General features: G+C 70.9%; 14 protein-coding genes. 5 read left to right on the top strand and 9 right to left on the bottom strand.

What is annotated here, in order from left to right:
• A partial coding sequence (locus AB0B90_RS38355; RefSeq protein WP_362926804.1) for a type I polyketide synthase occupies nt 1–17162 on the bottom strand: 17162 nt, incomplete at its 3' end.
• A 409-nt stretch (nt 17163–17571) separates the two neighbouring features.
• Here AB0B90_RS38355 and AB0B90_RS38350 point away from each other — a divergent pair.
• Complete coding sequence (locus AB0B90_RS38350; protein WP_350949972.1) at nt 17572–18597, top strand: DegT/DnrJ/EryC1/StrS family aminotransferase; 1026 nt, start codon at nt 17572–17574, stop codon at nt 18595–18597.
• Nucleotides 18598–18758: 161 nt separating this feature from the next.
• Here AB0B90_RS38350 and AB0B90_RS38345 read toward each other — a convergent pair whose 3' ends face one another.
• Nucleotides 18759–20297 carry a glycosyltransferase family 39 protein gene (locus AB0B90_RS38345; protein WP_362926802.1) on the bottom strand — a complete coding sequence of 513 codons (1539 nt, stop codon included), beginning with the start codon at nt 20295–20297 and terminating at the stop codon, nt 18759–18761.
• A gap of 51 nt (nt 20298–20348) precedes the next feature.
• On the bottom strand, nt 20349–22193 hold the full coding sequence (gene asnB / locus AB0B90_RS38340; RefSeq protein WP_362926800.1) for an asparagine synthase (glutamine-hydrolyzing): 1845 nt from the start codon (nt 22191–22193) through the stop codon (nt 20349–20351).
• Nucleotides 22194–22829: 636 nt separating this feature from the next.
• On the opposite strand from asnB, the gene AB0B90_RS38335 reads away from it, so the two are divergent.
• Nucleotides 22830–24065: a glycosyltransferase gene (locus AB0B90_RS38335; RefSeq protein WP_350949969.1), complete on the top strand. Its 1236-nt coding sequence runs from the start codon at nt 22830–22832 to the stop codon at nt 24063–24065.
• A gap of 221 nt (nt 24066–24286) precedes the next feature.
• Here AB0B90_RS38335 and rfbB read toward each other — a convergent pair whose 3' ends face one another.
• Complete coding sequence (gene rfbB / locus AB0B90_RS38330) at nt 24287–25195, bottom strand: dTDP-glucose 4,6-dehydratase (RefSeq protein WP_350949968.1); 909 nt, start codon at nt 25193–25195, stop codon at nt 24287–24289.
• Between the two features lie 332 nt (nt 25196–25527).
• Between rfbB and AB0B90_RS38325 the strand changes: the two genes are divergently transcribed.
• Nucleotides 25528–26757 (top strand): class I SAM-dependent methyltransferase, encoded by a 1230-nt coding sequence (locus AB0B90_RS38325; protein ID WP_362926797.1) that lies wholly within the window; start codon nt 25528–25530, stop codon nt 26755–26757.
• Between the two features lie 53 nt (nt 26758–26810).
• On the top strand, nt 26811–27749 hold the full coding sequence (locus AB0B90_RS38320) for an NAD-dependent epimerase/dehydratase family protein (RefSeq protein WP_362926795.1): 939 nt from the start codon (nt 26811–26813) through the stop codon (nt 27747–27749).
• A 59-nt stretch (nt 27750–27808) separates the two neighbouring features.
• Here AB0B90_RS38320 and AB0B90_RS38315 read toward each other — a convergent pair whose 3' ends face one another.
• Nucleotides 27809–28561, bottom strand: coding sequence for an alpha/beta fold hydrolase (locus AB0B90_RS38315; RefSeq protein ID WP_350949965.1), 753 nt, complete (start codon nt 28559–28561; stop codon nt 27809–27811).
• A 329-nt stretch (nt 28562–28890) separates the two neighbouring features.
• Between AB0B90_RS38315 and AB0B90_RS38310 the strand changes: the two genes are divergently transcribed.
• Nucleotides 28891–30660: an ABC transporter ATP-binding protein gene (locus tag AB0B90_RS38310; RefSeq protein WP_350949963.1), complete on the top strand. Its 1770-nt coding sequence runs from the start codon at nt 28891–28893 to the stop codon at nt 30658–30660.
• 126 nt (nt 30661–30786) lie between these two features.
• Here the strand turns inward: AB0B90_RS38310 and AB0B90_RS38305 are convergent, their stop codons facing one another.
• Genes AB0B90_RS38305 through AB0B90_RS38290 form a run of 4 tightly spaced genes read right to left on the bottom strand, consistent with a single transcriptional unit; the run spans nt 30787 to nt 48100 of the window.
• Nucleotides 30787–31797 (bottom strand): enoyl-CoA hydratase/isomerase family protein, encoded by a 1011-nt coding sequence (locus AB0B90_RS38305; RefSeq protein ID WP_350949962.1) that lies wholly within the window; start codon nt 31795–31797, stop codon nt 30787–30789.
• Nucleotides 31798–31800: 3 nt separating this feature from the next.
• Entirely contained in the window at nt 31801–35844 is a 4044-nt protein-coding gene (locus AB0B90_RS38300) for a beta-ketoacyl synthase N-terminal-like domain-containing protein (protein ID WP_362926792.1), read from the bottom strand.
• Nucleotides 35845–35882: 38 nt separating this feature from the next.
• Nucleotides 35883–41489 carry an SDR family NAD(P)-dependent oxidoreductase gene (locus AB0B90_RS38295; RefSeq protein WP_362926790.1) on the bottom strand — a complete coding sequence of 1869 codons (5607 nt, stop codon included), beginning with the start codon at nt 41487–41489 and terminating at the stop codon, nt 35883–35885.
• Between the two features lie 38 nt (nt 41490–41527).
• On the bottom strand, nt 41528–48100 hold the full coding sequence (locus AB0B90_RS38290) for an SDR family NAD(P)-dependent oxidoreductase (RefSeq protein WP_362926788.1): 6573 nt from the start codon (nt 48098–48100) through the stop codon (nt 41528–41530).
• Between the last annotated feature and the right edge of the window lie 2 nt (nt 48101–48102).

Genomic DNA, 48102 nt, shown 5'->3' with positions numbered 1-48102 from the left:
AACACCGGCCCATACCCCAGCCCACCCTCGGCCAGCCGCTCGTACAACCCACCCAACTCGACCACCGACGCACCCCTCGGCGGCCACACCTCGACGTCGAACCGCTCCCCGGCCTGGCCGTCGGACGCCAGCACACCGATCGCGTGCCGTACCCAGGGTTCCTCGTCCCCGGCCTCCGCAGGGCGGGCGTGAATGCTCACCTCACACCGGCCTGACTCATCCGGTGTCCTCACCCATACCTGCACCGCCACCGCGTCTCGTTCGCCGAGCACCAGCGGAGCGGTCAGGGTGAGTTCTTCGACCAGGTCACAGCCGACCTCATCACCCGCCCGCACCACCAGCTCCAGGAACCCCGTGCCTGGGAAGATCACCGTCCCGTCCACCATGTGATCGGCCAGCCACGGATGCGACGTCAGCGAGACACGGCCGGTCAGCAACACCCCGTCCGAACCGGCCACTCCCACAGCGGCTCCCAGCAGCGGATGGCTCGCGGCCGCGAGTCCCGCCGCCGTCACGTCTCCCACCTGCGAGCCGACGCCATCGGGCCAGAACCGTTCGCGCTGGAAGGCGTACGTCGGCAGATCCACTCGGGCGGCCCGAGGAAGTGCCGCCGACCAGTTCACCGGCACCTTGCGCACGTGCAGGGCGGCGAGCGCCATCATGATCGATTTTTGCTCGTCCTGGCCCCTGCGCAGGGCCGGTACCAGCAGCACGTCCGGATCCGCCGCCGATCCCGCTGACGCAGCCCCGCGCGTCATCCCATCGATGTTCGCGTCGGCGAGCGCTGCGAGGGTGTCGTCGGCCATCGCGGTGAGCACACCGTCGGGGCCCAGCTCCAGATACGCCCGCACACCCTGGCCATGCAGCGTACGGACGGCGTCGGAGAAGCGGACCGCGCCACGCACCTGCTCCACCCAGTACTCCGGCGAACACAGCCGCTCGGCCGTCGCCTGCTCCCCGGTGAGCGTGGACACGATCGGGATCTCCGGCGCACCGTAGGTCAGCCTCCCGGCCACCGCCCGGAACTCCTCCAGCATCGGATCCATCAACGGCGAATGGAACGCGTGCGACACCCGCAACCGCCTCGTCCGCACCCCCCGCTCCTCCAAGGCGGCGGCCACCTCAAGCACCGCCTCCTCCACCCCGGAGACCACCACCGAGGACGGACCGTTCACCGCCGCGACCGACACCTCACCCTCACGCCCGGCCAGCAGCTCGACGACCTCCTCCTCGGAAGCCGCCACCGCCACCATCGCCCCACCGGCAGGCAGCGCCTGCATCAACCGCGCCCGACCCGCCACCAACGCACACGCATCCGCCAGCGACAACACCCCCGCCACATGAGCCGCCACGATCTCCCCGACCGAGTGCCCGGCCAGCACATCCGGCCGCACCCCCCACGAGGACACCAGCCGGAACAGCGCCGTCTCCACCGCGAACAACGCCGGCTGCGCCCACCCCGTCCGATCCAGCGCCTCCGCCGCCGCAGATCCCGGCTCGGCGAACACCACCTCACGCAACGACCCCTCAAGCAGCGGCTCGAACTCGGCGAACACCTCATCCAACGCCTCGGCGAACACCGGGAACCGGTCATACAACTCCCGACCCATCCCGGCCCGCTGGCTGCCCTGACCGGTGAACAGGAACGCGACCTTGCCGCCGCTCCGCACCGAACCGGTCACCACCCCCGGATCCGCCGCCCCCCGAGCCAGCGCCGCCAGGCCCCCCACCAACTCCGCACGCCCGGCACCGACCACCACCGCCCGATGCTCGAACGCCGACCGAACCGTCGCCAGCGACACCCCCACCCCAGCCAACCTCGACCCGGACAAGCCCTCCACGTGCGACAACAACCGCTCCGCCTGAGCCCGCAACGCCACCTCACTACGCCCCGACACCACCCACGCGACAGTCCCGCCGTCGACCTCCTCACCACCGGCGTCCACCGGTTCCTCCACCGGCACCGGAGACTGTTCCAAGATCACGTGCGCGTTGGTACCGCTGATTCCGAACGACGACACCGCGGCCCGACGCGACCGCTCCACCCGAGGCCACGCCCGTGCCTCGGTCACCAACTCGACCGCGCCCTCGCTCCAGTCCACATGCGAGGACGGCTCGTCCGCGTGCAACGTGCGCGGCACCATGCCCTCGCGCATCGCCATGACCATCTTGATGATTCCCGCCACACCGGCCGCCGTCTGGGTGTGACCGATGTTCGACTTGATCGACCCCAGCAGCAACGGCTCTCCGGTGTCACGGCCCTGTCCGTAGGTGGACATCAGCGCCCGCGCCTCGATGGGATCGCCCAACCGCGTCCCGGTGCCGTGCGCCTCCACCACGTCCACCTCGGACGCCGACAACCCCGCACTCGCCAGCGCCTGACGAATCACCCGCTGCTGAGACGGACCGTTCGGCGCCGTCAACCCGTTCGACGCACCATCCTGATTCACCGCAGATCCGCGCACCACCGCGAGCACCTGGTGACCGTTGCGCCGAGCATCCGACAACCGCTCCAACACCAGGATGCCCACGCCCTCGGCCCAGCCCACCCCATCGGCCGACTCCGCGAACGACCGACACCGCCCATCCACCGACAAACCCCGCTGCCGAGCGAACCCGATGAACGTGTTCGGCGTCGACATCACCGTCGCCCCACCGGCCAACGCCAGCGAACAATCCCCCGACCGCAACGCCTGCGCCGCCAGGTGCACCGCCACCAGCGACGACGAACACGCGGTGTCCACGGTCACCGCCGGACCCTCCAGGCCCAGCGTGTACGACACCCGACCCGACGCCACACTCGGCGCCGTCCCGGTGCCCTCGTAACCCTCGACGGCATCACGCTGGCCGAGACCTTCGACCACCTCACCGACGGCCGCCTGGTGCACCCGGCCGGCCGCGTTACCCAACGCCAGACCGTAATCGTTGTACATCAAACCGGTGAACACCCCGGTCCGGCTCCCCCGCAACGCCCCCGGCTCGATGCCCGCCCGCTCCACCGCCTCCCACGACACTTCCAACAGCAACCGCTGCTGCGGATCAACCGCCAACGCCTCACGCGGCGACATCCCGAAAAACCCAGGGTCGAACTCATCCGCGTCATGCAAAAACCCACCATGACGCGTGTACGACGTCCCCACCCGACCAGGATCCGGATCATAGATCCCCTCCAGATCCCACCCCCGATTCGTCGGGAACCCGGTGATCGCGTCGGTCTCCTCCACCACCAGACGCCACAAATCCTCCGGAGAAGACACCCCACCCGGATAACGACACGCCATCCCCACGATCACCACCGGATCGTCGGCCACCGACCGCACCACCGGCGAGAGCACACCCACCTCGGCCCGCTCGGCGTCCACCGAGCCGAACAGCTCCCCGTGCAGGAACTCCGCCACGCCGTACGAGGTCGGGTAGTCGAAGACGAGTGTCGCGGGCAGCGAGAGCCCCGTCGCCGTGGCCAGCTGATTGCGCAGTTCCACCGCGGCGAGCGAATCCAGCCCCATCGCGCTGAACGCCTGACCGGGCTCCACCGCATCCCCCGACGCGTGCCCCAGCACCACCGCCACGTGCCGTCGTACCAGCTCCTCCAGCACCCGCCGGCGCTCGGCCGTGTCCAACCCGTCCAGGCGCCGCCGCAAGCCGTCCTCTCCGCCGCCCCCCGCGGCCACCCGGATCGGCCGCCTCGCCGGTACCAGCCCGCGCAGCAACGCCGGCACCTCGCCGCCACGGCCCCGCATCACCTCCGTGTCCACCCGCAGCGGTACCGTCAACGCCGCGTCCGTCCGCACGCTCACGTCGAACAGCCGCACTCCCTCGGCCGCGGACAGCACGGGCAGCCCGAGCCTGGCCAGCCGGTCCCGGTCGGCGTCGGACAGCTCGGAGCTCATGCCGGTGGCCACATCCCACAGCCCGTACGCCAGCGACGTCGCCGCCAGCCCTCGCGACCGTCGATGGGCCGCCAGCGCGTTCAGGAACACGTTCGCCGCCGCGTAGTTGCCCTGCCCCGCCGCCAGGACCAGCCCGCCGGCCGAGGACACCAGCGCGAACATCTCCAGCGGCAGATCCCTGGTCAGCTCGTGCAGATGCCAGGCGGCGTCCGCCTTCGGCCGGAGCACCGTCTCCAGCCGGTCTCGTGACAGCGCCTCCAGCACGCCGTTGTCCGCCGCTCCCGCCGCGTGCACCACACCCACCAGCGGAGCCGAGTCGGGAACCGACTCCACGACCCGTGCCAGCGACTCCCGATCCCCGACGTCACACGCCATCACGCGGACCTCGGCGCCCAGCGCCGTCAGCTCCCGCACCAGCGTCTCGACGCCCTCCGCCGACGGTCCCCGCCGGCTCACCAGCAGCAGGGAACGCGCGCCGTGATCGGTCACCAGACGACGGGCCAGCAACGCCCCCAGTCCGCTCGTACCTCCCGTCACCAGCACCGTCCCCGCAGCCAACCCGGCGGAGCCGTCGGCCGGCTCGACGGAGTCCGGGCCCGAGCCGTCGGCGGGCCGTTCGGGCCTGGCCATCCTGACCAGCCGGGGCACCAGGAACGTCTCCGACCGCACCGCGAGTTCCGGCTCGCCGGAGGCCACCGCCGCCCGCACCGCCGCGTCCCGTTCCTGGTCCTCCTGAAGGTCCAGCAGCACGAAGCGCCCGGGGTGCTCGGCCTGGGCCGCCCGCACCAGTCCCCATACCGGCGCGACCTTCACATCCACGTCCGCGCTCTCACCCACCGCCACCGCTCCCCTGGTCACCACCACCAGAGGTGCCGATCCCCGGCTCTCCCGCTCCAGCCACGCCTGCAGCGCCTCGAGCACGTCTCCGGTCACCGAGCGCACCACGTCCGGCGTCTCGCCGGTCGGCGGCGCCGCGCAGTCCACCACCGCGATCGAGTCATCGGCGCCGACAGCCGGGCCGGACACGTCGGAGGCATGGTCGGCGGCGAGCGCGGACCACTCCGTCACCCGCGCCGAACCGGCCGTGGGCATCTCGATCGGGTTCCACTCCACCAGGAACAGGGACCGCTCCCCTGCCGCGCCCAGCTGCTCCGCCGACACCGGACGCCCCACCATCGAGCCCGCCGACAGCACCGGCCGGCCGTTCTCGTCGGCCACGTCCAGGACCAGCGTGTGCTCGCCCGAATGCCGCACCCGCACCCGCAGCGTCGAGGCGCCCGCCGCGTGCAGCACCACCTGCCGCCACACGAACGGCAACACCGCCCGCCCACCGCTCGCCACGCCCGAGGGATCGATGAGTGACACGTGCATCGCCGCGTCCAGCAGGGCCGGATGCACTCCGAACCGCCCCGCCTCCGTGGCCATCCGCTCACCCAGCACGACCTCGGCGAACAGCTCCTCCCCTCGCCGCCACGCCGCGCGCAACGCCTGGAACGCCGGACCGTAGCCGTAGCCGACCTCGGCCAGCCGTTCGTAGGCCCCCGTCACGTCCACCTCGGCCGCACCCGCCGGCGGCCACTGCACCAGATCGAACCCCGGCTCCTCCGCTCGCTCGGCGAGCACTCCCTGGGCGTGCAGCGTCCAGTCGCCGCCCTCTCGACCGTCGGCCCGGGAATACACCCGGACCGCGCGCCTGCCGGCCTCACCGGGGCCGTCGACCACCACCTGGACCCGCACTCCACCGGTCTCCGGAAGCACCAGCGGCGCCTGCAGCGCCAGTTCCTCCAGCACCGCGCAGCCGACCTCGTCGCCCGCGCGGACCACCAGTTCCACGAATCCCGTTCCCGGCAGCAGCACCCGGCCCAGAACCTCGTGGTCGCGAATCCACGGGTGGGTCGACGCCGACAGCCGCCCGGTCAGGACCACCCCGTCCGACTCCGGTGACACCATCACCGCACCCAGCAGCGGGTGGAGCGCCGTCTCAAGCCCCAGACCCCGCGCGTCCCCGCCTCGTCTGCCGCTCGGCCAGAACCGCTCCTTCTGGAAGGCGTAGGTGGGCAACTGCACCCGGCGGGCGTCGGGGAGCACGGCCGGCCAGCTCACCGGTATGCCGCGTACGTACAACCCGGCCAGCGCCGTCACGATCGTCTTCTGCTCGTCCTGGCCTCCGCGCAGTACCGGCGCCAGCAGCGCGTCCGGACCTGAAGCGGTTCCGGCCGCCACGTCGGCGAGCGCTGCGAGGGTGTCGGACGCCATCGCGGTGAGCACGCCGTCGGGGCCGAGTTCCAGGTAGGCGCGCACGCCCTGGTCGTGCAGGGTACGGACGGCGTCGGAGAAGCGGACCGCGCCGCGGACCTGCTCCACCCAGTACTCCGGCGAACACAGTCGCTCGGCGGTGGCCTGCTCCCCGGTCAGGGTCGACACGATCGGGATTCGCGGCGGGTCGTAGGTGAGCGTCCTGGCCAGGGTGCGGAAGTCCTCCAGCATCGGGTCCATCAACGGCGAGTGGAACGCGTGCGACACCCGCAACCGCTTCGTCCGCACTCCCCGCTCCTCCAGAGCGGCGGCCACCCCAAGCACCGCCTCTTCGGTACCGGAGATCACCACAGACGCGGGGCCGTTCACAGCGGCGACCGACACCTCACCCTCGCGCCCGGCCAGCAGTTCGGCGACCTGCTCCTCGGAGGCCCGCACCGACACCATCGCCCCACCGGAGGGAAGCGCCTGCATCAACCGCGCCCGACCCGCCACCAACACACACGCATCGGCCAGCGACAACACCCCCGCCACATGAGCCGCCACGATCTCCCCGACCGAGTGCCCGGCCAGCACACCCGGCCGCACCCCCCAGGACTCCACCAGCCGGAACAACGCCGTCTCCACCGCGAACAACGCCGGCTGCGCCCACCCCGTCCGATCCAGCAACTCAGCCTCAGCCGACCCCGGCTCGGCGAACAACACCTCACGCAACGACCGGCCACCCAACCCTCCGGCCGATCCCCGCTCCACCCCCTCAAGCAACGGATCCAGCTCCGCGACCACCGCGTCCAACGCCGCCGCGAACACCGGGAACCGCTCATACAACTCCCGGCCCATCCCGGCCCGCTGCGACCCCTGACCGGTGAACAGGAACGCCGGCTTCAGCTCACTCGCTGCCACCCCGCGCACCACACCCGCACCCGGCAGGTCCCCGGCCAGCGCACCCAACCCGGCCAGCACCCCCTCACGATCACCGACCACCACCGCCCGATACTCGAACGCCGACCGCGTCGTCGCCAGCGAGAACGCCACATCGGCGAACCCGAGATCAGGCTCACCCTCCAGGAACGACGCCAACCGCCCGGCCTGCGCCCGCAACGCCCCCGCCGACCGGCCCGACACCACCACCGGAACCACACCCGGCTCGACCTCACCGTGCGGAGCCTCCGGCTCCCGCCGCGCCTCGTCGGCACCGACCTCGGGGAACTGCTCGATGATCACATGCGCGTTGGTGCCACTGATCCCGAACGACGACACCGCGGCCCGGCGCGGACGGCCCGTCCGCGGCCATTCCACCGGCTCGGTCAGCAGCTCCACCGCGCCCGAGGCCCAGTCCACGTGCGAGGACGGCTCGTCCACGTGCAGCGTCCGAGGCAGCACCCCGTGCCGCATCGCGAGCACCATCTTCATCACACCCGCCACACCGGCCGCCGCCTGCGTGTGACCGATGTTCGACTTGATCGAACCCAGCAGTGCCGGCCGGTCCTGCGGCCGGTCCTGGCCGTAGGTCTCCAGCAGGGCCTGGGCCTCGATCGGGTCACCCAGCGTCGTACCGGTCCCGTGCCCCTCCACCGCGTCGACATCCGACGCCGAGAGCCCCGCTCCGGCCAGGGCCTGACGGATCACCCGCTGCTGCGAGGGACCGTTCGGCGCGGTCAGTCCGTTGGACGCGCCGTCCTGGTTGATCGCGGAACCGCGCACCACCGCGAGCACCTCGTGGCCGTTGCGGCGCGCGTCCGACAAGCGCTCCAGCACCAGCACCCCGACGCCCTCCGACCAGCCGACCCCGTCGGCCGAGTCGGCGAACGACCGGCACCGCCCGTCAGAGCTCAGACCGCCCTGGCGGGAGAAGTCGACGAAGGTGTCCGGGGTCGCCATCACCGTCACCCCACCGGCCAGCGCCAGCGAGCACTCACCCGAACGCAGCGCCTGCGCCGCCAGGTGCAGCGCCACCAGCGACGACGAGCACGCGGTGTCCACCGTGACCGCCGGACCCTCCAGGCCCAGCGTGTACGACACCCGCCCGGAGGTCACGCTTCCCGTGGTCCCGTTGACCACGATCCCGCGCAGTTCCTCCGGTGCGCCGTCTCCCGTCGACGGATAGTCGTGGTACATCATCCCGGCGAAGACACCGGCCCGACTGCCCTTCAGGGTGAGCGGGTCGATGCCCGCCCGTTCGACGGCCTCCCAGGAGGTTTCGAGCAGCAGTCGTTGCTGGGCGTCGATCGCCAGCGCCTCGCGCGGCGAGATCCCGAAGAACGGGGCGTCGAACTCGGCCGCGTCGTACAGGAATCCGCCCGCGCGGGCGAAGGACGCGTCGGGAACCTCCCAGCCTCGGTCGGCGGGGAAGTCGGAGATGACGTCCCTGCCCTCTGCGACCAGTTCCCAGAGCTGTTCCGGAGAGGTGACGCCGCCCGGATAGCGGCAGGCCATGCCGACGATGACGATCGGATCCCCGGCGAGAGGGGCCGTGACCTGCGCGGGGGGCGTGTGGGTCGCCTCGACGCCGTCGAGGCGCTCGCGGATGAAGCCGGTCACCGCCGTCGGGGTGGGCTGGTCGAACACCAGGGTGGCGGGCAGCCGGATACCGGTCGCCTCGGTCAACCGGTTGCGCAGTTCCACCGAGGTGAGGGAGTCCAGGCCGAGGTCCTGGAAGGTGAGGTGCGGCGAGATCGCGTCCGCCGAGGCGTGCCCCAGCACGGCGGCCACCTGCCCGAGCACCAGCGTGGAGACGGCCTCGCCGAGTTCCTCTCCCGACAGGGCGCCGAGGGCGTCGGAGCCGGTGGAGACCCCCATCCGACGGGCGGCCCGCCGGATGGGAGCGGGTACCAGGGCGCGGAAGACCTCCGGCACGTGGCTCCGCGCCCGTAGTGCGGCCCGGTCCAGCCGCGCCGCCACCGGTGTCGGCTCGGGGCTCGCCAGCGCGGCGTCGAGGAAGGCGAGCCCCTGCTCTCCGGATAGGGGGCGCAGCCCGACCCGTGCCATGCGTCGCATGTCCGTCTCGGTGAGGCCGGCGGTCATGCCGGTGTCCTGCCGCCACGGCCCCCACCCGATCGACAGACCCGCCAGTCCTCGGGCGGTGCGCTGCCGCACGAGGGCGTCGAGGAAGGCGTTCGCCGCGGTGTAGCTCGCCTGGCCTCCGTTGCCGAGCGTCCCGAACACCGAGGAGAACAGCACGAAGGCGGTCAGGTCGAGATCGCGGGTGAGTTCGTGCAGGTGCCAGGCGCCGTCCGCCTTCGGCCGCAGCACGGTGTCGATCCGCTCGGGTGTCAGCGACTCGACCAGCCCGTCGTCGAGCACGCCCGCGGCGTGGACCACCCCGGTGAGCGGGTGCTCCGGGGAGATCTCGGCGATCAGTTCGGCGAGGGCCTCGCGGTCGGACACGTCACAGGCGACGGCCGTGACCTCGGCGCCCAGGGCGGTCAGCTCCGAGGTCAGTTCCGCGGCGCCCTCGGTGTCCATGCCGCGACGGCCGGCCAGGGTCAGGTGCCGTACGCCGTGCTCGGTCACCAGGTGGCGGGCGACGAGCGCGCCCAGCCCGCTCAGGCCACCGGTGACGAGGACGGTGCCCCCGGTACGGAAGGTGCTCGGTGCGGACCCGGCACGAAGAGTGCTCGATGCGGACCCGGCACGGAAGGTGTCCGGGGTGGACGAGGCGGCGTCGCCGGCCTCGACGAGCCTCGGCACCCGGAGCAGACCGTCGCGCACCGCGATCTGCGGCTCGGCGGAGTCGAGCGCCGCGACCAGCGTCTCACCGGTCACCCGCTCGACGTCGAGGTCGAGCAGGAGGAACCGCCCCGGGTTCTCCGCCTGCGCCGAGCGCACCAGACCCCAGGCCGCCGCGGCGACGGGATCCGGTTCGGCGTCGGCGTCGGCGGCGACCGCCCCACGCGTCACGAAGATCACGGGAGTGTCGGGGTGCTCGTCGCGTCCGCTCTCCCGCAGCCGGGCCAGGACCGCCGAGGTCACCGACCGTACGGCGGCCGGCACGTCGTCCCCGGCCGGTGTGGAGACCTCGACCAGCGTCACGTCCGCGGCCGGGTCGGGCTCGTGTACGAGATCCGCCGTCTGCCCGGCCGCGCGCAGGGCGGCGACGAGACCGCGTTCGTCGGAGCCGAGCACCGACCAGCGCCTCGCCGGACGGTCCTCGCTCCCGGACTCCGGTGCGAGCGGCCAGTCCAGCCGCAGCAGAGGCCCGCCGGTGCGCGTCGCGGGCCGTACGTCGTTCGGCCGGAGCGCGAGGGAGCGTACCGAGGCGACCAGGCCGCCCTCGGCGTCGGCCACGGCCAGCGTGATGGCGTCCGTACCGGTCCCGCTCATCCGGACGCGGAGCGTCGAGGCGCCGGACGCGTGCAGGGACACCCCGGCCCAGGCGAACGGGAGCAGCCCACCGTTCGCCTCGTCGATCCCGGTGAGGGACGCCACGTGCAGCGCGGCGTCGAGCAGGGCCGGGTGCAGCCCGTAGGAACCCGCGTCGGCGGCGGGGCCGTCCGGCAGGACGACCTCGGCGAACACGTCCCGGCCGGTACGCCAGACGGCGCGCACCCCCTGGAACGCGGGGCCGTAGGAGAAGCCCGCCTCCGCCCGCCGCTGGTAGAAACCGTCGAGGTCCATCGGGACGGCGTCGGCGGGGGGCCATTCACCCATACCGGGGTCGGGGACACCCGGCACGCCGGGAGTGAGCACGCCGGTGGCGTGCCGGGTCCAGGGCGCCTCCGGCTCGTCCGCCGCCTGGGAGTACACGCCGATGGTCCGGGCTCCGTCGCCGTCGGCGGCGCCGATCGCGACCTGCAGCCGCACGCCGCCCCGTTCGGGCAGCGCGAGTGGCGCGGTGAGGGTGAGTTCCTCCACCAGGCCGCATCCGACCTCGGCGGCCGCCCGCGTGGCCAGTTCGACGAAGGCCGTGCCGGGGAACAGCACCCGCCCCGCCACCACGTGGTCGGACAGCCACGGGTGCGCGGCCGTCGAGACCAGGCCGGTGAACAGGAACCCGCCGGTGTCGGGCAGTTCCACCGCCGCGCCGAGCAGCGGGTGTCGCGGCCGGTCCAGTCCCGCCGAGGTGACGTCGCCCACGGTCGCCGAGGGGTCCGGCCAGTACCGTTCCCGCTGGAACGCGTACGTCGGCAGGTCCACCCGGCGAGCCTCGGTACCGGAGAACAGCTCCGGCCAGCGCACCGGCGTCCCGCGCACGTACAGCCGGGCGGCCGCCGTCAGGGCGGCGGCCTCCTCGCCGCGGTCCCTGCGCAGGATGGGGAACGCCTGCGGTTCCGGCGTCCCCGCGGGGTTCCGGCCGGTCTCCGGGGACGGGTTCCGGCCGGTGGCCGGGGCGAGGTCACGGCCGGCCTCCGGGGCGAGGTTCTGGTGGACGAGCGCCGACAGCCCGCCGTCGGGGCCGAGCTCCAGGAAGACCGTGGCCCCCGCCGCCGCGGCGGCGCGGATCGCGTCGGCGAAGCGCACCGGACGCGTGACGTGGTCCACCCAGTACTGCGGCGAGCACAGGTACGCGGCGTCGACGGGAGCGCCGGTCACGGTGGAGACGATGGCCGTCTTCGGCCGGTGGAAGGTCAGCCCCTCGGCGACCTCCCTGAACTCCGCCAGCATGGGCTCCATCAGCGGCGAGTGGAAGGCGTGGCTCACCCGCAGGCGCCTGGCCCCGTCGAAGCGCGCGGCGACGCGCAGGACGGCCTCCTCGGCTCCGGCGATCACGACGGAGGAGGGGCCGTTCACCGCGCCGATGACGGCACCGTCCTCCAGCGCCGCCTCGACCTGCGCCTCGCCGGCCTGGACGGACACCATCGCCCCGCCCTCGGGCAGGCGCTGCATCAGCCGGCCCCTGGCGGCGACCAGCGTGCAGGCGTCGTCCAGCGACAGCACGCCCGCCACGTGGGCCGCGGCGATCTCGCCGATCGAATGCCCGACCAGAAGGTCGGGGGTCACGCCCCAGGACTCGACCAGGCGGAAGAGCGCCACCTCGATCGCGAAGAGCGCCGGTTGGGCGTACTCGGTGCGGTTCAGCGGCCCGGCGTCCGCGCCGAACATCACCTCGACAGGCGGTCTCTCCAGCCTGCCGGCGAGTCGTGCGAACACCTCGTTGAGCGCGCGGGCGAAGACCGGGAAGCGGGCGGCGAGTTCGCGGCCCATCCCGATCCGCTGCGCGCCCTGTCCCGCGAACAGCATCGCGAGCGAGCCGGGCGCGCCCGCGACACCGCGGGCCATCTCGGTCACACCGTCGGCTCCGGCCAGCAGCACCGCCCGGTGGGCGAACTCCGAACGGCCCGTCACCAGCGAGTACCCGATGTCGGCCGGATCGGCTCCGCTCTCGGCGGCGAAGGACGCCAGCCGGTCGATCTGGGCGCCGAGCGCGGCCTCGGTCTTGCCGGAGACCACCCAGGGCACCGGCGCGGGTGCCTCCGTCGTCGCACTCTGTGTCGTGCTCTGTGTCGTACTCGGGGTCGTGCTCTGTGTAGCGGCGGGCTCGGAGGGATCGGCCTGCCCGGACGGCCACTCGACGGAGGAGTCCGGCACCTGCTCGACGATCACGTGCGCGTTGGTGCCGCTGATACCGAACGACGACACCCCGGCCCGGCGGGGCCGCCCGGCCTCCGGCCATCCGGCGCGTTCGGTCACCAGCCCGACCTCGCCTGCCGACCAGTCCACCCGCGAGGTGGGGGCGTCGACGTGCAGCGTCCGCGGCACGATCCCCCGCCGCATGGCCATCACCATCTTGATCACGCCCGCGACCCCCGCGGCCGCCTGGGTGTGACCGATGTTCGACTTGATCGACCCGAGCAGCAGCGGCCGTTCCCTGTTCTGCCCGTACGTCGCCAGCAGTGCCTGCAGCTCGATCGGGTCGCCCAGCCTGGTGCCCGTGCCGTGCGCCTCCACCACGTCCACGTCCGAGGGGGCGAGCCCGGCGCCGGTGAGGGCCTGGCGGATCACCCGCTGCTGGGAGACGCCGCTGGGGGCGGTCAGGCCGTTGGAGGCGCCGTCGGAGTTGACCGCGGATCCGCGGAGTACGGCGAGCACCCGGTGGCCGTTGCGGCGGGCGTCCGACAGGCGTTCCAGCACCAGCACGCCGGCGCCCTCGGCCCAGCCCGTGCCGTCGGCCGCGTCGGCGAACGCCTTGCACCGCCCGTCCGGGGAGAGTCCGCCCTGCTTGGCGAACTCCAGGAAGATGCCGGGCGTCGACATCACGGTGACCCCGCCCGCCAGCGCGAGCGAGCACTCCCCCGACCGCAGCCCCTGCGCGGCCAGGTGCAGGCCGACCAGCGACGACGAGCACGCGGTGTCCACCGTGATCGCGGGGCCCTCCAGCCCGAGGGTGTAGGCGACCCGGCCGGACAGGACGCTGGGCGAGGTGCCCGTCAGCGTGTAGCCTTCGGCGTCTCCGGACGCCTCGTGCATCCGGGCGCCGTAGTCCTGCGCCATCGCGCCGAGATACACGCCGGTGCGGGTGCCGTCCAGCGACGCGGGCGAGATCCCGGCCCGCTCCACCGCCTCCCAGGTCACCTCCAGCGCGAGCCGCTGCTGCGGGTCCATCGCGAGCGCCTCGCGCGGCGAGATGCCGAAGAAGCCGGCGTCGAAGTCTCCCGCGTTGTGGAGGAAGCCTCCGGGATGGTCCGCGGCGAGGGTTCCCATCCGCCAGCCGCGGTCGGCGGGCAGCGCGGACACCGCGTCCTCGCCGGTGTCGACGAGCCGCCACAGGCTTTCCGGGGAGTCGATACCGCCCGGGTAGCGGCAGGCCATCCCGATGATCGCGATGGGCTCGCCGGCCGCGGGAGTTGAAGCCACCGGTTCCGGAGGCGGAGGTTCGGAACCGGTGGCGGCTGTGGACCCCAGGAACGCGGCGAGTCTCGCCGGCGTGGGGTGGTCGAAGAGGGCGGTGGCGGTCAGCGCCGGCCCGCCGTCCGTGTCGAGCCGGGTCGTGAGCTCGACGAGCATCGCGGAGTCGAAGCCGAGCTCCTTGAACGGCAGGCCGAGGTCGATCCCGTCGGGGTCGTAGGTGCCTAGGACCGCCGCGCAGGCGTCGCGGACCAGGCCCAGCGGGTCGCCGGAGCCGGGCCGCCGAACGGTGTCCGACTCGTTCGGCCCGTCGGACCTGTTTGACCCGCCCGGTTCGTCCGGCCTCGCGGCGTCCGTCGCCGCCGCTCCCGTCCGCGGTGCCGTCCGCTCCCGTTCCCTGCCGGACTCCTCCAGCCAGTGGCGGTCCCGCTGGAAGGCGTACGTCGGCAGCTCGACCCGGGAGGCGGCGGGCAGGAACCTCTCCCACTCGACCTCCACCCCGTTCGCGTAGAGCTCGGCGATCGAGGTCAGCACGCGGGAGATCCCCGCGTTGTGCCTCTGGAGGGTGCAGACGGCCACCGCCGGACGGCCGGCGGCCCGTGCGCTCTCGTGGATGCTGCCGACCAGCACGGGGTTCGGGCTCACCTCGACGAAGAGACCGAACCCGTCGGCGAGCAGCCGCTCGACCGCGCCCTGGAAGTCGACCGGCCTGCGCAGGTTGCGGTACCAGTAGTCGCCGTCGAGTTCGGCGGTGTCCAGGGGGGCGCCGGTCACCGTCGAGTAGAAGGCGATCTCCGAGCCGCGCGGCCGGATCGGCGCCAGCAGCGGTGCCAGGCGCTCCTCGATCTGCTCGACGACGGAGGAGTGCGAGGCGTAGTCGATGTTGACCCGGCCCATCCGCACCGTGTCGGCCCACTCGGCCGTCATCTCGGCCAGCGCCTCGTTGTCCCCGGACACCACCACGGAGGACGGGCTGTTCACGGCGCCGATGGACAGGCGGCCCGCCCAGCGGGTCAGCCGCTCCCGCACGATCTCCAGGGGAAGTCCCACCGAGACCATGCCGCTTCTGCCGGAGAGGACCTCGGTGATCAGCTTCGATCTGGCGGTCACGAGGTAGGCGCCGTCCTCCAGTGACAGCGCGCCCGCGACGCACGCGGCGGCGACCTCCCCCTGCGAGTGGCCCACCACCGCGGCCGGTTCCACACCGTACGACCGCCACAGTGCCGCGAGGGAGACCATGATCGCCCACAGCACGGGCTGGATCACGTCGGCGCGCTCCCTGGGCGGGCCGCCGGGCTCTCCTCGTACGACGCTCGTGAGCGACCAGTCGACGAACGGCGCCAGTGCCGCCTCGCACTCCGCCATGGCGGCGGCGAACGCCGGGGAGGAGTCGAGCAGCTCCGCCCCCATCCCGGCCCACTGCGATCCCTGACCGGGGAAGACGAAGACGTGCTGGCCGGGGCGTTGCCACACGCCGGCCAGGGGCGCGGTGTGCTGACCGAGCCCGAGGACGAGGCGCATCTGATCGAGGCGCTCCACCCGGTCGGACAGCACACCACCGGAAGCGGACTCGACCTCGGTCCTGCCGCGCACCACTCCCGGCGCGGAGCGCCCCTCCGACAGTGCGTCCAGCGCGTGGAGCAGTTGCTCGCGTCCGTCGCCGACGACGACCGCTCGATGGCGCAGACCGGCCCGCGTCGTCGCCAGCGAGAAGGCCACGTCGCCGGTCGAGAGGTCCTCCCGTTCCCTGACGTGGCGGGCGAGCCGCGCCGCCTGCGCCCGCAGCGCGCCCTCGGTGTGGCCGGACAGCGGCCAGGTCACCGGGGCCGGCGCCTCTTCGACGCCCTCGGGTGCGGCGATCCCGGCGGCGGTCACCGGGGCCGGCGAGGTGCGTTCGGGGGCGGAGGTGAGCACGACGTGGCAGTTGGTGCCGCCGATACCGAACGAGGAGACGCCCGCGATGATCCGCCCGTCACCGTCACCGTCGGCATCACCGTCGGCATCACCGTCGTTCACCGGCCACGGCGTCGCGGAGCCCACCACCCGCAGGTTCCACTCGTCGAAGCGGATCGCGGGGTTCGGCCGCTCGAAGTTCAGGCTCGGCGGCAGCAGCCGGTGCTCGATGGCCAGTACGGTCTTGAGCAGCCCGACGATGCCGGCGGCGCCCTCCAGGTGGCCGACGTTGGTCTTGGCCGATCCCACCCACAGCGGCGCGTCCGCGCGGCCACTGCCGTGTACCGCGCCGAGCGCCGCGGCCTCGACGGGGTCGCCCACCCTGGTGCCGGTGCCGTGCAGCTCGACGTAGCCGACGCTCGCCGGGTCCACGCCGGCACGCCGGTACGCGGAGCGCAGCACCCGCTCCTGCGCCCGGGGGCTCGGGGTGGTGAGCGTCTCGCCGGAACCGTCGTTGTTCACCGCGCTGCCCGAGATGACGCAGTACACGTGGTCGCCGTCCGCGACGGCGCGCGCCAGCGGCTTGAGGAGGACGACGGCGCCGCCCTCGCCGCGGACGTAACCGTTCGCCCGCTCGTCGAAGGTGAAACACCTGCCGTCGGGGGACAGCGCGCCGAGTTCCGCGGCCGCCAGGGCGCTCTCCGCGGCGAGGTTGAGCTGGACACCGCCCGCGAGGGCCATGTCCGACTCACCGCTGCGGATGCTCTCGCAGGCGAGGTGCACCGCGACCAGCGACGACGACTGGCCGGTGTCCACGGCCATGCTCGGGCCCGTCAGGGCGAGGAAGTGCGACACCCGGTTGGCGAGGATGCTGCGGTTGACGCCCGTGAGCGAGTGGTGGCCGATTCCCGCCGCGCCGCTCTGGCGGCTCAGCAACGCGTAGTCGTCGGCCATCACGCCGATGAACACGCCGACGTCGGTACCGCGCAGGAGCGCGGGCGCGACACGCGCGTTCTCCAGCGCCTCCCAGCCGAGTTCCAGCATCAGCCGCTGCTGGGGGTCCATCGCACGGGCCTCGCGGGGCGAGATCCCGAAGAAGCCGGCGTCGAACCGGTCGACCGCGTCCAGGAAGGCGCCGTGCTCGCCGGGCCCCGGCTCGGTGTTCGCGCTCCAGCGACCGGGTGGCACCGTGGACACGGCGCTCACTCCGTCGCGCAGCAGCCGCCAGAACTCCGCCGGACCTGGCGCGGAGGGCAACCGGCAGGACACTCCGACGATCGCGATGCGATCGTCGTCCGTGCCGGAGTCATGGTCAGGCATGAACTCGGGTCGATTCACGCACCGCTCCCCATACACGTCGTCATGCCGATACGCGGAGACTCGATTCGCCGCCCGGCGAGGGTGGGCGCTCGGATCACCGCGTTCGGCTCGTGGCCTCACGGCCAGCACGAACTATGCCGAGCACGGGCTGCGCGTTTCACTAGTTGTGCGGCCACCGCAGGTCAGGCGGCGCGAGAAGCCGGTGCGGGACGGACCGGCGCGGATCCTAGTGTTTTCACGAGTGCCGTCCGGGTTCTTCTTTGGTTGGCCCGGCACGTGCCCGGAGAGTCCCGCGTCGCGGCGGGGAAGGCGGGATTTTCTGAGCGCCTCCTATCGTCCCGTGCCAACGAGCCCGGCCGGCTGATGAGTGAGGAACCCCATGGCGTTCAGATATCAGGTTTCGAAACCGTACCTCGCAGGACGGGAGATGGAGTACCTCACCGAGGCCGTCGGCTCCGGCTGGATATCCTCGCAGGGCCCCTTCGTCAGGCGCTTCGAGGAGGAGTTCGCCCAGTACAACGGCGTCTCGTACGGCGTCGCGTGCTCCTCGGGAACGACCGCCCTCACCCTCGCGCTACGGGCGCTCGGGATCGGCCCCGGCGACGAGGTCCTGGTGCCCGAGTTCACCATGGTGGCCACCGCGTGGGCGGTCACCTACACCGGCGCGGTGCCGGTGTTCGTGGACTGTGGCGACGACCTCAACATCGACGTCTCGCTGATCGAGTCCCGGATCACCCCCCGTACCAAGGTCATCATGCCGGTGCACGTCTACGGCCGGCGGTGCGACATGGACGCGATCATGAAGCTGGCGCACGAGTACAACCTGAGGGTGGTGGAGGATTCGGCGGAGGCGCACGGCGTGCGTCCCGTGGGTGACATCGCGTGCTTCTCGCTGTTCGCCAACAAGATCATCAGCGCCGGCGAGGGAGGTGTCTGCGTCACCAACAGCGAGCATCTCGCCCAGCAGATGGCCCACCTGCGCAGCATGGCCTTCAGCAAGGAACACGACTTCATCCACAAGAAGCTGGCCTACAACTTCCGCATGACGAACATGCAGGCCGCGGTCGCCCTCGCCCAGCTGGAGCAGATCGACGAGATCCTCGCCATCCGCAAGCGGATCGAGAACCACTACGACAGCGGGCTCGACGGCATCGAAGGGCTCACCCTCATGCCGCCCCGCGACGTCCTGTGGATGTACGACATCCGGGCGGAGCGCCGGGAGGAGTTGCGGGAGTTCCTCACCGACGCGGGGATCGAGACCCGGCCGTTCTTCCAGCCCATGAGCCGTCAGCCGATGTACTTCAACCCCGACTGGCCGGCGCTGAACGCCGCCCGCTTCGCGGCCGACGGGCTCTACCTGCCCACCGACCCCGGGCTGTCCGAGTCCGACCAGGACTTCGTGATCGAGAAGGTGCGGGAGTTCCATCTGGAGGGTCGGCACACGCGTATGTGACCCGTCGGCCGGTACGTCTCCGGGCCGTTGTCCGCCGGTCGCTCCGGACGGTCGTCCGTCCGTGCGTCACCGCCCGTCCGTCCCTGCGTACACGTCGCTCGTCCGTCCGTACACGTCACCGCTCGCCCGTCCGGCTCGTGCGTCACCGCCGGCGCGTCGCCTCAGATGGCCGTTCGCCGGAACTCCGGCCACAGCTGCGGCCACGGGGCCCGCGGATCGTCGCACCGCCAGACGGGCGTGCCGACCTCCAGGCCGAGTCCGGTGTCCACGGTGGCCACCTGCCGCACGTCGCCGAAGTACGTGCGCAGCCGCTCGCCCTCGTCGCCGACGTACAGCACCGTGCGGGTCCCCTCGGGGGGCATGCCGAAGTACCAGTACCCACGGCTGCCGCTGTACGTCTTCGGCAGCCCACGCTCACCGCCGTAGAACTCGAGGGCGGCGGCCTGCCAGTAGACCCTGGTGATCACCACGGCGTCCCGCCGCTCGTCCGGCGGCAGTGTCCGGTACGCCCAGCTGACCGTGTCGGCGAACTCCGGCCAGCCGAACTGACCGATCGTGATGAGCTCGACCCCGAGGTTCTCACCGGCCCTGGGCTGCCGCACCCACTCCGCCGGCAGCACCGGTAGCCAGTAGAGGGACGGCAGCACCGACAGCGCGACGACCGGCCAGGTGGGCACCCAACGCCACCAGCGCGCCGCCCGGCGCCGCTGCAGTTCGACCGCGGCCGCGGACCACAGCACGGGGAAGAGCCCGATCACGTAGTACCACCGGCCACCGGCCAGCCAGAAGACCAGGATCACCGTGACGGCGGTCACGCCGTAGAACCGGTAGGGCCTGAGCAGCGGGGAACGCAGCAGCCGCCACAGGCCGTACCAGGCGAGCACGGCCCCGGCCAGCAGGCCGGGCTGGGCGAGCACGAGCGGGAGGAACAGCGCGCGGCCACCGTTCAGGCCCACCTCCTCCGACACCGTCCGGACCATCTCGAACTGCGGCCATCCGTTGCCGGCCTGCCACGCCAGTCCGGGAAGCGTGGTGAGCAGGGTGATCGCGGCACCGGCCCACAGCAGCGGCCTGCGCGGCAGGTCTCGTGGCCCCACCGCGAGCGCGGCCACCGCCAGCGCGAGCCACAGCACCGGAATGAGGAACTTGACCTGCAGGGCGACGGCCGTGGCGAGACCCGCCCACAGCAGCGGGCGGTCGTCGGACCGCCCCTCCTCACGCAGCCGGACCCAGCGGATCACCAACCATGAGACCACCGCCCACAGGAAGCCGTCGAAGGCGTTCGTCGCGAGGAGGTGGCCGTTGACGACCATGCCGATCCCCGACACCGCCGCGGTCATCACCTGCGCCCGGCGCCGGCCGCCCAGCTCCCTCGCGATCTGGGCTGCGACGACGACCCCCAGCGCCGTGACGAGCGTCGCCGGAAGCCGCAGCGCGACCAGGGATCCGGGAAACAACGTGTCCATCGCATGCGCGATCAACGGGAGCATTGGCGGCTGGTCGGCGTACCCCCAGCTCAGGCGCTCGCCGGCCGCCACGAAGTACAGTTCGTCGGCGAAGTAGCCGTATCGGCCACTCGTCACCAGCAGCAGCACCGCGACCGCTCCGGCGATGACCGACACCGGCCCCCGGGCGAGAGGTGCGATCGTGTCCTCCGACGCACCGGCCACCGCCCGCGCCTTCGTCACCGGCTCGCCCATCCCTCACCCGTCCTGTTGTTCCTCGAACCGCGACGTCCCACCGGGAAACGGTCAGGAAATGGCGAACTCGGGCGAGTAGATGTCAAGCCAGCAGTGCATGTCGATTATCTTGTCGAGCAGCAGCTTGTCTCCGTGCGATATCTTCGCCGAGTCCATTTCGACAATGGACTTCAGCCATTCTCGGTTGAACAGCGTGAACAGCGGGCTGTGCGCGTCGGCCAGCACCTCTTTGGCCTGAATCTGCAGGGTGCTCGAATAGCGGACGTCATGCATCATCGTCGGGTAACCACTCTTCACCCGATTGGCCACCGACGGCGGAAGCAGATCCTTCACGGCGTGCCTCAGCAGGCTCTTCTCCCTGCCGTCGAACGACTTGAGCTTCCAGGGGGTGTTGTAGAGGTACTCGACGAGACGGTGGTCACAGTACGGAACCCGCACCTCAAGGCCGACCGCCATGGACAGCCGGTCCTTACGGTCGAGCAGCATCCGCAGGAACCGGGTCAGGTGCATGTGGAACATGACGCGCATCTGGCGCTCGACCCGCGACGCGCTGTCGAGGTGATCGACGGCCGCCACCGCCGTCGCGTACTGATCCCCGAGATAGCCTTCCAGTCCCATCGCCTGCAGTGCCTCCCCCGTGAAAGGCATGACGGCGGAGGCGCTGGGCTGCGAGTTGAGCACCGTCGCCATCCAGGGAAAGATGGGAAGCGCGCGCATGTCGTCGTGGAACCACCGGTAGCCGCCGAAGTTCTCGTCCGCCGCCTCGCCGGACAGGGCCACCGTCGATTCATTGCGTATTTCTCGAAACAGCCTGTACATCGAGATGTCCGATTCACCGAACGCGTTCGGCGTGTCCCGTGCAGTGATCACGGAGCGGCGAATGGTCGGATCGGCCAGATCATCCGCGCTCAGCACCACCTGCCGGTGCACCGGCTTGATCAGGTCGACCATGTCCTTGACGAACGGCGCGTCCGGGGTGCTCCGGAACACGTCCGCCTTGAAGCGGTCGACGTGATCGACGAAGTCGACCGAGAACGTACGTACCCGTTCACCGCTCGCGGCCAGCCTGGGCGACGCGAGAGCGGTGATCGCGCTGGAATCCAGCCCACCGGAGAGCAGGACGCACTGGGGCACGTCGGAGATCAACTGTCGGCCGACGGTGTCGCCGAGCAGCTGCCGCACTCGTTCGACCGTCTTCTTCTGGTCGTCGGTGTGCGGCGCCGTCTGGAGTCTCCAGTACGTCCTGTCGCGGATTCCGCTCGCCTGGACGGTGACGATCGTGCCCGGCTCGACCTCGTGCATCCCCTTCCAGATCGCCTGGCCCTGCCCGATTCCGGTCACCGCGGTGCGGATCCCGTCGAGGTCGATGGCCTTGCGGGCGAGGGGGTTGGCCAGAATCGCCTTCGGTTCCGATCCGAACAGCACACCGTCGCGAGTCGGGTAGTAGTAGAGCGGCTTCACCCCCAGCCGGTCACGGATCATGACGAGCTTCTGGTCACGGGAATCCCAGACGGCGAACGCGAACATCCCGTTGAGGTGGTCGGCGACGCCTTCCCCCCATTCGAGATAACCGTGCAACACGACCTCGGTGTCGCTCGCGGTGAGGAACCGGTGCCCTTTGGCCTGCAGTTCCTTGCGCAGCTCGATGAAGTTGTAGGCCTCGCCGCTGTACACCAGGACCACCGGACCGTTCGGCGTGGCGAACTCCATCGGCTGCACGCCGCCGTCCAGGTCGATGACCGCCAATCTTCGATGACCGAGCGCGACGTGTCGTTGAAGCCATGTTCCGGAGGCGTCGGGCCCGCGCAGCGCCATGGTGGCGGTCATCGCGTCGATCGTGGCCTGCCGTTCGGTCAGATCCGCGTCATAGGACACCCAGCCGGTGATCCCGCACATAAAGGGTTCTCTCCTTGTCCGTCAAAGAAATCGACCGCGGCTCTCATGAGCGGCCTGCCCGGTCGTATCCCGGCAGACCACCGATGAGGGTCGAGAGGTCTGCCGCGGACCTGGCCTTCCACCGGGGGCGGCCCGTACCCGGCACTTGCCTGTCGGCTGGAGGCTTGGACGACATCGGGGAGATGTCATCGTCAACCCCGCCCCGGTAACGCAGACACCGGCCCCGGCACCCTACTGAGACCTGATGCTATGAACGCTCGGCTAGGAAAACGCCTACTTAATCCGAGAATTCGACGCCACCTGCGATCATGCCTCTGACCTGGGACAACAAGGGAATTCTGTGTCCACGAAAGTGCGGCACCCATAAAACGGACACCGTTTTTCAAAGAATCAGGCGGGCCGTTAACAGCCGTCCGCGCGCCGGGCCGCGAGCGCCCGCCCATCACCCGCATCGACGCCGCGAATCTAATGATTTCCGGGAATCGGTCACACCAGGATGTGCCGGACAGGAAACTCAAGATCGCTGCTCGGATCCGTCACACATGTCACCTCGGCAGCCGATCCAGGGAGGCAACCAAGGGTGAACCCGACTTCGACCACCACCGGCCCGGCCCTTGAACGTCCGACCGTGACGCGATGCGCGCTCTCATAGCGACCGTCGGCTCCGAGGGGGACGTCCAGCCTTTTCTCGCCCTCGGAAAACGCCTGATCGCCGAGGGTCACGACGTCGTGTTCTCGGCCTCCGACAGCTACACCGCACGCGCCGGCGCCGTCGGCGTTCCCTTCGTCGGCAGGCCGACCTGGAACGAGACGGAATTCCAGGCGAACTACCTCCGCATCATCAGCGAGAGGAACAAGCTGCGGCAACTGACCGTGGTGATCGAATTCCTGGCGCAGGAGCAGCGTGCCGCGCTACCTCAGCTGATGGCGCTGGCCGGTGAGGCCGATGTCGTCATCCACTCACCGCTGGCCATCGGCGCGGTCGCCGCGGCACGCGCGGTCGGCACGCCCCACGTGAGCGTGCACCACACCTGGCCGCTGCGCCGAGCACGCGGGCACGGCCCGACCAATGTCGACCTCGGCCCCGTCGGCAACGCCCTTGCCTGGGCGGTCACCGGCGCGGGAGTCAGGCTCGCGACCGACAAGCTCCTCAACCAGGTCGTCGCCGCGGCCGGCCTTCCCCCCTGGCGCGACATCCTCTTCGACGCGAGCCATTCGCGCCTGCTCAACCTCATCGCCATCAGCCCGCACACCCTTGAGCACGATCCGCTCTTCGGTCCTGCCTACCTCAACACGGGATACTGGTTTCTCGACGAGCCGGACTACGTGCCCCCGGACGACCTCGCGGCGTTCGTGGCCGACGAGCCGCCGGTCGTGATCGGCTTCGGCTCGAACAACGGGTTCGACGCCAACGCGGTCACCGAGCAGCTGCTCGACGCGGTCAGCGGCCTGGGCCGGCGCGTCGTCCTGCTGTCCGGCTGGGCGGGGCTCGGAGACCAGGAGCTCCCGCCCCACGTCTTCCTGGCGGGCTTCGTCCCGCACGGGTGGCTCTACGCCCGCGCCGCGTGCGTCATCCATCACGGGGGCGCGGGCACGACCGCGGCGGCGTTCCGCGCCGGTATCCCGCAGGCGGTCGTGTGGCTCCAGGGCGATCAGCTCCACTGGGGAAGAAGGATCGCGCAACTCGGTGTCGGGCCGTCTCCTCGTTCCCAGCACGCCCTCAAGGCCGGCTGGTTGCGGGGCGCGCTCGACAGCCTGCTCGACAACGGCGACATGGCGGCCCGTGCCCGGATGCTGGGCACCGCGATCCGCGCGGAGGACGGAACCGGTATGGCGGTCCGCGCGATCGAGAAGGCGTTCGCGGCCAGGTGAGCACGGCCGCGGCGGCAGTCGCATCGCACCCGAAACCCGCGCGGCGAGGCGCATGACCCGGGCGCGGCCGTACCGCCGGGGTGCCCTCAAGGTGCCGTCGGGGTGCGGCGATCGAAGTCGTCGAGAGGGTCCGTACGGCGGGCCGTCGGAGATCGCGTCACCGCGCGGGTTGCCCCTCACACCAACCCGCGAAGCGGCACCGGGACTTCCGGTCGCGATCCCTACGCGTCAAGGGACTCCCACCAGGATCGGTTCTCCTGATACCAGGTGACGGCGTCCGCGAGGCCCTCCTTGAAATCGATCACGGGTTCGTAGCCGATCTCCTCGGTGATCTTCCCGTGGTCCAGCGAGTACCGGTAGTCCTGGACGCGCCGGTCCGGCACGTAACGAACCCGGTCCCAGTCGGCACCGGCCAGTTCGAGCAGAAGACCGGTCAGCTCACGGTTGGTGAGCTCTATCCCGCCGCCGATGTTGTAGATCTCACCGGCGCGGCCCTTGTCGAGGACCATGGAGATGCCCCGGCAGTGGTCGTCGACGTGCAGCCACTCGCGGACGGCGCTGCCGTCGCCGTGCAGGGTGAGGTCACGCCCCTGGAGCAGGCGGGTGACGAAGCGAGGGATGATCTTCTCCGGATACTGCCGGGGTCCGTAGTTGTTGGAGCATCGGGTGATCGAGAGGTCCAGGCCGTAGGTGCGCCAGTGCGATCGGGCGAGGCAGTCACTGGCCGCCTTCGACGCCGAGTACGGGTTGTTGGGCTCAAGCCGGAACCGTTCCGTCCACGACCCCTGCTCGATCGACCCGTACACCTCGTCGGTGGACACGTGCACGACCCGCTGGATCCCGTTCATCCCGCACTGTTCGAGAAGCCGGTGGGTGCCCATCACGTTGGCCCAGACGAACGGCTCCGCGTCGTCCACCGCCCTGTCGACGTGCGACTCGGCGGCGAAATGCACGACCGCGTCGTGCCCCGGCACGAGGTCGGCGAGCAGTTCCCGATCGCAGATGTCACCGCGTACGAAGGTCAGCCTTGGATGTTCCTCGGGCAGGTTCTCCCTCCTGCCGGCGTAGGTCAGCTTGTCCAGAACGGTGATTCGGGTGTCCTCGTGGCCGGGATATCGGCCTTCCAGCATTGACCGAACGAAATGGGATCCGATGAACCCAGCTCCGCCAGTGACCAGGATTCGCATCTGATACTCCTTCATCCGCGTTACCTGCCTCGCCTCTGGCGGACAACTCGGACGGAAACACGGTGTCGGCGATCATGTGATTCCCCCAGATCAAGGGGTTTCGTTCAGGCGATTGTGCCTCAGCCGATCAGGTAATTCCCCTAGTGTTGTCGGACGTAGGCTCCGACCGCCGGCCGATCGAGGACTGGTCGTGAGCTGTCGAAACGCCTTCCGGCAGATCGAGCGCGGTGGCCACGGCGGCCGGGCGACCCGACAGCTGGAGGGAGAGAACGCTGATGGACACCACCAGCCGGTGCCTGGTGTGCGGGGCCGACCGCCTGGAGGAGGTGGTCTCGCTCACCCCGACTCCGCCCGCCAACGACATCGCGCCCACCGCGGAGCTGGCCAGAGCCCAGGACCGATACCCGCTGGACCTCGTGCGCTGCGCCGGATGCGGCCTGGTCCAGCTGGTGGACGTCATTCCCCGGTCGGTGCTGTTCGCCGACTACCGGTACGCCACGGGTGCCGCTCCCGCCCTCGTCGACCACTGCCGTGCGCTGGCCACCCTGGTCACGGATCGGCTGGGGCTCGCCGCCGGGGCGAAGGTGCTGGAGATCGGCTCGAACGACGGCACGCAGCTGAGCTTCTTCGGTGAGCGCGGCATGCGGGTGCTCGGCGTCGACCCGGCGGTAGAGGTGGGAACCTACGCGCGGGAGCACGGGGTTCCCACGCTGACCACACATTTCGGTGTGGAGACGGTCGAGAGGATCCTGGGCGACATCGGACCCGTCGACGCGGTGCTGGGCAGTAACGTGCTCGCCCACGTCAACGACGTGAACGGAGTCCTCCGCGCGATCCGCATGCTCCTCAAGCCGGGGGGCAGCGCCGTCATCGAGGTCGCGCACGTCCTGCCGATGGTCCAGCACGGTATCTTCGAGTTCGTCTACCACGAGCACCTTTCCTACTTCTCCCTGCACGTGCTGGCCAGGGCGGCCGAGGCGAACGGCCTCGCGGTGTTCGACGCCGAGCTCATCTCGACCCAGGGAGGCTCGCTGCGCTGCTGGATAGGCCGCGACGACGACGGCCGCTCCCCGAGCGCCGAGTTCGACCGGATCCTGTGGGCCGAGGTGGACGCGGGGGTGCCCGACGGCGGTTTCCTCGACGGCTTCGCGAACCGCGTCGACCGGGTCTGCACGACCCTCAACGACGTGCTGGGCGGCCTGTCGAAAACCGGCCGGCGGATCAGCGGGTACGGCGCGTCGGCACGAGCCGTCACCCTCCTCTCCCAGGCGGGAGTGGGCGGCGAGATCGACTGGATCGTCGACGACAACCCGCGCAAGGTGGGCAAGTTCACGCCAGGCGACGGTATCCCCATCGTGGGCTCCGAGCGGCTCGTCGCGGACTCGACCGACTACTGCGTACTGTTCGCCTGGAACTTCGAGGCCAGTATCCGCGCACGGTCGACGGCGTTCTCCGCGGCCGGCGGCTCGTTCGTCGTGCCGTTCCCCGAGCTGTCCATCCGGTGAGGCCGATCCTGTCGGCCCGGCACATCGCGTGACGATCGTCTGGAGGAGTTGACGTGCACGTCCTGGTCACCGGAGGTCTGGGTTATCTCGGCCGTGCGCTCACCCCCGGGCTTCTCGCCGCCGGTCACCGGGTCACCGTCCTGACCCGGGGCCACCCGGACGCGGAGCGGCCCGCCGACGTCGGCCTGGTGGAAGGCGATGTCCGCGACCGCGACCGCATCCGGGAGATCGTCGCCGCCGGACGCTTCGACGCGGTGTGCCACCTCGCCGCGGTGTCGCGGGGGCGGGACTCGTTCGCCGACCCGCTGACGTACTACGACGTGAACGTGGCCGGTACCCTCAACCTCCTCATGGCGCTCGACGACATCCGCGAATCGGTGCCGCCGGTTCGATTCGTGTTCGCGTCGACCGACAAGGTCTACGGTTCGCGGCACGTCGGCGCCCTGGGCGAGGACGTGGAGCCCCATCCGGAGAGTCCCTACGCGGCGTCGAAGGTCGGTGCGGAGCAACTCGTCGCCGCGTACGCCGCCACCGGGGCGATCGGCGCGGTCACGCTGCGGTGCTTCAACATCGCCGGAGCGGCCGGCGGGCGCGCCGACACCGACACCGCGCGCATCATCCCGAACATCTTCCGCGCGCTCACCGGCGAGTCGCCGTACGTCACCCTCAACGGCGACGGGTCCGCGGTCCGCGACTTCGTCCACATCCTCGACGTGGCGGCGGCGATACGGCTCTCCCTCGCCGCCGTGCGGGTGGGCGAGCACCGCGTCTACAACATCGGGAGCGGCACCGCGTCCAGCATGGCGCAGGTCGTGGCGACGGCGGAAGCCGTGACCGGGCTCCCGGTACCGGTCAGGAAGGCGCCGCCCAAGCCGGAACCGCAGATCCTCACGGCCGACAACGGCCGCGCCGTGAAAGAGCTCGGCTGGCTTCCCGAACGGTCGGACCTCACCGAGATGATCACCGAGGCGTGGAACGCCTGGAACACCTGACGATCGGCCGCGCGGGCGAAGCCCGCCGTCGGCCCGCCGTCCGCGACGGGCCGACGCGGCTACGCCCCGAGTTCCCTGGCGATCTCCTCGTTCACCGCCTGCTGGTGCCGGGTGAGGAAGAAGTGACCGCCGGAGAACACCTTGATACGGAAACGCCCCGAGGTGTGCCGGCTCCAGGACTCCGCCTCCTCGATCGTCGTCCTCGGGTCGGCGTCCCCGGTCAGCACGGTGATCGAACCACTCATCCGCTGCTCGGGATCTCCGGTGTAGGTCTCGATCGCGCGGTAGTCGCCGCGCAGCGCGGGCAACGCCATCCGCAGGATCTCCTCGTCGCCGAGCAGCCCGGCGTCCGTGCCGTTCAGCAGCTTGAGCTCGGCGATGATGCCGTCGTCGTCGCGCCGGTGCACCGACTCGTCCCGCTGGGTGGACGGCCCACGGCGTCCCGAGGCGATCAGCGTGTGGGGCGCGTTGACGCCCTTGCGCTCCAGCCGGCAGGCCACCTCGAAGCCGATCACCGACCCCATGCTGTGGCCGAAGAAGACCGTCGGCTTCTCCGACAGCGTGATCAGCTCGTCGACGATCCGATCCGCCAGGGTGCCGATCTCGGTGATGCACGGCTCCCGCAACCGATCCTGCCGACCGGGGTACTGGATGGCCACCACATCGGCGCCCGGCGAGAACCTGGCCGAGGCCGGACGGAAGAAGCTGGCCGATCCGCCCGCGTGCGGGAAGAACACCAGGCGCTTACCCGCCCCCGCCGCCGGATGGTAGCGACGGACCCATGCGGTGCTGACGTCGTCCGCGATACTCACGATCCGTTGACCCCTTCATCTCGCCGAATAGCACTCGGGACCAGTGAAACCCATCGCGACTCACAAAAACACTAGAAGCCGGGCCGGTGGGTTCCGCCCCGAGGCCGCCGACCTGTCCTCAGGCCACGAACTCCGGTGATTTCCTGGTCTTTCGCCGTTTACTGTCACCACTGGCCGTCACTGCGCGCCGCCACCGAGTCGCGCCGCCAGGTCGATCGGCCGGCCACCGTCCAGGTGCGCCGGGTACGCGCCGTACAGAGGATGTCATGGACGCAGACAGCGGAGACCCTCGGGGTCAGCAGGCAGGCGGCATACCAACGACGCCTCGGATGGAGAAGGTTCCGCGCGGGCGGGTGCGCCTCGGCGGCCTGGGCAGGTGGAACTCGTGGCGGCCGCTGTTCGACCTGGTCCGGCCGCACAAACGCGTGCTGCTGCTGGGTGGCGTGTTCACCCTGGTGGGGAGCTCCGCCGGGCTGGCGATGCCGATCCTCGCCAAGAGCGTGATCGACGCCTTCGGAAACGGTGGCGACCTCGCCGGCCCGATCCTCTGGCTGTCGGTGGCGGTCCTGCTGGCGGCCCTGCTGCTGGGGGCGGGTCGCTTCCTGCTGGAGCGGATGGGCGAGGGAATCGTGCTGACCTCGCGCATGAGCCTCGTCGACCGCATCCTGCGGCTCAGGGTGGCCGACGTGGACCGGCTCAAGCCGGGAGACCTGCTCTCCCGGGTCAACTCCGACACCACGCTGCTGCGCGCCGTCTGCACGGACGCGCTGGCCAGCTCGGTGAACGCGATCTTCATGTTCCTGGGCGCGGTGGTGCTGATGGCCGTCATCGACGGCCTGCTCCTCCTGGTCACGCTCGCGGTGGTCGCCCTGATCGGCCTGATAGCGGCGTCGATCGTGCCGCGCATCGGCCGGGCGTCGCTCCAGGCCCAGGTCGCCCTCGGCGAGATGAGCTCCATACTCGACCGCGCGCTCCAGGCGTTCCGCACGGTCAAGGCCAGCGGGGCCGAGGCACGCGAGATCGCGGTGGTGGGCGTCGCGGCCTCCGAGGCACGTGACCGCGGCGTGGCCGCCGCCGCGTGGACCTCGGTCACGAGCGTCGGCACCTGGATGGCCACCCAGCTGGCGTTCCTCGCCGTGCTCGGAGTGGGCGGCGCGCGCGTCGCCGGCGGGGCGTTGGAGATCTCGTCGCTGGTCGCGTTCCTTCTCTACATGTTCTACCTGGTCTCCCCGATCGGGACGCTGATCGACAACCTCACCCAGATGCAGAACGGCCTGGCCGCGATAACCCGTATCCAGGAGATCTCCGAGCTTCCGTCCGAGCCGCCCACCCCTGGGACGCGGGAGCCGGAGAGCACCGACCCCGTCGGCCTCGTCTTCAGCGGCGTGGTCTTCCGGTACGGCGAGAACCGGTCGATCGTCCACGACCGGGTGGACTTCGAGGTGCCCGCGGGCGGCATGACCGCCCTGGTCGGCCCTTCGGGAGCCGGCAAGTCCACGGTCTTCGGGCTCATCGAACGGTTCTACGAACCACAGGCCGGGCGAATCCTCATCGACGGCCGGGACATCCGCGAATGGCCGCTGAGCGAGCTGCGCGCCTCGCTCGGCTACGTGGAGCAGGACGCCCCCGTCCTCGCCGGTACGTTCCGGGAGAACCTCGTCTTCGGCGCGCCCGGCGCCACCGAGGAGGAGATCGCCCACGCCGTGGCCCGCACCCGCCTGGACGATCTGATCGCCCGCCTGCCCGAAGGCCTCGACACACCTGTCGGCCACCGCGGCGTCCTGCTCTCCGGCGGGGAACGCCAGCGGGTGGCCATCGCGAGGGCACTGCTTCGCAAACCCCGTCTGCTGCTGCTCGACGAGGCCACCTCGCAGCTCGACGCCGTGAACGAGCTGCGCCTGCGCGAGGTGGTGGCCGAGGTGGCGCGGGAGACCACGGTCCTGGTCATCGCCCACCGGCTCTCCACCGTCACCGGCGCCAACCGGATCATCCTCATGGAGGCGGGCCGGGTCCGCGCCTACGGCACCCATGACGAGTTGGTCGACGCCGACGACCTCTACCGCGAGCTCGCCGCGACCCAGTTCCTCGTCACGTCCTGACGCTTCAGGAAGCCGGTGCGGCATTCGTGGGCGACAGCCGCGAGGCCGCTCCGGTGGGGCGCTCGAACCTTCGGCCGCGAGATCCGCCGGCCGGTGCTCTCCCCGTCGCGACGGGGAGAGCACCGGTCATGACGGTGTCGGTCCGTGCGCGGGAACGTTCATGTCGAGCGCGGTGCCCTCGGTCCAGGGTTCCGGCCGGGTCAGGAACACCGAGTCGCCGTCGGTGCCCTCCTGCATCCGCACCCACCGCCGCATGGCGGCCTGGGTGACCGGTGACGACATGCTCATCAGCGCGGCGACGGCCTCCTGGTTGAGGCTGGCCCTGGCCGAGAGCGAAGGGGCGTCATTGAAGATCCGCTTCTGCAGGGCCACGGCCTTCCGCGGTCGCCTGGCATAGCGTTCCGCCATCCGCCGCACCGTGTCCAGCAGGTCCTCGGCCGGCACCACCCGGTTCACCAGGCCCAGCTGCAGAGCCTCCTGCGGCGTGTAGGAACGCGCTTCGAGCATCATCTCCAGGGCCCGGGACGGCCCGACGAGCTGGACGAGCCGCTGCCCGCCCAGGGAGGTGTTCAGCCCCAGCGACAGTTCGGGCAGGCTGAAACCGGCATCACGGTCGGCGGACACCCGCATGTCGAAGAAGACCGACATCTCCAGGCCACCGCCGCCGCACGGCCCGTTCACCGCGGCGATCCACACCGCCGGGGAGTGCATCAGCCGCAGCGCCATGTCATGGAACCGGGTCACCGCGAGCAGTCCTTTGAGCGAGGAACGGGCGATCAGACGTTCGCCCGCCCGGCCTGTCATGGTCCGCACAGTCCGGTACAGGTTCTGAGCGACCGCGCGGGAGATCTCCGGCGTGCCGTCCGCCTGCGAAGAGAGGTCGGCGATGTCGAAGTGGGTGATGAACCGGCCGGGGCGCGCGCCGGTGACGACGACCGCGCCGACCGAGGCGTCCTGCTCCACCGCCTCGACGAGCCGGATGAAGTCCCGTTGCATCGCCAAGGTCATGTAGTTGAACGGCGGGGCGTCCACCCGCGCCGTCAGCACCCGGCCCGACTGCTCAAGCCGCAACGTGGACAGTTCGAGACCTACCGCGCCTTCCACCGGCCCCCGATCCGTCTGTTCTGCACCGGACATCTCTCAACCTGCCCGTCGGAGCCAGTCGTCGACCAGGCGGGCCGTGTCCTCCGCCTTCTCGGCGAGCATCGAAAAGTGGTTCGCCTCGATCGTCCGTACGGTGTGCGACGGGTCGAACGGCGTCGCCCGCCAGTAATCCGATTCGGGTTCGACCTCGGAGAACGGCTCCGTGCACTGCACGAACAGCACGGGCGCCCCCACCTCGGCCAGTTCGATACCGTGCGTCATGGCGGACCAGTGCCCCATCGCGGACAGTCGCGCGGTGTTGAACTCACCGAAAACCGTCTCCATCCGCATGATGTACTGCAGCACCTGCTCGGACAGCGTCTGCGAATCGCCGCCCGCGCGGGGGTGGAAGGAGTCCATCATCACCACCGCCTCCGGGGAGATCCCCGACTTCTCCAGCACACCGGCCGCGCCGTAGGCGAGGATGCCGCCGGCCGAATGACCGACGAGCACGAACGGTTCCCCCTCACTGGCCTGCGCGACGCCTTCCGCGATACTCCCGAGGGCGACGTCGATCGTGGCGGGAAGACCCTCACCGAGGGCGTAGCCGAGCAGGGGAAGCGCCGAGACGTGCCTTTCCCCGCGGAAGTGCGCGGCGAACCGCGCGTACTGGTGAACGCCACCGGTCACCGTGGACGAACTCACGCAGATCAAACGAGGCGGCGCCGAACCACCGGCCAGCGTCACCGGCCGGGGTGTCTCCTTCGGGTCGACAGGTGCGTCGTACATGGGCCGGGCCCTCGCCACGGCATACAGCAGTCCGAACGCCTCCTGTGTCTTCCCGGAACGGAAAGCACCACGGAACAACTCCGCCACGGTGTCGTTCAGCTGGCCCGCCGTCGAGGTGGCGGCCGCCGCGCCGTCGTTCGGCCGGTTGAAGAGCTCATGCCGCAGCCAGTGGGCGAGACCGGCGGAGTTCTTGTTCTCGAACACCGCCATCAAAGGGAATTCCCAGCCGATCGCCCTGACCAGGGAGTTACGCAGTTCGGTCGCGCTGAACGAGTCGAAACCCAGCTCGAAGAAATCACGTTCGAGATCGACGGCCGAGGAGTCGCCGTGGCCGAGAACGGCTGCCGCGTGGCGCTCCACCAGTTCCCGCAGCACCTCGTGCTGCCGCGCTTCCCCAAGCCCCCGCAACCGCTCCCGAGCGGTGTCCGCCTCGGGTGTCGACTCGGAATCGACCGGCCCCATCACCGCGGCCAGCCCGGTCTCCGCCGGGTTCCCGGTCGGCGAACCGGTTCCGCCGAGCCAGTAACGCCGTCGCTGGAAGGCATAGGTGGGCAGGTCGATCCGGCGCCCGCCAGGTGGCAGCACCCGCCGCCAGTCGACGGGAACCCCGCGCACGTACAGCTCGGCCAGCGCGACCGTGGCCGCCGTATGCTCGTCCCGGTCCTTACGCAGCACCGGCACCAGCACCGCGTCCGGCCGATGCCGGTCGGCGGACGAGCCGGCGAGCGCGGCGAGGGTCTCACCGGCCATCGAGGCCAGCACCCCGTCGGGGCCCAGTTCCAGATACGCCCGCACACCCTGGTGGTGCAGGGTTCGCACACCGTCGGCGAAACGGACCGCGCCGCGGACCTGGTCGACCCAGTAGTCGGGCGAGCAGAGCTGCTCGGCCGTGGCCACCTCGCCGGTCACGTTCGAGACGACCGGGATGCGCGGCGCGCCGTAGGTCAGCGTGCGGGCCAGGGCACGGAAGTCCTCCAGCATCGGATCCAGCAACGGTGAATGGAACGCGTGCGACACCCGCAACCGCTTCGTGCGCACCCCCCGCTCCTCCAGCACCGCGGCGATCCCGAGAACCGGCTCCTCCACACCGGAGATCACCACCGAGGCGGGACCGTTCACCGCCGCGATCGACATCTCCTTCTCCCGCCCGGCCAGCAGAGCGGCGACCTGCTCCTCGGAGGTCCGCACCGACACCATCGCCCCACCGGCGGGAAGCGCCTGCATCAACCGCGCCCGGCCCGCCACCAGCGCACACGCGTCGGCCAGCGACAACACCCCGGCCGCATGCGCCGCCGCGATCTCCCCGATCGAATGCCCCGCCAGCACACCCGGCCGCAACCCCCAGGACTCCACCAGCCGGAACAGCGCCGTCTCCACCGCGAACAACGCGGGCTGCGCCCACCCCGTCCGATCCAGCGACTCCGCCTCGGCCGACCCCGGCTCGGCGAACAGCACCTCACGCAACGAACAGTCCCGGTGGTGCCCCGCCAGCCCAGCCTGCTCCCGGTCGAACCTCTCCAGCAGCGGCTCCAGCTCGGCGAACACCTCGTCCAACGCGGTCGCGAACACCGGGAAACGGTCGTACAGCTCCCGGCCCATCCCCGCCCGCTGACTCCCCTGACCGGTGAACAACACCGCCAGCCTCGGCTCCACCCCCGCCACCCCGCGCACCACACCGGCGCCCGGCAGATCCTCGGCCACCGCACCCAGTCCGGCCAGCGCCCCCTCACGATCGGCGGCCACCACCACCGCCCGATGCTCGAACGCCGACCGCGTCGCCACCAGCGAGAACCCCATGTCCACCTGGTCCAGCTCGCGGTGCGCACTCACCTGCGCCGCCAGTCGTCGCGCCTGCTCACGCAGCGCCTCGGCACTTCTGGCCGACACCACCCAGGGCACCACACCCGTCGGCGTCCGGTCCCGCACCCCCGGCTCCGTCTGCGGCACCTCCGGCTCCTGCTCGATGATCAGGTGAACGTTGGTGCCGCTGATCCCGAACGACGACACGCCCGCCCGGCGCGGACGACCCGTCTTCGGCCACTCGACCTGCTCGGTCAGCAGCCTCACCGCGCCCGTCGACCAGTCCACGTGCGAGGACGGCGCGTCCACGTGCAGCGTCCTGGGCAGCACCCCGTGCCGCATCGCGAGCACCATCTTGATCACACCGGCCACGCCCGCCGCGCCCTGCGTGTGACCGATGTTCGACTTGATCGATCCCAGCAGCAACGGCCGACCGGCTTCACGGTTCTGGCCGTAGGTGGCGAGCAGCGCCTGCGCCTCGATCGGGTCGCCCAGCCTGGTACCGGTCCCGTGCGCCTCCACCGCGTCCACCTCTGCGGCGGTCAGCCCGGCACCCGCCAGTGCCTGGCGGATCACCCGCTGCTGCGAAGGGCCGTTCGGCGCGGTCAGACCGTTGGAGGCGCCGTCCTGGTTGATCGCCGACCCGCGCACCACCGCGAGCACCTGATGACCGTTGCGGCGGGCGTCCGACAACCGCTCCAGCACCAGCACACCGACACCCTCGGACCAGCCGGTGCCGTCCGCGCTGTCGGAGAACGCCTTGCACCGCCCGTCGGGCGCCATTCCGCCGTCCACGCCGAAGCCAAGGAACCCGAGCGGGGTGGCTATCACCTTGACACCGCCCGCCAGCGCCAGGCCGCACTCGCCCGAGCGCAACGCCTGCGCCGCCAGGTGTATGGCGACCAGGGACGACGAGCACGCGGTGTCGATCGTCATCGTCGGGCCCTCCAGGCCCAGGACGTAGGACAGACGGCCCGACAGCACACTGGCCGCCGTACCGGTGAGGACGTAGTTCCGCACCTCTTCCCCGGCTTCCAGGCACAGGTTCCCGTAGTCCTGGCCGTTGGTGCCCACGAAGACGCCGGTGGAGCTGCCCTTGAGCGAGACCGGGTCGATCCCGGCCCGCTCGACCGCCTCCCACGTCGTCTCCAGCAGCAACCGCTGCTGCGGATCCATCGCGAGCGCCTCACGCGGCGTGATCCTGAAGAATCCAGGATCGAACTCCGTCACATCCGACAGGAACCCGCCCTGACACTCCGCGCCCAGCATCGATATCGTCTCCACATCCCAGCCCCGATCGACCGGGTGTGTGGAGATCGCGTCCTGTCCCTCGGACAGCAGCCGCCACAGATCCTCAGGAGAGGCGACTCCACCTGGAAAGCGGCACGCCATCGACACGACCGCTATCGGCTCGTGCCTGCCCGACTCCACCTCTTCGAGCCGCCGGCGGGTCTCGTGCAAATCGGCGGTGACCCACTTCAGGTACTCGACGAGCTTCCGGTCTTCGGACATGAGAGTGGCCCTTCACAGTGTTCAGACAAGGGCTCGAATCACAGATCTTTCGAGCGCCCCAGTTCGTTGTCGATGAAGCTGAGGATTTCCTCGGTACTCGCCGATTCGAGCATGTCGGCGACGGCGACTTCGCCGTTCTCCGTGCCGCTCTCGCTCACCCTCGCCAGCAGGTGCCGCAGCCGGGTCGAGATGCCGTTCCGGGTGCGATCGTCGAGCGCGTTGCCGGGAAGACCGGAAAGAGAGGTCTCGAACCGGTCGAGGTCGGCCAGCAACGACAGCTCCACCGCGGCGTTCGCTCCGGGCGCGATCTCCTCCAGGAGGTATTCGGCGAGGCTGGCCGGGGTCGGGTAGTCGAAGATGAGGGTCGCGGTCAGCCGCAGTCCGGTGGCCACGTTGAGCCGGTTGCGCAGTTCCATGGTGGTGAGGGAGTCGAAGCCCAGCTCACGGAACTCTCGTCCGGGCTGGATGGCGTCCAGCGACTCGTGTCCCAGCACCACCGCCGCCTGCGTCCGGACCAGGTCCATCATGAGCCGGACCTGCTCGGTGTGCTCCAGGCCGGCGAGCCGCTTCACCAGCTCCGCTTCCCCGCCCGCCACAGCCGAGACCGCCGAGCGACGCCCAGCGCGGACCAGGCCCCGCATCAGATGCGGCACCTCGCCCACCGCCCGCAGCACCGACAGCTCCAGCCGCACCGGCGCCACCGTCGCCCGGCCCGACGCGGTGGCGGCCTCGAACGCCGTGAGGCCCTGCTCGGCCGACAACGCAGGCATCCCCGGCCGGTTGATCCGCCGCATCTCGACCGCGCTCAACGTGCCGGTCATTCCCGCGTCCTGAGCCCACGCCCCCCACGCCAGCGACAACCCCGCCAGTCCTTCGGCCCGGCGCACCTGAGCCAGCGCGTCCAGGAACACGTTGCCCGCCGCGTAGTTGCCCTGACCAGGCGCTCCCATGACACCGGCGAAGGAGGAGAACATGACGAACGCCGCGAGGTCCGTGTTCCGCGTGAGTTCGTGCAGGTGCCAGGCCGCGTCGACCTTCGGCCGCAGCACCGCGCTCAGGCCCTCCGCCGTCAGCGACGGAATCGTGCCGTCGGCCAGCACACCCGCGGTGTGGATCACCGCGGTCAGCGGATGCGCGGCATCGATCCCGGCCAGCAGCGCCGCCACCTGGTCGCGATCGGCCATGTCGCAGGCGGCGACCGTGACCTCGACGCCGTGCGCGATCAGCCCGGCCCGCAACTCCGCCGCACCCGGAGCGTCCAGGCCCCGGCGGCTGGTCAGCAGCAGACGCCGCACCCCACGCTCGGCCACCGCATGCCACGCGAACAACGCACCCAGACCACCGGTACCGCCGGTGATCAACACCGTCCCCTCCGGGTCCCAGACCCGGCTCGCCGTTCCCTCCGTGTCAGAGCCGGGCACCACCCGCGCCAGGCGCGGTGCCCACACCTCGCCGTCGCGCACCACCGCCTGCGATTCACCCGAGGAAAACGCCTCGGCCAGCACCGCCGGCAGTCCGGACAGCGAGGATTCCCGGTCATCGACGTCGACCAGCGCGAACCGGCCCGGTTCCTCGGACTGCGCGCTGCGGACCAGACCCCACGTCCCAGCAGCCGGAAGATCGGTCACCACCTCATCGTCGGTCGCGACCGCGCCCCGGGTGAGGAACACCAGGCGCGAATCGGCGAACCGGTCATCGGCCAGCCACTGCTGCAACAGGTGCAGCACGTGAGTCGTCAGCGCATGCGCCGACTCCACCGTCCCGACCGCCGGATCCGAGAGCGCCTCCACCATCACCACGGCCGGGACCGGCCCCGCCTCGGCCAGCGCGGACAGATCCGCATGCACCGGCACCGCGTCCCCGGCACCGCGCAACGCCGCCGCCACGCCCAGCGCGTCCACGCCGAGCACCGCCACCGGCATCGACGCCTGCTCCGCCTGCGGCACAGCGGCCACCGGCGTCCACTCCACCCCGAACAACGACTCCCAGCCCGCCCCGGCACCATCGGAGACCTTCAGTTGCTCAAGCGCGACCGGCCGCAACACCACGTTGCGCGCCGACACCACCGGCCCACCGGCGGCATCCACCGCGCTCAACGACACCGCGTCCGGCCCCGTCCTGACCAACCGCACCCGCAACACCGACGCCCCAGCCGCGTGCAGGCACACCTGCTCCCACGAAGACGGCAGCGCGCCGCCCTCGGAACCGTCCAGATCGGCGAAGGCCACCGCGTGCAGCGCCGCGTCCAGCAGCGCCGGGTGCATCCCGAACGAACCCGCGCTCGGGGCCACCTGCTCGGGCAGGGCGACCTCGGCGAACACCTCACCGTCGGCACCGCGCCAAAGCTCGCGCAACCCCTGGAACGCCGGACCGTAGGCGAAGCCGTCCTCGGCCAGTTCCTCGTACAGTCCCTCCAGCTCGATCGCGGACGCCCCCGCGGGCGGCCACTCCGCCGCCTCGAACGGCACGACCTCCGCCACTCCGGTCGCGAGCGTGCCGGTGGCGTACCGCGTCCACGCCACCTCCTCGGCCGCCCCCGCCGAACGGGCGTACACGCTCACACTCCGGCGACCCGACTCCTCCTTGGCCTCCACCCACACCTGCACCGTGACCGCGTCCCGCTCGCCCAGCACCAATGGCGCGTCCAGGGTCAGCTCCTCCAGCAGGTCGCAGCCGACCTGGTCACCGGCACGCACGGCCAGCTCCACGAACGCCGACGCCGGTACCACCACCGAGCCCGCCACCACGTGGTCGGCCAGCCACGGATGCGTGCTCACCGACAACCGACCCGTCAACACCACCCCGTCGGAGTTGGCCAGCGGCATCGCCGCGCCCAGCAACGGGTGATCCGTCGCGGCCAGACCCGCCGCCGCCACGTTCCCGATGTCGGAACCGAGGTTGTCGGGCCAGAACCGCTGGTGCTCGAAGGGATAGGTCGGCAGATCGACCCGGCGACCACCCGGCAGCACCGAACGCCACTCCACCGGCACCCCGTGCACATGCAGCTCGGCCAGCGCCGCCATGGACGCCGCGTGCTCATCGCGGCCCTTGCGCAGCACCGGCACCAGCACCGTGGGCAACTCATGCGCCTGCGTCTCCGGTTCGGTCGCGATGACGTCCTGGGCCATCGCGGTCAGCGCCCCGTCGGGGCCGAGCTCCAGATACGCCCGCACGCCCTGCGCACGCAGGGCACGAACAGCGTCGGCGAAGCGCACCGCACCACGCACCTGCTCCACCCAGTACTCCGGTGAGCACAACTGCTCGGCCGTGGCCGCCTGTCCGGTCAGCGTGGACACGATCGGGGTCCTCGGCGCCCCGTAGGTGAGCCCGCTCGCCAGAGCGCGGAAGTCCTCCAGCATCGGGTCCATCAGCGGCGAATGGAACGCGTGCGACACCCGCAACCGCTTCGTCCGTGCCCCTCGTTCCTCCAGGGCTGCGGCGATGTCGAGGACCGGCTGCTCAGCCCCGGAGATCACCACCGAGGCCGGGCCGTTCACCGCCGCGACCGAGACCTCCTTCTCGCGTCCGGCGAGCAGCTCGGCGACCTGCTCCTCGGAAGACTGCACCGCCACCATCGCCCCACCGGCGGGAAGCGCCTGCATCAACCGCGCCCGGCCCGCCACCAGCGCGCACGCGTCCTTCAAGGACAGCACCCCGGCCACGTGCGCCGCGGTGATCTCCCCGACCGAGTGGCCCGCCAGCACATCCGGCCGGATTCCCCACGAGGACACCAGCCGGAACAGCGCCGTCTCCACCGCGAACAACGCCGGCTGCGCCCAGCCCGTTTGATCCAGCGCCTCCGCCGCCGACCCCGGCTCGGCGAACAGCACCTCGCGCAACGACCCCTCAAGCAGCGGCTCGAACTCGGCGATCACCGCGTCCAGCGCCTCGGCGAACACCGGGAACCGCCCATACAGCTCCCGGCCCATCCCGGCCCGCTGCGACCCCTGACCGGTGAACAGCACCGCCAGCTGCGGCTCACCCGCGGCCACCCCGCGCACCACACCCGCACCCGGCCGATCCTCGGCCAACGCCCCCAGCCCGGCCAGCACACCCTCACGACCATCGGCCAGCACCACCGCCCGATGCTCGAACGCCGACCGCGTCGTCGCCAGCGAGAACGCCACATCGGCCAACCCGAGACCGGGCTCACCCTCCAGGAGGGACAGCAGTTGCCCGGCCTGCACCCGCAACGCCTGACCCGTCTTCGCCGACACCGGCACCGGCACCACACCCGCGGGCGCCTCGCCCTGCGAAACCTCTCCGGACTCCGGTACCTCCGGCCCCTGTTCGAGGATCACGTGCGCGTTGGTGCCGCTGATCCCGAACGACGACACACCCGACCGACGCGGACGACCCGTATTCGGCCACTCGGCCGCCTCGGTCAGCAGCTTCACCGCACCCGCCGACCAGTCCACGTGCGAGGAGGGAGTATCGACATGGAGCGTCTTGGGAAGCACACCGTGCCGCATCGCGAGCACCATCTTGATCACGCCGACCACACCCGACGCCGCCTGCGCGTGACCGAGGTTCGACTTGATCGCACCTATCAGCAGCGGCCTGTCCTCGTCCCGGTCCTGGCCGTACGTCGCGAGCAGCGCCTGCGCCTCGATCGGGTCACCCAGGACCGTGCCGGTGCCGTGCGCCTCCACCGCGTCCACCTCGGACGCCGACAGACCGGCGCTGATCAGCGCCTGGCGGATCACCCGTCGCTGCGAGGGGCCGTTCGGCGCGGTCAGGCCGTTGGACGCGCCGTCCTGGTTCACCGCGGAGCCACGCATCACCGCGAGCACCTGGTGGCCGTTGCGGCGCGCGTCCGACAACCGCTCCAGCACCAGCATGCCCACACCCTCGGACCAGCTGGTGCCGTCCGCGCTGTCGGAGAACGCCTTGCACCGGCCATCGGGCGCCACCCCGCTGCCCTGCATGCCGAAGCCGACCAGCACCATCGGCGACGTCATCACCGTGATACCGCCGGCCAGCGCGAGCGAGCACTCCCCCTGCCGCAGCGCCTGCGCCGCGAGGTGCAATGTCACCAGCGACGACGAACACGCCGTGTCCACCGACACCGCGGGCCCCTCCAGGCCCAGCGTGTACGACAGGCGGCCCGACAGCACGCTGGCCGCCACACCGGTGACGCCGTTGCCCTGCGCGTCCGCCGGAGAACTCATGATCAGGCTCATGTAGTCCTGACCGTTGGTGCCCACGAACACCCCGGTGGAACTGCCCTTCAGCGAGGCCGGGTCGATCCCGGCCCGCTCGACCGCCTCCCACGTCGTCTCCAGCAGCAACCGCTGCTGCGGATCCATCGCGAGCGCCTCACGCGGCGAGATCCCGAAGAACCCCGCGTCGAACCCCGCCACATCCCCCAGGAACCCACCCTCGGATCCGATACCCACCGCCGACATCGACTCCAGGTCCCAGCCCCGATCGGTCGGGACCGGCGCGATCGCGTCCTCGCCCTCGACCAGCAACCGCCACAGATCCTCGGGAGAGTCGACCCCACCCGGGTAACGGCACGCCATCGACACGATCGCGATCGGTTCCTGCCTGCCCGACTCCACCTCTTCGAGCCGCCGACGGGTCTCGTGCAAATCGGCGGTGACCCATTTCAAGTACTCGACGAGCTTCCGGTCTTCGGACATGAGAGTGGCCCTTCACATTGTTCAGACGCGGGCTCGAATCACAGATCTTTCGAGCGGCCCAGTTCGTTGTCGATGAAGCTGAGGATTTCCTCGGTACTCGCCGATTCGAGCATGCCGGCGACAGCGATTTCACTAGTTTCCGTGCCGCTCTCGCTCACCCTCGCCAGCAGGTGCCGCAACCGGGTCGAGATACCGTTCCGGGCGAGATCGTCGAGCGCGTAGCCGGAAAGAGCGGTCTCGAACCGGTCGAGATCGGCCAGCAACGACAGCTCCACCGAGGTGTTCGTTCCGGGCGCGATTTCCGCCAAAAGGTGTTCGGCGAGGCTCACGGGGGTGGGGCAGTCGAAGATGAGGGTGGCGGGCAGCCGCAGGCCGGTGACGGCATTGAGCCGGTTACGCAACTCCACCGCGGTGAGGGAGTCGAAGCCCAGCTCACGGAACTCCCGCCGCGCCTGGACGGTCTCCGCCGACTCGTGCCCCAGCACCGCCGCCGCCTGCGCCCGCACCATCTCCACCACCAGCCGAACCTGCTCGGCCTCCCCCAACCCCGCCAACCGCCGCACCAGCTCCGAATCCCCACCCGCGAGGGCGGAAACCGCCGACCGACGGCCCGCACGAACCAGGCCACGCATCAGATGCGGCACCTCGGGGAACGTGCGCAGCACCGAGAGATCCAGCCGCGCCGCCACCACCGCCGCCCGACCCGACGCGGTGGCCGCCTCGAACGCCGCGAGCCCCTGCTCGGCCGAGAGCGCCGGCATCCCCGCCCGCGCCATCCTGCGCAGATCGACCGCGCCCAGCGTGCCGGTCATCCCGGTCTCCTGCTCCCACAGGCCCCACGCCAGCGACAGTCCCGGCAGTCCCCCGGCCCGGCGCTGCCGGGCCAGCGTGTCGAGGAACGCGTTCGCCGCCGCGTAGTTGCCCTGCCCGGCATTGCCCATCACCCCGGCGAACGAGGAGAACACCACGAATCCGGCCAGATCCAGGTCCTGGGTGAGCTCGTGCAGATGCCAGGCGGCGTCGACCTTGGGACGCAGCACCGCATCCAGCCCTTCCGCCGTCAGCGACGGAATCGTGCCGTCGGCCAGCACACCCGCGGTGTGAATCACCGCGGTCAGCGGGTGCTCGGCGTCGATCCCGGCCAGCAGACCCGCGACCTGATCCCGATCCGCCATGTCGCACGCCGCGATCGTGACCTCGACCCCATGCGCGATCAACTCCGCCCGCAACTCCAGTGCTCCCGGAGCGTCCACCCCTCGACGGCTGGTCAGCAGCAGGTGCCGCACTCCCCGCTCGGCCACCACGTGCCGCGCGAACAAAGCTCCCAGACCACCGGTACCACCGGTGATCAACACCGTCCCCTCCGGATTCCAGACCCGGCCCGCCTCGTCGCCGACGTCAGAGCCGGACACCACCCGCGCCATCCGCGGAACCCGCACCTCACCCCCGCGCACCGCCGCCTGCGGCTCACCCGAGGCCAGCACCCCAACCAGTGCGTCGAGCAGGACCGACAGCGAGGACTCCTGATCATCCACGTCGACCAGCGCGAACCGGCCCGGGTTCTCCGACTGAGCACTGCGGACCAGGCCCCACACCCCAGCGGCCGGGAGATCGGCCACCACTTCGCCATCGTCGGTCGCGACCGCGCCCCTGGTGACGAACACCAGGCGCGAGTCGGCGTACCGCTCCTCGGCCAGCCACCGCTGCAGCAGGTCCAGCACATGGGCGGTCAGTGCATGCGCAGACTCCACCACCCCGACCGCCGGGTCGGAGGCCACCTCCATCAGCACCACACCCGGCACCGGGCCCGCCCCGGCCAGCGCGGGCAGATCCGCATGCACCGGCACCATGTCCCCGACCGCCCGCAACGCGGGGGCAAGACCCAGCACGTCCAAGCCGAGCACCGCCACCGGTATCGACACCGGCACCTCGTCGGCCTGCGACAGGCCACTCGCAGCAGGCCACTCCACCCGGAACAACGCGTCCTGCCTGGCCCCGCGAGGGTCGGAGCCGGCCACGTGCTCGGTGGAGATCGGCCGGAGTGCCACCGACCTCGCCGACACCACCGGCGCACCCGTCGCATCCACCGCGCTCAGCGACAACGCACCGCCGCCCGTCCTGGCCAGCCGCACCCGCAGCACCGACGCCCCGGCCGCATGCAGGCACACCCCACCCCATGACAACGGCAGGCGGCCACCCGCGACATCATCCAACCCGGCGAACGGCACAATGTGCAACGCCGCGTCCAGCAGCGCCGGATGCACCCCGAACGAACCCGCGTCACCGGCCTGCTCGGGCAACCTCACCTCGGCGAACAGCTCGTCATCGCGTCGCCAGGCCGCCCGCAGTCCCTGGAACACCGGCCCATAGCCCAAGCCCTCCCCCGCCAGCTCTTCATACAGCCCCGCCAGCTCGATCGCGGCCGCGTCGGCCGGCGGCCACACCGCCATGTCGAACGGCTCGGCAGGCGAAGCATCCGTGGCGAGCGTGCCGGTGGCGTGCCGTACCCACGGCACCTCCTCGGCCGCGTCCGCCGAACGGGCGTACACACTCACCGACCGGCTGCCCGACGTCTCCGCAGCTCCCACCCACACCTGCACCGCCACCGCGTCGTCCTCGCCCAGCACCAGCGGAGCATCCAGGGTCAGCTCCTCGACCACCTCGCAGCCGACCTGGTCACCGGCACGCACCGCCAGCTCCACGAACGCCGACGCCGGTACCACCACCGAGCCCGCCACCACGTAGTCGGCCAGCCACTGCTGCGCACTCACCGACAACCGGCCGGTCAGCACCACTCCATCGGAGTCGGCCCGAGGCATCACCGCACCCAGCAACGGGTGATCCGTCGCGGCCAGGCCCAGAACGCGAGCGTCACCGCTTTGCTTGGCGTTCGGCCAGAACCGCTGGTGCTGGAAGGCATAGGTGGGCAGATCCACCCTGCGGCCACCGGTCAGCACCTGCTGCCAGTCGACCGTCACGCCACGGACGAACAGCTCCGCCGCCGACGTCAGCACCCGCTCCAGGCCGCCCTCATCGCGGCGCAGCGTCCCGGCGATCACGGCCTCCACCTCGGCCGCGTCCACGCACTCACCGATGCCGACCGTCAGCACCGGATGCGGACTCACCTCGACGAACACCCGATACCGCTGCTCCAGCAACTCTCCGATCACCGGAGCGAAAGCCACCGTGCGCCGCAGGTTCTCACACCAATACCCGGCTGCCAGCTCCGGCCCTTCCAGCCACTGACCGGTCACGGTCGAGAGCATCGGCACCCGCACCGGCTGCGGCGCCACCTCCGCCAGCACCGCTGCCAGCTCTTCGGCGATCAGATCCACCTGCGCCGAATGCGAGGCGTAATCCACCGCGATCCGCCGCACCCGAACATTCTCAGCCGACAACCGCTCCACCAGCTCCTCGACCGCCGCGACCTCACCGGCCACCACCACCGAGCTCGGACCATTGACCGCCGCCACCGAGATCCGCCCGTCCCACGCCGCCACCCGCTCGGTGACCTGCTCCACCGGCAGCGCCACCGACGCCATCGCTCCATGTCCAGCAAGCCGCTCACCGATCAGGCGGCTGCGCAACGCCACCACCCGGGCGCCGTCCTGCAACGACAGGCCACCGGCCACCACCGCCGCCGCGATCTCCCCCTGCGAATGCCCCACCACCGCGTCCGCACGAACACCCAGCGACTCCCACACCGCCGCCAACGACACCATCACCGCGAACGAGACCGGCTGAACCACATCCACCCGATCCAGCGACGGAGCACCCTCCACACCCCGGACCACATCCAGCAACGACCAGTCCACGAACGGCTCCAACGCCGCCGCACATTCGGCCATCCGCGCCGCGAACACCCCCGACTCCTCCAACAGAGCCGCACCCATCCCCACCCACTGCGCCCCCTGACCCGGGAACACCCACACCGACTTGCCCACCACATCGGCCACCCCGGACACCACACCCGCCGTGGGCTCACCCGAAGCCACCGCACCCAACCCCGCCAGCAAACCCCCACGATCCCCGCCGACCACCACCGCACGGTGCTCGAACACCGACCGCGACACCACCAGCGACGACCCCACATCCACCGGGTCAAGCTCGTCGGCTGCCCGCACGTGCGTCAGCAATCGCCCGGCCTGTGCCCGCAGTGCCTCCTCGGTCTTCGCCGACACCACCCACGGCACCGCACCCGGCGCCTGACCCTGGTCACGCGACTCCCGCTCAGGAACCTCCGGCCCCTGCTCCAAGATCACGTGCGCGTTGGTGCCGCTGATCCCGAACGACGACACACCCGCCCGACGCGGACGACCCGTCTGAGGCCACTCGACCTGCTCGGTCAGCAGCTCCACCGCACCCGAGGCCCAGTCCACGTGCGACGACGGCTCATCCACGTGCAACGTCCGAGGCAGCACACCGTGCCGCAGAGCCATCACCATCTTGATCACACCCGCCACACCGGCCGCCGCCTGCGTGTGACCGAAGTTCGACTTGATCGACCCCAGCAGCAGCGGACGGTCCTCGTCCCGATCCTGGCCATAGGTCGCCAGCAGCGCCTGCGCCTCGATCGGGTCACCCAGCGTCGTCCCCGTACCGTGCGCCTCGACCGCGTCCACCTCGGACACCGAGAGCCCGGCCCCGGCCAGCGCCTGACGGATCACCCGCTGCTGGGAGGGACCGTTCGGCGCCGTCAACCCGTTCGACGCACCGTCCTGGTTCACCGCAGAACCGCGCACCACCGCCAGCACCTGGTGGCCGTTGCGGCGGGCGTCCGACAACCGCTCCAGCACCAGCATGCCCACACCCTCGGAGTAGTTGGTGCCGTCCGCCGCGTCGGCGAAGGACTTGCACCGCCCATCTCCCGCCAGCCCACCCTGCACACTGAAGCCGATGAACACCGCCGGGGTGGCCATCACCGTCACACCACCGGCCAGTGCCAGGTCGCAGTCACCCGAGCGCAGTGCCTGCGCCGCCATGTGCATCGCCACCAGCGACGACGAACACGCCGTGTCCACCGTCACCGCAGGACCCTCCAGGCCCAGCGCGTACGAAATCCGACCGGTCGCGACGCTGCCCGCCGTACCGGTGCTGATGAAGCCCATCGCCTCCGGCGGGAGTGCGGCGCTCATCCCGTAGTCGTGATACATCACCCCGGCGAACACGCCGGTGCGGCTGCCGCGCAACGAGATCGGGTCCACACCCGTCCGCTCGATCGCCTCCCACGACGTCTCCAGCAGCAGGCGCTGCTGCGGGTCCATCGCCAGCGCCTCACGCGGCGAGATCCCGAAGAACCCCGGATCGAACTGCGTGGCACTCTCCAGGAAACCACCCTCGCGCACGTAGTCCGAACTGTACGAGGCCCCCAGATCCCAGCCACGCGTGGTCGGGAACTCGGAGATCCCGTCCCCGCCCTCGGCCACCAGCCGCCACAGATCCTCCGGAGAGGCGACCTCACCCGGGAAACGGCACGCCATGCCCACAATCACGACCGGATCGTTCGTCACCGGCACCGGCATCGCGGGAACCCGCACATCGGCGTCCTCACCGAACAGTTCGGCCAGCAGGAAGTCCGCCAGTACGGTCGGTGTCGGGTAGTCGAACACCAGCGTGGACGGCAACCGCAGCCCCGTCGCCGCGTTCAGCCGGTTACGCAACTCGACCGCGGTGAGGGAGTCGAAGCCCAGCTCACGAAACTCCCGACGCACCTCCACCATGTCGGACGAGGCATGACCCAGCACCATCGCCGCCTCGACACGCACCAGGTCCACCAGCACCTCGGCCCGCTCGGCCGCCCCCAACGGAGCCAACCGCTGCAACAACGTCGCGGCCACCACCGAACCCGACGCCGCCGACCGCCGACCACCCCGCACCAGACCACGCAACAACGCCGGCACCTCGCCGTAGGTGCGTATCGAAGGAAGATCCAGCCGAACCGGAACCAGCACTGCGTGCTTCAGCGCGGTAGCGGCCTCGAACAGCGCCATGCCCTGCTCCACCGACAGCGGCGGCATGCCCGTACGGGTGATCCGCTGCATATCGATATCGCCCAGCGTGCCGGTCAATCCGGTGTCCTGAGTCCAGGGCCCCCAGGCCAGCGAGAGCGCGGGCAGCCCTTCGGCCCTGCGCACCTGCGCCAAGGCGTCCAAGAACGTGTTCGCGGCCGCGTAGTTGCCCTGCCCTGCGGAGCCCATCACGCCCGACAGGGACGAGTAGATGATGAACGCCGCCAGATCCAGATCCCGGGTGAGTTCGTGCAGATGCCAGACGGCGTCGACCTTCGGCCGCAGGACCGTCTCCAGCCGCTCAGGCGTGAGCGACGGGATCGTGCCGTCGGCCAGCACACCGGCAGTGTGGATCACCGCGGTCAGCGGGTGCTCGTCGTCCACCTGCGCCAGCAGGGCCACCACCTGGTCGCGGTCGGCCATGTCACAGGCCGCGACCGTGACCTCGACCCCATGCGCGATCAACTCCGCCTGCAACTCCACCGCCCCCGGAGCCTCCAGCCCTCTTCTGCTGGTCAGCACCAGATGCCGCACCCCACGCTCGGCCACCACATGCCGAGCCAGACTCCCTCCCAGACCACCGGTACCACCAGTGATCAACACCG

This window comes from Streptosporangium sp. NPDC049078 (assembly GCF_040648855.1).
Classification (GTDB): domain Bacteria; phylum Actinomycetota; class Actinomycetes; order Streptosporangiales; family Streptosporangiaceae; genus Streptosporangium.
Note: the sequence above shows the minus strand (reverse complement) of the source record. Positions and strands in the feature narration are given on the sequence as shown.

Coding starts and splice junctions, on each gene's coding strand:
- AB0B90_RS38350 (WP_350949972.1), top strand. CDS start 17,572: ATGGAGTACCTCACCGAGGCCGTCGGCTCCGGCTGGATATCCTCGCAG.
- AB0B90_RS38345 (WP_362926802.1), bottom strand. CDS start 20,297: ATGGGCGAGCCGGTGACGAAGGCGCGGGCGGTGGCCGGTGCGTCGGAG.
- asnB (WP_362926800.1), bottom strand. CDS start 22,193: ATGTGCGGGATCACCGGCTGGGTGTCCTATGACGCGGATCTGACCGAA.
- AB0B90_RS38335 (WP_350949969.1), top strand. CDS start 22,830: ATGCGCGCTCTCATAGCGACCGTCGGCTCCGAGGGGGACGTCCAGCCT.
- rfbB (WP_350949968.1), bottom strand. CDS start 25,195: ATGCTGGAAGGCCGATATCCCGGCCACGAGGACACCCGAATCACCGTT.
- AB0B90_RS38325 (WP_362926797.1), top strand. CDS start 25,528: ATGGACACCACCAGCCGGTGCCTGGTGTGCGGGGCCGACCGCCTGGAG.
- AB0B90_RS38310 (WP_350949963.1), top strand. CDS start 28,891: ATGGAGAAGGTTCCGCGCGGGCGGGTGCGCCTCGGCGGCCTGGGCAGG.
- AB0B90_RS38305 (WP_350949962.1), bottom strand. CDS start 31,797: ATGTCCGGTGCAGAACAGACGGATCGGGGGCCGGTGGAAGGCGCGGTA.
- AB0B90_RS38300 (WP_362926792.1), bottom strand. CDS start 35,844: ATGTCCGAAGACCGGAAGCTCGTCGAGTACCTGAAGTGGGTCACCGCC.
- AB0B90_RS38295 (WP_362926790.1), bottom strand. CDS start 41,489: ATGTCCGAAGACCGGAAGCTCGTCGAGTACTTGAAATGGGTCACCGCC.